Source organism: Sphingobacterium sp. NPDC055431 (assembly GCF_053644255.1).
The window spans coordinates 49,548-107,218 of record NZ_JBSHLH010000010.1 but is presented as its reverse complement, the minus strand read 5'-3'; the positions used below and the strand labels follow the sequence as shown (position 1 = coordinate 107,218).

The window sequence follows — 57,671 nt, the reverse complement described above, 5'->3', positions numbered from 1 at the left end:
TTTTTATTGCCTATATTTTCCTGTTTTAATTTATCCTGTTGATAAGTAGTTAGTTAGGGGTTTGTTTCATTGGATGGAATAGAGATTGGCATCTAGGGTCAAATATGATTTTTTTTATTATGGAAAAGATTACATCCCAAGAGATGGCAAATTATGTAGGAAGGCATATCCGGAAATTATCACCACGGCTGAAGAGTCTAAAATCTGAAGGTAATGTGGCTGCGGTTATGCAGGTGATCGTGAGTTATATGCGCGAATTATGTCAAAGGAAAAATTTCCGATATGTGCAGCGGATATTAGCCTGCGTAGGTATCCTATATCAGAAAGGTGATCAGCAGATCAGGCAACATGTGGAGTATCTGTTTATGCACTGCTTAACGAGAATGGACCATTTGTGCAGTTCCAAGCAATGGAGCAAGATTATCTCAGAGCTCCCTCAAGGTCTTAAGGAAGTTTACATCATTCAACACATCAAGTAACATGATATTAACCGTAGCATTATTGATTTTGGGCATTGTCTGCTTTGCTCTATTCTTCAAATCAGTTGATTTTTTCGACAAAATCTAAGGACATGGAAAGTAAAATTATTTCAACCGTAAAAGCTTGGCTACCTCACTGTGTGAAGGGCGGGAAGCTGGAGTCAGAATATGAGGTTCTTCAACGTGTTGCTGAATATTGTTTGGCAAATTTTGAAGGTTCTTCAGATGAACAGCAAATGACCCGTGAAGCATTGCATGTCATAGGGATTTTGTATGGCGGGGGATCTTTGCATGTGAAGAATGCCATTGAGAATGAGTTTCTGGAACGAATGGCTTCCATGGAATCTCCGGCAAGCTTAAGGAAACATCTTACCTTTTTTCCAAAGGAAATGAGGTCAGTTTATGTAAAAACTATTATAGAAAATTAGAGATATGATCGCATTATTAATCGTCGCCATCATGGTTTTTTTGTACACCATGTATGTATTGTTGAATCCTGAAAAATTTTAAGGAAAAGAAAAAATGAATCTAATTAACACAGAAATATGGGGAGTTGTCTTAATGTTTATAGCAACTATCATCCTTGCTATACCCCTTGGTAAATATATCGCCAATGTTTTTTCCGACAAACCTAGTTTCTTGGATAAAGTGTTTGGTCCGGTCGAAAAAGGGATTATGCGACTTTCAGGTGTTGACTTTAAGAAGGAAATGACCTGGAAGGAACATTTAGTCGCTCTATTGACCATCAACTTAGTCTGGTTTGTTGTAGGGATGTTGGTCTTGATGTTTCAAGCCTATCTCCCTTTAAATCCTGATGGTAATCCGAATATGTCGTCAGACTTGGCATTTAATACCGTCATTTCCTTTTTGGTAAACTGTAATCTTCAGCATTATTCAGGGGAAACTGGTTTAAGCTATTTATCCCAAACTGGATTGATGTTCCTTCAGTTCGTGAGTGCAGGTATTGGGATTTCGGCTGCAATTGTACTGTTCAAGGCCTTTAAGGATAAGGGCAGTAAGCTGCTTGGTAATTTCTACGATATTTTCTTGAAATCATGTACTCGAATCCTATTGCCGATTTCATTTGTCGTTGCCTTGATCCTTGTTTTCCAAGGAACACCAATGACCTATGAAGGCAAGGATAGCATGTTAAACCTTCAGGGTGATACCGTGGAAGTGTCAAGAGGACCAGTGGCTGCTTTTGTTGCCATAAAACATGTGGGTACGAATGGGGGAGGTTTTTTCGGTGCGAATTCAAATCATCCCCTTGAGAACCCCAGTTATATTTCAAACATTGTCGAAATGATAGGGCAATTTGTGATTCCAGTGGCCATGGTATTTGCACTTGGCTTCTTCATAAATCGAAAAAAACTTTCATGGATGATATTTGGAGTGATGACCATAGGTTTCTTATGCCTCGCTATTCCAAACGTCTTGATGGAAGCACAGGGAAGTCCTGCCATCGAACGATTGGGTGTGACGCAGGATTTGGGGGCCATGGAAGGAAAGGAAATCCGGTTTGGTGCGGCGGCATCAGGTTTCTGGTCGATTGTAACTACGGTAATTTCTACCGGTTCGATAAACTCCATGCATGACAGCAGTATGCCGCTTTCGGGAATGAATGAAATGTTGGCCATGATGATCAATGCTTTTTATGGCGGAAATGGCGTAGGGATCCTCAATTTCTTTGTATTCATTATCCTAGGGGTATTTATTTCTGGATTGATGGTAGGACGTACGCCAGAGTTCTTGGGTAAAAAGGTTGAGGCAAGGGAGATGAAAATCGCCATGATTGTAGCCTTGATCCATCCATTCCTGATTTTGATTGGGACCGCAATTGCTGCTGCCTATCCTAGTATTGGAGCAAGTACGACCAATGATCCTGGATTCCATGGTTTTTCTGAAATGCTCTATGAATTCACATCCGCTTCAGCGAACAACGGTAGTGGTTTTGAGGGATTAGGTGATAATACTTTATGGTGGAATATCAGTACCGGTATAGTGCTCTTGTTTGGTAGGTTCATTCCAATCGTTGGTCCAATTGCCATAGCAGGAATATTATCTGAAAAAAGATATATCCCAGAAGGTGCCGGAACCCTTAAAACCGATACAGCAAGTTTTGGATTTATGGTATTTGCCGTGATCGTGATTGTTGCTGCACTGGCGTTTTTCCCTGCTTTGACCCTAGGGCCAATTGCAGAGTATTTTTCTATTAAATAATTAATTGAGATTCAAAATGAAATCAAATAATCCATTCTTTGATACCGAGTTGTTAAAAGTTGCTTTTAAACAGGCATTTATTAAGCTCAATCCTAAAGAAATGCTTCGTAACCCAGTCATGTTTACTGTTGAGGTTTGTACTGTGGTGATGTTAGTGGTATGTATTGCCATATTATTGGGAGATCAGTCGCAAGGTTCCTTCGGATATAACTTTATTGTCTTCCTTATCTTATTGATCACTTTATTGTTTGCGAATTTCGCTGAGTCCTTGGCAGAGGCTAGGGGAAAAGCTCAAGCTGATAGTTTGAGGAAAACGAGGGAGGAAACGCCAGCTAAATTGAAAGATGGCAGGACCATTCCATCTTCGCAATTGCAAAAAGGAGATGTGTTTGTCTGTACGGCGGGAGATATTATCGCCAGCGATGGGGAGATCATTGAAGGCCTTGCGACCATTGATGAGAGTGCTATTACAGGGGAATCAGCACCTGTCATTAGAGAGGCTGGGGGTGACCGTAGTTCCGTGACAGGTGGGACAAAAGTGTTATCTGATGAAATCGTTGTATTGGTTACCGCAACTGCGGGGGAGTCTTTTCTGGATAAGATGATTGCCTTAGTTGAAGGTGCCAAAAGACAGAAGACACCAAATGAGATTGCCTTAACCATTTTACTTGCTGGTTTTACCCTGGTTTTTATCCTGGTCTGTGTGACCCTTAAACCCTTTGCAGATTATTCTAATGTGCCTATTAGCATTGCAGCCTTCATATCGCTATTTGTCTGCCTTATTCCAACTACGATTGGCGGTTTGCTATCTGCAATCGGTATTGCTGGGATGGACCGTGCCCTAAGGGCGAACGTATTGACGAAGTCTGGTAGAGCCGTTGAAACAGCTGGCGACGTGGATGTATTGCTATTGGATAAGACCGGAACGATTACCATTGGAAATAGAAAGGCTACGAAGTTTCATCCTGCAATAGGTGTTGATTCGGCGGAATTAATCCGTGCAGCGACATTGAGTTCCATGAGCGATGAGACTCCTGAGGGGAAGTCTATAGTCGAATTAGCAGGTCTAGATTTGGCGCCCTTTAGATTACAGGAATCCAGATTTATCAAATTCACTGCAGAGACAAGGTGTTCAGGGCTGGATATCGCCAATCAGCGGATCCGAAAAGGTGCCACTGATGCCATTAAAAAACTGGTTGAATCTGCAGGCAATAATTTTCCGGAGGATGTCATGAAAACGGTGGAAAGCATTTCCGGGAATGGTGGGACGCCATTGGTTGTTTCTGAAAATGAAAAAGCCTTGGGAGTCGTTGAATTACAGGATATCATCAAACCAGGTATTTCAGAACGTTTTGAGCGTTTGAGGAAGATGGGAATCAAAACGGTGATGGTGACTGGTGATAACCCTTTGACCGCTGAATATATCGCTAAAAAGGCTGGGGTAGATGATTTTATCGCTGAAGCGAAGCCTGAAGATAAGATGAACTACATCCGTAGGGAGCAAGGTGAGGGTAAGTTGGTGGCCATGATGGGTGATGGAACGAATGATGCGCCAGCATTAGCGCAAGCCGATGTGGGTGTTGCGATGAACAGCGGTACTCAAGCGGCCAAGGAAGCTGGTAATATGGTGGATCTGGACAATGACCCAACCAAACTAATTGAGGTCGTAGAAATCGGTAAACAGCTATTGATGACCAGAGGAACATTGACCACTTTCAGTATAGCTAATGATGTTGCTAAGTACTTTGCCATCATTCCAGCTCTGTTTGTTGCCATGATCCCTGCATTGGCTCCATTAAATATCATGAAGTTGAGCAGCCCTGAATCAGCAATCCTTTCAGCTATTATTTTCAATGCTATCCTGATTCCTATGTTGATTCCTTTGGCCTTGAAAGGTGTGGCCTATAAGCCTATCGGTGCATCCGCTTTGTTGCGTAGAAATATTTTGATCTACGGTTTTGGAGGATTGATTGTGCCATTCATTGGTATCAAATTGATCGATCTATTATTATCAGTATTTATTTAAACAGAAATGAAAACACATATTTTACCGGCAATTAAGATGAGTATCTTATCTTTTGTTTTACTTGCTATACTATATCCATTTGTTGTGTGGGCAATCGCTCAATTGAGTCCTAATCAAGGAAAAGGCATTCTTGTAGAAGGAAATGGAAAATCATATTATAAAAATATCGGACAGCAGTTTACAGAAAATCAATACTTCTGGTCTAGACCATCAGCTGTAGATTATAATGCTGCAGGATCTGGTGGCAGGAACAAAGCAGGTTCTAACCCAGAATATATACAGGAAGTGGAGGGCAGGATCGAACATTTTTTGGCACATAACCCAGATGTGAACAAAGAACAGATTCCAACCGAAATCGTTACAGCAAGCGGAAGCGGTCTTGACCCCCATCTTTCTGTTAATGCTTTGGAAATTCAGGTTCCTCGGATTGCTAAGTTAAGAGGTTTGGAAGAACCTGCATTAATGGAACTGATCCAGGAAAAGACTGAGAAGCCATTATGGGGTATGTTTGGTCCCGAGAAAGTGAATGTATTGGAGCTAAACTTAGCATTAGACGAAATGTCCAATAAGAAAGGAGTTCAAGATGCTCAATAAATTTCTTTGCTCTGCTGCGGGATTTTTAAGTATTAGTCTTGTTGAGGCACAGGAAATCTCCGATTCATTGAAATCGAACCTGACAATCTCCGGTTATATCGAATCGTATTATACCTATGATATCAATAAACCTGAGGACCACAAAAGGCCGTCATTTATTTATAGCCATAACCGTAGCAATGAGTTTTCTGTTAATCTGGCGATGCTCAAAGCAGCGTATGATGGGGAAAGAGTTCGAAGCAACTTGGCTATAGCTGTTGGGAGTTATATGAATGCTAATTATGCAGGAGAAGAGGGGGTTTGGAAAAATGTGTATGAGGCCAATGTAGGTTTTAAACTTTTAGAGAACCATGAACTCTGGATCGATGCAGGTGTATTGCCTTCTCATATAGGAGGGGAAAGTGCGATAGGTTTGGATAATATTAGCTTGAGCAGGAGCCTAGCAGCGGAGAATTCCCCTTATTTTGAAACAGGAGCAAGACTTTCCTATACCACAAAGGATTCCAAACTATATTTAGCTGCCGTTGCATTAAATGGATGGCAAAGAGTACAGTTGCCAAATACAAGTAAAAATATGTCCTTCGGGCATCAAATCCAGTATAAGCCAGTTGAATCTGTTGTTTTGAACAGTAGCTCGTATATAGGTGATGAAGGCTCAGACAGCTTAAGGTTTTTTCATGATTTATATGTTCATGTTGCGGTAAACGATAAGATGAATATCTTGGCAAACTGGGATTACGGGATGCAGAAGCAACCGCTCCTTTCAAAAAATTACCATTGGTGGAATGCAGGAATCCAAGCAAATTATGCCATTGGTCCTAAAGTTAAAATGAATGCACGATTGGAGTATTTTAATGATGAGGATGGGGTAGTGTTCGGAAGGTATGGAGAGGTAGGGACAAACATTCTTGGCTATTCTGCAGGATTTGATGTAGACTTGTATAAAGGATTGATCTGGAGAACCGAAGTCAGGAATTTGAATTCCTCTGAAAAAATATTTGTGAACAACCAATCTGAATTAAAAAGCAATAGTACTACAATCAGCACTGCCTTAGGTTGGCGATTCTAATCAGTTATTTAAAATGGAAGAACAACGTAAATCGGCCGAACACTTTCTGGAACTGATCAAACAGTCCAGAAGAGGAAAGTTTAAGATCTATTTAGGGATGTGTGCTGGTGTTGGGAAAACCTACAGGATGCTGCAGGAATCGCATAACCTATTAAGGAATGGTATTGATGTGCAGATAGGTTATATTGAAACCCATAATAGAGAGGAGACTGTTGCACAATTGGCCGGTTTGCCGTTGCTTCCAAGAAAGAAAATATACTATAAAGGCAATGAGTTAGAAGATCTAGACGTCGATCTGGTTTTGCAGAAACATCCTGAGGTCGTGGTGGTGGATGAACTTGCCCATACGAATGTTCCGGGAAGCAAAAACGAAAAACGTTGGCAGGATGTAATGGAACTGCTGGATGCTGGCATAAATGTAATATCAGCCGTCAATATCCAACATCTGGAAGGTCTACAGGCAGATGTTGGTGATTTGTTATCTGTTCCAGTCTATGAGCGCATTCCAGATCGGGTAATTCAGTCAGCAGATGAAATAGTCTTTGTTGATATCTCAGTTGAGGACCTAATCGGTCGATTAAAGGAAGGTAAGATCTATACAAAGGAAAAGATTGAGACTGCGCTAAAGAATTTCTTTCAATCCGAGCAATTGCTTTTGTTGAGGGAGCTGGCTTTAAAAGAAGTTGCTGCCCATGCGATCAAAAAACATGAACGTGAAAAAAAACCAGATTCAAAGCGAAAGGCAGAAAGGTTTATGGTATGCATTGGAACAGATGAAAAAAAAGCCAAGAACCTGATTAGGAGAACAGCAAGGCTTGCGAGTTACTATCAAGCCGATTGGTTTGTCCTTTATATACAGACCCCGAAAGAGAGCACCGATAAAATAGCGCTCGATAAGCAACGTTATCTCATTAATAATTTTAAATTGGCGACCGAATTGGGTGGACAGGTTATCCAGGTCCAAGGGAAGGATGTACCGGAGAACATCGTCGATCAAGTTCTTCGTATGGAGATCACGACCCTCTGTGTTGGTTGGCCATATTGGCCATTCCTCAGGATCCTTTGGTCCATGGGGATATTTAGAAGACTATTAAAGAAATTGGAAAAGATTCAAGTTGACATCATTATTCTATCATGAAAATTAAAGCTAAACTCTATTTAGGTATCGGGTTGTTATTTCTAATGATCCTGATCCTTGCTGCGGTAAGCACCTTATTTGTCAGCTCCTTGAAGAAAGATACGGAGAACGTACTTTCTGCAAACTACAATTCTGTGGAGTATGCCCGCAATATGCTAAAGGCTTCAGATGAAATGCATTTGAATAAAGAAGCCATAGCTCAATTGGAAAGCAATTTTGCTAGGCAGAAACAAAATGTAACTGAACAGGGTGAAAAGGACATCACCGAGAGGCTTTCCACGCAGTTGGCCCGCTTAAAGGAAAACCCAGACGATCCCATTGTAGGTCAGGAATTCCGTGCTGATTTGGTGAAACTGATGACCGTGAATATGGATGCCATTGTCATGAAAAGTGATCATGCCAAGGAAATGGCAAGCAATGCTTTCGTCCTGATTTCCGTTATTGGCGCACTCTGCTTCCTTATTGGTTTTGTATTATTTATCAATCTTCCAAGCAATATTGCCAATCCTATCAAAAAACTGACGGAAAGCATCTCTGAGATCGCCCGTCAAAACTATAAACAACGCTTATATTTCGAAGGAGATTCCGAATTCGTTGAACTGGCGAGCTCATTCAATAGTATGGCTGAACGACTTCAAGAGTACTCGAACAGTAAATTAGATCAGATCCTCGAAGAGAAGAAAAGGGTAGAAACCCTTGTCAATAGCATGCATGATCCTGTAATTGGTCTGGATGAGGACCGAAAGATCATCTTCATCAATGATGAATGCCTACAGGTTTCAGGACTAAAGCGCACAGACCTATTACATAGCAATATTGATGAATTGGTAAATCACAATGATTTGGTCCGTAATCTGATCGATGTAAATAATAGAGAGTCAACGCTAAAGATCTTTGCCGACAATAAGGAAAGTTATTTTGAAAAGGAAGTCATTCCTATGGAAATTACGCCTACAGGGGAATTGAAAAGCCAGAAGATAGGGGAGTTGATCGTACTGAAGAATATCACTGCCTTTAAGGAGATGGATGTGGCAAAGACCAATTTCATCGCAACGGTTTCGCATGAGTTACGGACTCCAATTGCATCCATACAGTTGAGCTCTGAGTTGCTTAAACATCCAAGAACAGGATCATTGACCGATGAACAGAAAAAGCTATTAGAAGGAATTGAAGAGGATAGCCTTAGACTATTACGCATTACGAGCGAATTATTGAATGTATCGCAGGTTGAAACAGGGAACATTAAGCTGTATTCCCAAATATCGGACCCATTGCCAATTATTCAGTATGCATTAAATGCGACCAGGATGCAAGCCGAACAGAAGCATATTGAAATCAGCACTGAAATAGAAGATGATATATCCAAGATATATGTGGATGAGGAAAAAACGGCTTGGGTGCTAACCAACTTTATCACCAATGCAATCAGGTATTCACCGGTAAACAGTAAGATTGTTGTATCCCTCAAAAAGGAAAACAAGCATTTATTGTTTTCCGTCAAAGACCATGGTAAAGGTATTGATGCGGCCTATCGTTCAAAGGTATTCGACCGATATTTCCAAATACCAGGCAGCGTACGTACAGGAACAGGATTGGGATTATCTATCTCCAAAGACTTCATTGAAAATCAAGGCGGTAAAATTGGTGTCGAAAGTGAATTGGGAGTCGGAAGTACCTTTTATTTCAGGCTTCCAATGATAAAGCCTTAATCAATCAAGTAAGTTTCAAAATGCGTAACATACTCTTCGAATTCTAGCAGGTATTTCTTGTCTTCCTTGTAATACCTTGCTTTTTCGAAGGTTTCTCCAGCAAATTCCTGGATGCTAATGACCGAATCCCATTCGGTAATGGTCATAAAGTGGCAAATATCATGGTCAATCCTCCTCAAGACTTTGGTGGAAAGATTCCCCTTTATGCTTCTATAGTCCTTGATCCCTGTATCAAAAAGGTAATTTAAATATGCGTCTGCATCCTCCTTTTTGGTAATCCCATGCCAAATCCTAGTGATGATCTTCATGATTTCCTCCTTTCGTTGGTTTATTGACCTAATTTACTTAATTCCGTTCTCAAATGTGATAGAACCTTCCTATATACTTACCCAAAATAGTGCGAAATTGTTTGTTATGGCCTTTTTAGTTACAGAAATGGTTACTTTTTCCATGATAATATCGTTTTAGCAAATGTAATTCTTGTCGTGCAATTAAAAATTAGCACTGCAACTATTTTTCCTTCCGAAATTTAATTCATAAACCTTTTGCCAGCTTAATATATTTTATTTGAGGTTAATGGGGTGTATAATTACTAAAACTTTTTGTTGTTGAAATCATTTTAAACCTTACTCAAGACGCTAATATTACTAAAATTAAACCTATTATTTATTTTCGGTTTATTGTAACAATCTGGTTGTAAGGTTATTACTACATAACCGAATTAATTAAATCTAATGATTGAATACCCTATAATGTTGCCATATTTTTGTGCCAATAAATAATGATAATTTATTATTATTTAAAGAATGAATCAATAATTAATTAACTGGCTTGGGAGAAGTCAAATGATGACAGAAGGGTTTAGAAGATGCTGTTATAAAATCTTGGGGAACAGTATATCTATATTATCAATAAATCAAAGATCCTTCAAAAGCAACCATGAGAATGGTTGGAAACAAAAAAATAACTATGAAAAAGAAAGTATTGGGTGTATATGTATCACCAAAAATTGTGCTTTTAAAAATTGAACTCGAGCAAGGAATCCTTGCATCATCCGCAACTTTTACACCGGGCAACGGAACCAACGGGAATTACACTCCAGAAATTGATAACTGGATGGATTCTAAGGAAACCCATGAAATTGATTTATAGAATTAAGGGCAAACAAATAAAATGAAATTATATCAAAAAATGTCAAATACAAGTCTTATTAGATTCTGTGTTTTAGGAGTTATCTCCTTAGGATTAATGACAAGTTGTGATAAGAATGCAGGTGCAGGAGACGGTGCCGATTCTGGGTCTGCAGCATCCCTAAGCATTCAGGTAGAGGGAATTGAAAACGAAATCGATACTAAAGCTAGTAAAGCTTCCAATTCAAGGAGTTCATCCCAATTGCCTACAGGGGTATTGGAAGAAAAAGATGTGACCTACAAAGAATTTGATGCTATTGTAAGACTGCAAGAAGATCAAGTTGCTGGAGACCGAACCGTTTCCAACAATCAGTTTGCAAAAGGAACAGCAGGAAAGTCAGCGACAAAAGCCCTTGCTATGGACCCAGGAATTAAGTACAGATTACTGCTTTATAAAGACGGTAAATTTGTTACTTCCTTACATGCTCAGTCGGGTGTAGCTTCACATGTGGAGGTCGTGAAAGGTGAAGAGTATACTTGGTATGCATATTCGTATAATACGACTGATAACATTCCAGATGTGGCCAATCCAGCTGCTCCAGTAATTGAATCGGCAGTGGATAAACCGTTGTTGTACGCCAAAGGAACCGTAACGGTTACAGGTGCTGGAAATGTTGATAAGCCATTGCTGGTTAGGTTTGCGCACAGAACCTCAAAAATCGGTGCTGAATTGAGCGCTAGAGGGATGTTTGCTGGCTTAGAAAGCATTACGGCAAATTTTGCAGGAACAAATTATATCCAAAAAGGGACTTTAAATGTTCTTACCGGACAATATGAAAGTATGACGTCAGTTGATGTTGGTAATCTTGTTTTTACCAATTTTAGTGTAAAAACAAAGGATACGATTAAAGTTGCTTCTTATTATACTGCTGCACAAACTCCAATCCCTGCAATGACTGTCAATGTACAAACCTTTACGATAAAATTAGATAAGGTCTTTAATGGCGTAGGGACACGTACATTCTCGACTCCATTCCAATTTTCAATGGACTTGCCAGACATGACATGGGGACATCGATTGACCAGTGCGATGGACTTGATTGAATCGGCCGTAACTGTAAATGGTATTCGTTGGTCAAGAGCGAACCTTTACTTTAGTGAGGCAGATAGAGCCTATCGTTTCAGACATCAGATCGAGCCTATATATGGCAGGGTTTCAGAGGAATATTGGAATTTTAAAGCTCCGTTTCCAGGGGGTACCATTGGTGCCCAGGACCCTTGTACTCGAGTTTATCCTTTAGGAAAATGGAAAATGCCTAACAGGGCTGAGACTGACAAGTTGATTTCGCAAACTGGATCTAGTCGTCAATTGACTGATGATTATGTTGAATACGTGGCAACAGGAACAGCAGCTCCTTATCCTAGCAACAAAATGAGGGTTAATAAAATTGGGTATTTCCATGTTATTGCCGGTCTATTTGGTGTAAATGAGGACGGTACTAATGGATATTTTTGGACCAGCGAAACAGGTTTTGCCGGTGGAGCCATCACAGGAGTTTTTACCTATCGCGTTAGTGATGGAAGATATTTGCTTGTTGGTGACTATGTCTGGGAACACTGGGCGGCATCCTCTTGGGGAGGGAACTTAAATACTCGATGTATCCGAAAATAATTTCATTCTATCCTAATTCATAATTTAGGGCTGTCGGCATGGACAGCCCTTTGCTGTTCTCCATTTAATATTCCTGATTCTCCCCAGTTTCCAAGTTAAAATTGACTGTAGATAAACATTTACAAAATCATTTAAAGTCAAACTCAATTTATTGTTAAATAAAAATGTTATGAGTAAATTCATGTCATAAAAAGACAAAATTGTTTCTTTCAGTACGTCGTCTTTGAATGTATTTTAAATATTTGATGAAAATATATAAAATCTTGATGTTTTAAAATTAATTAATAGTATAATTTTGAGATTCTGATAAATTTGCTCCTGTTAAAATAGCATGTATATTCGTAATGTTGTTCAGAGAGAAATTGAAAAAAATAGAATCACACTAACTATTAATTTTCAAAAATTATAGAAAAGTATTTAAGCTGGTTGTATAGTTTAAATGCATTACATTCAGAAGCGTTCGTAAAAAGAAGAAGCGATTTTTGTTTGCTAGTATATAAACTGATAGTAATAAAAAATCTTCTTTTTAATCATAAAACAACATTAATGAAAAAGTTAAGTAGTATTGTTTTTGCAACATTGTTTGCAGTTGTAGGTTTCGCGAAGGAACCAGTTAATGACACCCCTTGGAAAACGCAATTCATAGCGAAGAAAGCTTTCCAAGAAAGTTCCGAATTGAATCATTGGTTTGTTGGTGCAAGTGTGGGCGGTCAAATATATTTTGGTGACCATGACAAACAACTTTCTGTCGGAAAAAGAATCACGCCTCAGTTTGAGGTGTATGGAGGGAAATGGATTAACGAAAAATTTGCAATTAGACTTGGGCTGAACGGTTTACATTACAAAGGCCTTACCCAAACTAAAATGTACACAACTGGTGAAGTTTTTCATTCTGGTCAATCATTGGAGTACCAAAAATTTAACTTCATTAATGTTCATGCAGATTTTATGTTCAATTGGACTAATGATGCATTGGGCTATGACCCAAATCGTTTGTACAATTTAATTCCTTACGTGGGTATCGGTTTCGGAGCCGTATTGTCTGATCCAGGATCACTGAAATTCAGTCCTAACCTTGGAGTGCTGCAAACTTTCCGATTAACTGATAAGTTAGATTTCACATTGGATATCAGGGGTAACCTGTATGGTGACGAATTCGATGGTGAAGTGGGAGGAAGGAATTTTGAAGGGGCCGTATCTACCTCGGTAGGTGTGAAGTATACCCTGAATAGGTAAGCTTAGATTCACTAACTATTAATAATTAGCCTTGATCTCGCCCGATTTCAAGGCTTCTCTTTTTTTATGCCTTCCAATCCCCAACAATCCTTCTTATTTTATCAAAAAAACTTACCTTGGCACAGTATTTCTAGTTAATGCCTTATAATAAATTGAATATGAAAATAAATAATATATTGACCTTAGGATTCCTTGCCGGATTTCTTTTATTGTCATCTTGTAACCAAAATACAAACTCGAAAAACAATGATGCCGAAGCCTTAGGTGAACCTACCGAAATTGTTGCCTATACCCCGCCAAAAGCACCTGATAATATCCAAGGGGAGGAGGCAAAGATCACTTATGTATTCAACCATTTCTGGGACAACTTCAATTTTAGGGATACCAGCAAGCTGTTTGACCCTAATTATGGAGAACAAGCTGTCGCTGATTATATAGGACATTTTCCATTGGTTCAACCGGATACCCTGAAAGATGGTATAGAAAATCTGTTCAATGAAGCGAAGATCGAAAACTCAGTTTTTGAATTCTTTAAGTACCAATTTGACAACTATCTAGGAAATCCTAATTCCCCAATGCGAAATGATCAGTATTATGAAACTTTTTTAGACTATTTGATCGGGTCAGGTAAGCTTTCTCCAGATGAAAAGATTAAATATGAAACCTTATTGCCCCTGTTAAGGAAAAATAAACCGGGAAGCGCAGCTACTGATTTCAGTTTCCTTACAGCAGATGGCTCTATTTCTTCCCTAAATGAAATCAAAGCGCCATTTACCATGCTTATCTTTTATGAGCCTGGTTGTAGTACTTGTGAAGAGGCCATAGGTCAGATAAAATCTAACCCCGGTTTTAATGCTGTCCTTGAAAAAGGTGCCCTTAAGATTTTAGCGCTTTACCCTGATGGTAATAAGGAGATTTGGGAAAACTATCAAAAAAATATACCTAGCAACTGGATCAATGGCTTAGATGAAAATCAAACAGTCGTTACCAAAGGATTGTACATGATCAAAGCTACACCTACCATTTATTTAATGGATGAGAATAAAAAAGTCATATTGAAAGACACGAACTTGAATCAAGTCATCCAATTCTTCCAAAACATTTAGTGTTAAATAATATGTGTTTTTAAGTGGTATGGTTAGATTGAACCAGGATTAAAGGGATGAGAGGATAGACCAAGATCATGGAATGAACCAAGATGTTCGGGATGAGGCGATCGGCTCCGCTCACCTATCGGATGGGCCAAGATCGTGTCCATCTTGTCGCTGGAAAGGTAGCCGATTTTGTAGGGGCTTATTGCATAAGCCCGTCTGCTGCAATCCTAACATCAATATCTCTCTTTAGGGTGATTAACTCCTTTTTCCTTTTAGGACAGATAATAAACCCCCAGGGGGTGGAATCTTTGTAGAATCTGGATATTTTATATGGCCAACCCACAGCGTGGGTGAAATATTTTTCTATACCCTTTCTGTGTCACCCTGAGGGCACCCCGAAGGGTCTCGGAACTATCCCTACTACATTTGAAATAGTTCCCTCATCTTACGATTTCGGAAAGACCACGATCCTAAAAAACACCGAAAAATAGATTCTTCGTTTCACTCTGAATCCCTCTTTAGCGCATTTTGATTCTGAACGAATAGTGAAGAATCTGGACGGTTCATGCCTCAATGGGTCATGCAATCCTGGACCGAAGGTCCAGGAACTGTACGCGAAATGCAATCCTCAACAAAATCAATGATGTATGCGTTATTCTGAAATCCATCCTTCGTACCAACGAAATTAATGTTGGATATCTCTGGCTATCCAGACCCACAATTTTTTTCCCGAAGATTATTTTTGACATATTGCCCTCGATGGAATAAGTCCAAAAAAGCCAAAGTGTCCTTGCACAGGTCTCATATCTCCAATCTATTCATCCCTAACTCCTTTACTTTGAGGGAGATTCTGTACGCTTAATTTTCCTGTATATAAATTGTATATAAGCCAAAAATGCCTTGTATACGCTTTGTCATTCTATATTTTCTTGCTTTTAGGGCTTTATCCTGACCTTTATCCCATCAATAGAAAATAGAAACAAATTAATTTTTAAACTTATAAAAATAGCACATGATGAAGAAGCATTTAAGTTGGATAGCCATTGTATTATCGGTTTTGATTTTTTCTGCCTGTACAGGTCAAAAGGGAGATGTGACCAAAGATCCTAAATACGCGGATATTGCAAACAATATTTTCATTACCAAAGAACCCCTTTATTACTATCATTACACGCATTCGGATGGTGGAAAATCTGGATATTTTCTTTCAGCAGAGAACAGTATGCCGAATGCAGAGCTGAAATCTGAAATTCCAGTAGGCGGACATGTCAAGATTTCAAAAGTATTGGAGGTTCCACAGCAAGACGGAAATGTGCAGGTCATGGTACAGGGTGAAGTGATCAATGCTGGCCAGGCAGGAATGGAATACATGGCTATTTATGAAGATATCAAGCCTGCCCTAAGAATAAATGAGTAGATTTTTTACGGTCAATAATCCATTATTATTGGCTTTTATAGACTAATAATGAGAGAAGAAGCGCGATTTTCGCGCTTTTTTTATTGAGATAAAGTAAATTCTTAAAACCTCGCATTCATTTAAGGAGATTTATACCGGATTCTTTGGAATTCCAATTATTAATGCCTTACATTTGTGCAGTTTACCCTCCCAATAAGATTTTATTGTCTGGATATACGCTTTGATTTTTAATGATTTGCTTTCAGCAATTTAATTTATTTGTCAGTTTATGCCAAAACAATCATTCTCATACGATCAATCGAAAACTTCTTACCCAATCCTCCTTGCTATCGCCCTTGCCCATCTTTCCAATGATATGATCCAAGCGATTATTCCCGCTTCATATCCACTATTGAAAGAAAACTTTCACCTGAGCTTTGCGCAGATTGGCGTGATTACCTTCTGTTTCCAACTATCTTCCTCTTTATTGCAGCCAGTTGTGGGCGCTTATACTGATAAGCATCCCAAACCATATTCCCAACTGATCGGCATGATGTTCAGTATCATTGGAGTTATTGCATTAGCCTATTCCAATAATTATTATTCGGTATTGTTTTCGGTAACTATGGTTGGTATTGGATCTTCCATTTTCCATCCTGAATCTTCTCGGGTGGCTTTTTTATCCTCTGGCGGGAAAAGGAGCTTGGCACAGTCCATTTTTCAGATCGGGGGAAATACAGGTTCTGCACTGGCACCCTTATTACTGGCCTTGTTTGTCGTTCCGCATGGTCAACGTTATATTTTATGGTTCTTATTGGTAGGTGTGTTTGCGCAGATCGTGCTTTCCTACATTGCGGTTTGGTACAAGCAGGTCCTGACTGCCGTAAAGGGACAGGCCAAAAAAATGGTCAAATTGCCTGACCTATCGAATGCTACGATCAACTTTTCCATCTTTATCCTTTTGCTGTTGATATTTTCTAAATACGTCTATATTGCCAGCATTACCAGTTACCTGCAATTTTACCTGATGGAAAAATTTGCCATCAGCGATGTACAGTCACAGGTATATCTATTTTATTTCTTGATAGCTATTGCTTTGGGAACCCTGTTTGGAGGCTTTTTAGGAGATTATTTGGGCAGGAAGTATATCATTTGGTTTTCCGTTCTTGGCTGTGCGCCATTCAGTCTGTTGTTGCCTTTCGCTAGCCTTTTCTGGTCCGGCATATTGGTATTTATCATAGGGCTGATCATGGCTTCTGCCTTTCCATCTATCTTAGTTTATGCACAGGAACTCTTACCGAGAAAATTAGGGATGGTTTCCGGACTTTTTTATGGATTTGCATTCGGAATGGGAGGGATAGGAGCAGCAATCCTAGGTTATTGGGCGGATCATACCTCACTGGAAAATATCTATATGGTATGTGCGTATCTGCCTTTAATTGGCATCACGGCATATTTCCTTCCTAATATGAAAAAAGTGAAGTTTAAGGAATCATTGGATTAACTGAGCGATCCAAACTGTAGCACCGCCACATTCGGGATCTTCAACGCTATGCTGGATAAGTTTAAATTGATGTACCGACAATAGCTCTTGGTACTGTTCAGGAGATAAGGAAGCATGATATAAGTTCTGCCCATAATTTTCACTCCAAACTTCCGCATTCTCATTGCCAGTGGTAAACATCAATATTCCATTAGGCTCCAAAAGTTCTTGGAATATGTTGAACATATTTTCTTGGTCCTTTGCCTCCAGATGAAAGAAACTGTGCCAAGCAATGATGGCATGAAACTTTTGATCTAGGTTCAATTGGCGCATATCCATCAATAGGAAATCATCTTCAGGAAAGTTTTTTCTGGCGATAGCCAGCATTTTTTCACTGGCATCTACGCCAAGCAGTTTATATTCCCTTTTTTTGAAATACTCGAAGATCGGTTTCCCGGAGCCACACCCCAGATCCAATATTTTTACTGCTTTTGGAATCAACGAGCAGATCGATTCTAGATACTTTTCTTCCATCAGGTTCTGGCTTCTATTTTCATAGAAGCTTTCCCCAATGATATCATATACCTTAAATACATCTTTCCGCTCTTTATTTGACATCCTTGTTCTAATAAAAAGTTAAATTGATTTTTGTATAGCCTAATCCTTCTAATAAAGGACGCAATACATGCGTAGCGTTGTTTTTGGTCTGTTCCAAAATATCAGACTTCTTAACCTGATTGGTGATTTCTTGCTCAGCCGCCTTAAAAGCTTCATCTACCAAGGTCGCTTCCCTAAAAAATGCCATTTTAGTATCATACACCTTTGAAGCTTTGTGGTCTATTTTTACATAGCAGATTTCTGGTTTCGGTAAACTAATGGTAACTGAATCATCGATGACCTTTACATCTTCTGCTTTCAGTTTTCCCAAGTCAATACAACCAACCGCATCCGCTTTGATGATCAACAAAACACTGGCATCGGGAAGATAAGTTGTCATATTCTTATGCTCCACGACATCGCTCAAGCGATATTTTACAAGTTCTAGTTTACCCATTGACTCGATTTTCTCCACTAATATCTGGTGATTGGTCTCTTTTGTGGGAGCTGGTTTTATCCTTTCCCATACAAACCAAGTGATTCCAATGATCAATCCTAGAACGATTAATACTTTCAATATCTTTGTCATAACCTGCTGTTCTCAAAATATAGACCATTCTACAAAATTAATGTCAAGAAACTGTAATGCTATCATTATGGCTTGATTAGTAACCATTTAATTACAATTCCCTAATCTAATTACCCAAAAACATGACATAATGTTTGTCGATTTATATATTTCTATTAAACGGATTTAGCATGACAGCTTAGATTTTATTATTTTTATGTAACCCAATTTTTGAATCGATGAAGAGCGATATCCAACATCATTTAGGACTAAAATTTACAAATTTATTATGGATTGGTTTAATCCTAAGTGGATTGCTTTTTTCATCTGGTCTTACTGCCCAAACAATCTATAGCATCGATCAGGTGCCTAATCCTAAATCTAAAGGTCAAGATTACTACGTCAGTGACCCAGATGGGATATTGGGTAGCTATACAGTCAGTTTACTGGATAGTATATCCTTAGATATCGAAAAACAGACAGGAGCAGAATATAGCATTGTGCTTGTCAATGATTATCAATTGGATGATGATTTTCAATTTGCCTTTGATTTGTTCAATAAATGGGGGATAGGAAACAAACAGGCCAATAATGGCCTTTTGCTGTTCATTGCTAAAGAAAAACGTCAATACCGTTTTATTTCTGGCTATGGAATGGAAAGGATCTTTCCTGATATCTATCTTAAGCAGGTAGGTGAAAAATATCTGGTACCCAATTTTAAGGAGGGAAATTATGAAATCGGATTACTACAGGCCAGTGAATTTATTTCCAAAATCCTAAAATCACCTAACTCGCTGGAAGAATTAAAATCCATGATGCCCGAAGCTATTCCATTTTTTAGCTTTCAAAATCCGTATTTCAAAAATAGTCTTTTAGTGATAGGTTTTTTTTTGCTCCTCTATATCTATATACATTTAATAGGTAAACGGTTAAAAACTGACAAACAAAAACTAAAGCCCATAGCTCCGTTTTTCTATGGATTAGGCTGTATGGGATTCTTAATGTTTGTTTCTATTTTCATTTTCGCATTTATATTTAAAAATTTCGAACAAGTCTATCAGGTAAAGAATACGCCATATTTCTTGTTTGTTTTTTGGGGTTTGGTCCTGTGGATGAAAATTCATGATACCCAAGAAGCTATCAAAAAGAGCTATGTGGATGAGAAAGAAAAAGGAATAGCGCTGAAAAAATTTGCAGGCTTGACTTTAATTCCTTCCATCTTAGCGCCATTAGCGCTATTCAATATGGGCGGTATCCTGTTCCGTCTGAATAAATATAAACATCGTTATGATCCACCCGATAACTCTGGGGATTGGGAAAGAATTGTAAGAACCTCCAAAAAGGCTGAAACTAGCCAGTATCTGAACAAAGGGCAAATAAAAGAAGAAAAGATTGGGTCACGTCGATATGAGATCTGGAAAAACAATAAATCCCAAGAGATCAAGTTAATTCCATGGGATGTCAACAAGCGGCTTTATGAATGTCCGGACTGTCATTTTTTTACCTTGGAGAAGGATAAAGAAAAAGTTATCAAGAAAGCTACCTATACGAGTTCTGGTGAAGGTGAAAAGATCGACAAATGCGAAAACTGTGATTACATGATCGTATTGGGCACCTATATCATTCCAAAATTAGAAAGAAGTTCAGGGGGCAGTGGTTCATCTGCTGGAGGCGGAGGCGGATCCTCTGGTGGTGGTGGTTCCTTTGGTGGTGGTTCTTCAGGAGGAGGTGGAGCTGGAGGACGCTGGTAACCTGCGCTCCTCATGAGCTAATTTTTTATTATTAAACGGCTGATGGATGAAATAATAGAAAAGAGCACCTGAAAAATAACAGACCACATCAACTATATCAGCAGTATTGTAATCTGTGATTCTTGGACTTAGGTATTCGAAGAAAATGGATGTCATGAAAGCCAATGCCAGTAGCTGCCATAAGGGAAATGAAAAGCCTTTTTTTAGATCTAGTATGAATATTCCTGCACAAAAGGCAAAATGGGCGATCAAGGGAACAAAGACAAAATCTGTAAGCCAATTATTGATATAGGGTATAGGATGCCCTGACAACCTGCTGTACCTCACGAAGAGCCAAGCAAGACAATAACCTACAAAATAGGGGTTCAGTAAAAATATCCTTAGTGAGCAAAGGATACGGCTATTACCATGGATAGCAGTCCACATGTCATCAAAATTAAAAACATAACCCAACCTAATTTTTTTCTTCGCCTCTGTCCAGGACTGTCCTCTGGATCATAGGGAAAGATAGTATCCTTGATCTCATCCAAATGCCTTTGAAAGAAATTTTTCTGCTTGTTCTTCATAAATAGTTTCTAAAAGGCAAATTTAGCTATCCTAATCCATCTTTTGTAATATTCTGCATTTAATCCCTCAACTAGCTGGACCTTATCCAGATTATCTAAAACCATAAGCCCTCCAACCTGTTGTATATATAGATAATAAGCAGTTTTTCACTATTTTAATTAATAAAACCTATGGCATTAAAAGATATAATTCAGTCGTTGACAGAAAAAAATGAATCTCCAAGTATAACACTTTCATTTAATACCTATAGAACCTTTCCTGATAGCGAGAAAAATCCAATCATTCTCAAAAACCTGATCAAGGAAGCGGAAAGCAGATTACTTGTAGAGTATGGAAAAAGAGATATTCCAGAGATCCTAGAAAAATTGGAAGCATTGCCAGAAAAGGTAACATCCCAAAAATTAATGGACAGCTTGCATGTATTTATTTCCAAGGAGGTTGATGAAATGGTCGTTTCACCATGGCCGGTGGATAATGAGGCCGTCTTTATTGATGATTCTTTTGCTGTTAAACCTTTGATCAAGGCATTGAATAGAACCAAAGAATATATGATTTTGTCCATAGCCCAAGGTGGTGCCCATCTGTTTGAAGCATTAAACGATGGAGTTGAGAAAGAAATCGTAAATGATGATTTCCCGTTTGATGCCAATCCATTGGAAGTGACGGGTTCCGACAATAATAAAGTTGAAAACCGTTTGAAAGAATATTTCAATCAAATCGATAAGGCAGTTGTTGAGGTCCATAATGCAAATGATCTGGATGTTGTGGTTATCTCCACGGAGCCCAATTATGCGATGCTCATGGAGGTCGCCGATATTCCTAAGATGTACATAGCCCATGATAATATGAACTATGATGCCTCAGAACCTGATAAAATGGCAAAGCAGGCCTTTGAAAGCATAAAGGACCTGCAAAAAGAAGAGCGTTCCAATGCTATTGGAGACTTGAAGCAAGCCGTATCCTCCGGTCAGGTATTGACAGACCTTCAAGATATCTATCAAGCAGCCATTGACGGCAGAGGAGAGTTACTTATGGTACAGCAAGATTATGAGCAGCCCGTTAAGATGACATCCGACCGTACTTTTGATTTGGTTGATGATTCAAAAGAAGCGGGTGTTGTCGATGATATTGTCTCCAATATCGCTTGGAATGTACTTTCAAAAGGTGGGAAAGCTTATTTTACGGGTCAAGAAGAACTGAACGATTTGGGGCAGATTGTGCTTAAAGTACGTTATTAGTGCTCTAATATAATATTATCTTAAGGCTGTCTATTTGTTTAGTCAGCCTTTTCTTTATTAAGGAATTTCCAATAATAATAGCGGTGATATCTGGAATTTTTCAATCAAAAATGGAGAATAAGTTTCGAGCCATATTCGAGGCATGTTCGGGCCATATTGCGAAAATTCCGAATGTGTCTCGAATAAGGTCAAATTAAAGGTCGAATGAAAGAAGATTTAGGTTAATTAAACTTAAAAAAGAAGCTGGTCGAAATTGCTCTCGACCAGCTTTGCTATATTCTATTATTGGGTATAATCGTTTATTTAACCAGATCACTTTGGTAAAGTTTGCTATGGATTTCTTTTAATTCATTCGCAGGGATCTTCATAACTTTTCGGTCATATGTCATCAATCCGTTGGTTTCGACTTCCACATCCGTGGTCTGTGTGTATACTCCAGCAGATAATCCTTTAGGGATTAATTTGCTTAGGTCAGAAACCACCTCTTGATATCTTTTCTTCAACTCATCCGCATTTTTGAAAGACTGGTAACCCCAATTATCCTTTTGTTGCCAGGTATGGCCTTCTACCGGTAGGCCTAAACCACCATATTCGCCCAGTACCAATACATATTTGTCACCAAACAGTTCAGCTCTTGGCATTGCAGCATCTGGATAGTTGTGGATGTCAAAGATATGTCCAGGTGCATCGAAATTACCACCTGATGCTCCGTTCACTAATCTGGAAGGATCGTTTTGGATCGTCCAGTCCACAATTTCTTTGGATTTAAATTGTCCCCATGCCTCATTGAAAGGCACCCATACCACGATGGAAGGGAAGTTATGCAGATGGGACATGATAGCTTTCCATTCTTTTTTATAGATGGCTTCTGATTCTGGTGTACGGTCTTTGTCATGTTTTCCGATCCTGATCTTTCCAGGGTTCATATCCCAGATGTTGCCTCCTAGGTCACCACTTGGCATATCTTGCCATACCAAAACGCCGATGCTATCGCAGTGTCTGTACCATCTAGCAGGTTCTACCTTGATATGTTTTCTGATCATGTTGAAACCCATTTCCTTGGTTTTCTCTACATCAAAGCGTAAAGCCTCATCCGAAGGAGCGGTGTGTAGACCATCTGGCCACCAACCTTGGTCTAAAGGACCATAATGGAAGACAAACTTATCGTTCAGGTACATTCTTTGGATGCCATTGGCATCTTTCTTCACGCTGATCTTACGCATGGCAAAGTAAGAGCTGGCTTCATCCACAACTTTTCCTTTTCTTAATACCTTAACCTTCAGGTCATATAGTTTTGGTGAGTCAGGAGACCATAATTGTGGGTCATTGATTTTTAATTGGGTTTCCTCTCCAGCATTTGCTTTTGCTTCTGCAACCTTGTTATTGTTATCAAAAGCTTCTACCAAGATCTCGTCACCAGCTTTTGCTGAAGATAGTTCAGCGGAGAATTTCAAAACTGAATTGTCTACATCTGGAGTCTGCTTAGTACTTACGATATGCGTTTCAGGTACAGATTCCAACCATACGGTTTGCCAAATTCCGGAAACTGGCGTATACCAAATCCCATGTGGATTGTTGATCTGTTTACCCCTAGGTTGCGGACCATCCGAGGTAGGGTCCCAAACGCGGATAGCAATATCTTGGGACTTTCCTTTTTTGATTGCTTTTGTAATGTCAATACTGAAAGGATCAAAACCACCTTGATGATTTCCTACATGCTGTCCATTTACATAGATATCGCATTCCCAATCAACAGCACCAAAATGCAACAGGATCTGACCTTTGTTCAGTTTTTTGTCGATGCTGATCTTATTGTTGTACCAAAGGGCATCATCTTTCGTTACTGGCTTAGCAACACCCGAAAGGGCTGATTCTACAGCGAAAGGCACCAAGATATCACCATCCCAAGAGCTAGGGATATCTTTTTGGTCTTTATTGGTAATTTTATATTTCCATAAACCATTCAGGTTCTGCCAATTGTTCTTTCGTTCGAGTTGTGGCCTTGGATACTCTCTGTGCGCATTTTGAGGGGTTACCTGTTCCGCCCATGGAGTAAGGATTTTATCGCGGACCGGCGCCCAGTTCTGAGCATTTCCCTCCGTGATAGAAGCGGCAATTAAGCATGCAATTGCAATTGTTTTCTTCATCATATTCTTGTTTGTTAATGTTTTCGTGGTTTAGATGCAGGTCTCATGGGCAAAGGTTTTGGCTGTGCCGATAAGACTTCCTTAAGTTTAATAAATGCTGGGTGATCTTCTCTCCAAATATTTTCAGTTTCTACCAGTCCATTTTTATAGTGGTAGAGTTCGTATTGTGGATCCTCAGTTCCTTGAAAATCCTGCCAAGAAATCAGTCGATAGTCTTTGTCCCGAATGGCCCTTCCAAGTTTTCCATCTCTCGGAAAACAATGGTATACGGTTTCCCTTAAGCTTCCATCTCCAGAAAGCAGCATATTTGCATAGCTTATCCCGTCCAAAGGTTGTTTCGCTTCTTTTAGGTCCAGGCCGCTCATCGCTGCCAACGTAGGATAGATGTCAACTGTTTCAATCAATTCCTTGCTGAGTCCTGTTTTTTGCATAGCAGGATGTTTGATCAGCAAGGGAATGCGATTGGCTAATTCATAGTTTACATGTTTCGTCCACATGCCCATTTCACCTAATAGGTAACCGTGGTCTCCCCAAATTACGACAATTGTGTTCTTGTCCAAGCCCGTCCTATGTAAATGTTTTAATACTTTCCCAATTTGAGCATCTACATAACTGACCCCTGCATAATAACCATGGATTAAGGTCTTGGTTAATTCTGGTGGAAAGAGATCGCTGTCTTTTGCCGAAGGCACCTGCGCATATTGGGATATTTCCCCATCTCTTTTTACCGCCCAAGAAGGTGCGTTCTTTGGATTGCTCTGAATGGTTGGAACGGGTAGTTCATCCTGGTCATATAAGTCCCAATATTTCTTCGGGACCGTAAAGGGTAGGTGTGGCCTTGCAAAACCAACGGCTAAGAAAAAAGATTGGTTGTTGGCTTTTAGGTCGTCCAATCGTGCTATAGCTTCATTCGCAACCCGGCCATCGGCGTAGGCATCATCTGTTACATCCAGTTTTTCCCAAGCAGAACCTTTTTCCAGTTGATTGGCATATTCCCAACTTTTATTGGCGAATAATGCTTCTTCCCTGGTTTCCTTATTATGGTCTTTGGCTGCATATTCGATCACCTTGTCATGCCAATGGTTCACCGACCAAGATTGCTCGTCGTTGTACGTATTATGGCCAACATGGAATACCTTCCCAATGGCCGCTGTATAATAACCATTGTTCTTATACAATTCTGGGAGGGTCGTAGCATCGGGATAAAACTCCCGAAATGCCCTCCCAAAATCATATAATCCGGTAGATGTAGATCTTGAACCTAAGAGTAGGTTATATCTTGATGCTACGCATACAGCCTGATTGCTGTAGGCTCTTTCAAAGACCATGGCATTCTTGGCCCATTGGTCAATATTTGGACTGATTGCAGCTTTATCGCCGTATACTCCCAATGTAGGACGTAGATCATCCACTAAGATCATCAATACATTATAAGGCTTTTCTTGCGCTTGGCAAAAGCTTATTATGGTAAGGACAATGAGGGTAATACGGCTTAAAATCTGCATATCCAATTATTTAACCTGATGTATGTTTGCGTCGTAAATAGCTTCAGTGATACCATTGATTTTAGCGGCAACCCTCGCAAATAGGATTGGATTCGATTGCAATTCCGGACCGATATCCACGGTCAAGGTGACATTTCCGTTCGAATCCCCCGATTTATTCGCTCTTTTCAGAAAATGACCTAAGTCGACAAACTTGGTCTTACCAACCAAAAGGTTGATATCATCCAAGGTTTTGCTGGGATCAAGTTTCTCTACATTGAAGGTTGCTGTTAGGTTGTTGCCGTTCAATTGATATTTGATATCCCTGAGGTCATAATAGAGCTCAACTGGGAAGTCAATATTCGTGTTACCATTTAACTGCACGGTCATGGTATCTGTCTTGGATTTCCAAGGGCCATTTCCAGGAACCGTAATCAATTTATAGGTCCCGTTGAAAAGCGCTGCTGAGAAGGAACCATCTTGGGTGACAAAAACATCAATTGGGTTTTTAAGAGCGTATCCATCTTGCCATAACTGTAGGCGAACGGAATTATTGGAACCTCTCACACCAACTGCTGCACCCTTATAGGTCACTTTCCCTGTCAAGTTTGCATTTGGGGCGTCGTAATTATCCTTTCCGCAGGAAAAGAGTAGGGCAAGGCTTAGGAATAATCCGATGGCTAATATGTTTATTCTTTTCATTGTCTTATTGATAAGGGTTACGGACTAATTTTGGATTTCTATCGATCCAACCTTGGTCGATGAAGTTGTAATAATTTTGGAACCTAAAGTATCGAGGGTACATCACGTGACTAGATTTACGCTTTTCAAAAACCCACTTACCATGATTTGCAGTTCCAGGGGCATACACTTTGTAGGGAAAAAGTACATACATGGTAGCCTTAGGGTTGTCCTGCTGGCCGTTCCAAACGGTATGTGCCAATCTCCATCTTTTCAGATCCCAATAGCGGTGATCCTCGAATGCTAACTCAACCCTTCTTTCCTGAACAATGTCATTAAAGGTTACCGTCGTTAATTTTTGGATTCCTGCACGGTCTCTCAATTGGTTAATAAATCCAGCAACTTCGGTCTGAGGTTTGTTTAGTTCCAGAGCGGACTCGGCAGCGATCAAAATGATCTCTCCCAATCTAAAGCGCACAAACCACATATCGCTACCACGACCACGGGTTGAAGCATCCCTGTTTTCTTCTAAAAATTTACGGATATTGAATCCAGATTTATTGACAAATTGATCATTGGAAGTGGTAGGTCCGTCCATACTGGTAATCAAACCGTAGGGAGCTTCTGATTTTCCAGGTTCAGCTGTTTTTATCTTCCATGTACCACCTTCCAAATACCTTACGCCGGCTTGATAAGTAATGGTAGAACCTAAGAAATCAGCACCAGAATAAATGATGGTTCCATATAACCTTGGATCCTTTTTGGCAAAGACATCTGATGGATTATTGTAATAGATGAAATCACCGGCACCGTTGGTCAATTTTAAGGCACCATTACGGTCATCTGTGTATTCAAAATCCTCTACTAAGTTCAAGACAGGTGTAATGATGTTGGCATCAATATCTCCGCGTACTGAAGAGGCGATGATATTGTTGGTGTACTGATGGGTTTGTCCAGGATATTTATAATCTCTAGCCCAGATAACCTCCGTACTGCCTTTACTGCTTACAGCCTCGTAGAAATTTCTTCCTTTGTCAGCGTTTTTATTGTACAGTTCATATGGACTGTTTTGTAAGATATCCTTTGCAGTTTCATAAGCGAGCGTGTAATATTTTGGTGCTTCTGCAACTGGGATACCTACTTCACCACCGCTAGTCTTTACCTCTGGGGTCTTGTAATTGTATTTTGCAATAGATCCTGCATATAAGGCGGCCCTAGCTTTTAAGGACAGTGCAGCCCATTTATTGGCTCTAGCAGAATTGGTATTCTTGGCATCGGACAATAAGCTGCTGATTTCAGTACATTCTTTTATGATATAATCATAGATCTCTTTTTCGGTAGAGCGTGGATATTGCAAGGTCGTGATATCGATTCCAGCCTGGTAATCAAATACCTCATCATTGATGATCGGTACACCACCGAGCCCTCGTGCCATGTTGAAGTAAGTCCATGCCCTTAGGAAGCGAGCTTCACCCTCAAAATTATCCTGTGTGGTTTCACTGAAAGATGAGTTCCTTACACCATTGATAAATAAGTTGAGGTCTCTGAGTAGGGTATAGTCATACACTCGCCAAAGCGCATCACCATAATCTTGCATATTGTTGGGGCCTCCAGAAGAAAATGCAGCTTCATCGAGCATCGCCATACTGCCGGTATTTGCAATATGTTGCCCCCAACTCACTCTTCCGTAATAATTGGCCAATACGGAAGCAACCATTTTTTCGTCTGAATAGACCTGTTGATCAGTTAGGATGGATTCAGACTCTCTGTCCAAAAACTTGGAACAGGACGCAGTACCTGCCAATAATGCTGCTGATAGTATATAAATTTTAAATTTCTTCATGACTAAAAAGTTAGGTTTAATCCCACATTGATAACTCGGTTAGTAGGGTATTGGATTCCAGACTCGGATGTGATTTCTGGGTCTATTTTCATCTCGCCCAAATTATCGATGCTGAATACGTTCTGCATCATGGAATACACACGAATGTTCCTGAATCCCCATCGTTCTGTCATTTTACTTGGCAAAGTATAGCCTACTTGAAGGTTTCTTAATTTTAGGTAGGTCACGTTCATGACCCAAAAGTCACTATGCCAATAGTTACTGTGGTTTTGGTTTCCTCTGATCAATGTCGGGAACTTACCGGGAATCAAGTCGCTGTTTGGATCTGTGATGTCGCTCAACATCCATTGGTTTTCCATATAATACCCAGCGTTGTTACCTCCATCATGAAATGGTAGCATACCTTCCCAGTTTGCGCGGTAAGAAGCGAATGATGCACCGGTAAAATCCGCAGCAAGGTCGAATCCCTTGTATCCAAGACCAAGGTTAACGGCAAAGTTCAAGTAAGGTAATCCACCTTGCCTATAACCGATTGGTCGCTGATCTAGTCCATTGATAACCTTATCGCCATTGACATCATTGTATTTAATGTCACCTGGACGAAGGCTGGTATTGCCTTGGCCATCATTGTCCACATCATAGTTACGGATCTCATCCCAGCTTTGGAATTGTCCAAGGGACTCATAGCCCCAGTTCAAGAAGGCATAACGGTTTAGGATTGACCCTCTATATTGATCCCAAGCATTTCCAAATCTTGGTTTATATTGTTCACCATCAATCTGTCTAGCAAATGTGAAGTTACCTCCAATATTATATCTGAAGTCCTGTAGGGTGCTGCTCCACATAATACTACCATCCATACCACGGTGTATATCAGAATTCAGGTTTTCATAGGGTAAGCCAAAGCCCACTTCAGTAGGTAACAATACATCATATCTAGAGGCTGGTAAACCAGTTCTTTTACGGTTAAAGTAATCTAATGAACCGGATAATTTACCGCCGAACAAGGCGAAATCAACCCCCACATCAAAGGTATTCGCTCTGATCCATGATAGGGTAGTCACTGGTAATCCGCGAGGCTGTGCACCTACCACATAGTTTCCATTGATCACGGAACCACCTTGTTTGTAGGTGTATCCTGGCATAAAGCCAAATGCGAAATAGTTCCAAGGGTCTAGGTTGTCATCTCCCAAAACACCATAAGATGCACGCACCTTGAAATCGGTGAATTTGGAGCCGAAATTTGATTCTTTCCAGAAATTCTCCTGTGAAATCCTCCAACCTGCAGAAACTGATGGAAATAAACCCCAACGGTTGTTTTCTGGGAACTTCCAAGAACCATCATAACGTGCCGATAATTCCAAGAGGTATTTTTGGGCAAAATCATAGTTGATACGACCTGCGAAACCTGCTCTAGCTTGCGTGTCATTACCGAAATCATCAAATTGGTCCATCGTTTGGAAATACATCAATGATAGTGCATTTGAAGCAGGTCTATCATGCGCCCAGAATCTTGGGGTATCTCTTTGAATGGCCTCGGCAGCAAATACACCGGCAATGGTATGTTCTCCAAATGTGCGGTTATAGTTCAAGGTTCCCTGATAGCTTAATTCTTCGATCATTCGGATATCACGCTCGCGCCAAGGATTGTCCATGCTGAAGACCACTGGATAGGTATCGGTCGCTTCATCATAACCATAAAGCTTATAGGTATATTCTTGGTTATCCATCCAGCGGTTCGCTAGATAATAGCCCATTAAACCTGTCAATTTCAAATGGTCATTGATTTTGTATTCTGCATTGAAATTCAATTGCATCACACGCCATGTATCCCTAAACTCACCAGAAAGATCATAATTCAACATCGCGAAGTTTGTTTCGGTGTTGGCAGCTGTCCTTGCTGGGTACAATGGGTTATCATTGGCATATGGTCTTGCGGTAGGTAAGTTTCTATAGATTGCAAACAAAGCTTGCCAAGTATCATCACCACCCGGTACACCTGGTTGTCTACGTTTCTCTATACGACCATTCAAGTTACCACCGATCTTTAATCTTTCCGATACATTGGCCTCTAGGTTCAATTGAACATTGGTCCTTTTGAAACCACCATAATTTCTGATGATAGATTGCTGGTCTAAGTGGCCGGCACTTAAGTAGTAATTGATTTTTTCAGAACCACCTGATACGCTTCCGGAAAGGTATTTTTGTGGGCTTGTTTCCAAGATATAATCATACCAGTCCCAAGGTCGGTATCCTTTCTCCGTTCCTTGTTCCCATTTCGCTAGATCATCTGGTGTGTACTGTGGGTTGGGGATGCCCAAGATGGCGTCAGATTGGATATAACTTTTTACATAGGTAGCTGCACTTGCAGGTCTAGGGAATCTAAACATGCTCTGCCAGCCATAATATGAATTGATATTGAATTCATTTTTATCACCGCGAGATCCTTTTTTCGTCGTTACCACGACAACTCCGTTCGCAGCTCGCACACCATAAATGGCGGCAGAAGCATCTTTTAGAACAGAGATACTCTCGATGTCATTAAAGTCCAGGTTGTTAAATTGTCCTTCATCTTTCTGTACCCCATCGATAACATAAAGTGGAGTTCCCATGTTACGGATATTGATACTGGTTGATGCACCAGGACGACCATCTGGCATCCGGCTGTTTACACCGGCGATCTTTCCGACCATGGCTCCCGAAGTAGTGGCAGCAACCGACCTTGCGATATCTTTAGAAGTTACCGTTGAAATAGCTCCGGTTAATGATTCTTTCTTCTGTGTACCGTAACCAACAACAACGATCTCCTCCAGGTTATCATCTGAAGCCTGTAAGCTGATTGCCATATTGTTGCTCGCTGGAAGCTCTTGGGTAACATAGCCAATGTTTCTAAAAACAATGGTTTCGTTAGCTGAAGTAACAGTGACGGTGAAATTTCCCTGTTCATCAGTTACGGTGCCAGCATTTGGTCTTGATTTGGGGAATACTGTTACACCTTGTAATGGTTCACCTTGTTGATTGCGAACAGTACCTTTTACTTCCTGTTGCTGTAATGCTGAAGCACGAAAGGTAACTGGATGAGCATGGACAAACATAGGAACCAATGGCATCGATAAGCCCAAAAGCAATAAATACCGAATGTGCAAAGAGTTTAGATTTCTTTTTTTCATTGGAAGATTGGTTAGTATATAATTGATACTCAAATTTAAAGAGGGGGCTTTTCATTAAATTGACTAATTATCTCAATTTATAGCCATTTTGTATCAAAGCCTGTTACAAGCAGCTTATTACAGATGCTAAGTGTTTCTTTATCGGGAAAATTGTTATTTTGTCCTTATTAAACCTATCTGATGAGAAACCTGTTGATATCTGTTGTGCTTCTGATTTCCTTGCTTGGCAGGGTTTGGGGACAGGTATTTAATTTTGATCATCTCAATATTACCGAAGGATTATCCAATAATGCGGTCTTGTGCAGTACCCAGGACAAAAATGGATTTCTTTGGTTTGGGACCAAGGATGGACTGAATAGGTTTGACGGGTACACCTTTAAGAAGTACTTCAGTGATATTGAAGCAAGGAATGGCCTAGCCAGCAATTATATTACTTGCCTTTTGGTCGACCAATATAACGTCCTATGGGTTGGAACGGATAATGGACTGTATAAATTTCATGCTAATACGGAAACCTTCAAACTGGTGCCTGGCACTGAAATGAAAGAAATCATTGAGATGCAGCATGATGGAAAGGAGAATTTATGGTTCCTTTCCAGCTATAAACTCTTTAAGTTGAATTCCAAAGGATTGGAACTTAAAGCTGAACCTCTTTTTTCTGAGATCAATGTGACTTCCTTAACAAAGAATTCAAAGAATGAGGTCTGGGCTGCTGGTCACCAAAGCCTTTTCTCGGTTGATGGGAAGCACAAAATTCTATTCAAGGTAAATAAGGATAGATCCCTTAATGTAGAATCCATAGCCTTTGAAGATGATGACAAAATCTGGATCGGGACACAACATAATGGCTTGATATCGCTGGATTTAAAGTCTAAGGTATTTGAACAGGTAATTCCTTTTGTAAAAAATGGAACCAGGTTGTTTGTTCGGGATATCAAAAAAATAAATGCCCATGAATTATGGATAGCCTCAGAATCAGGATTGGTTGTTTTAGATACCAGGGACAATGCTTGGCGAGTATTCTGCCATGAGCGAGACAATCCCTGGTCAATTTCAGATAACGCGGCGTACAGTATCCTAAAGGACCATCAAGGCGGGATTTGGATCGGGACCTATTTTGGAGGACTCAATTATTTCCATCATAAGCACAATCTATTTGAAAGAACATTTCCGATGGAGAATCCTAATTCGATCTCTGGAAATGCTGTCCGTGAAATAAGACAGGATAAAAATGGGAATCTTTGGATAGGAACCGAAGATAACGGCCTAAATTTCTGGGATAAGCGCAATAATAGTTTCATGCATTTTTCTACCAAGAACGGTCTGTCGCATAATAATATACATGGACTGGAAATCGTAGGTGACAGCCTTTTGGTAGGAACTTTCAATAATGGTCTGGATATAATCAATATCAACAACAAGAAGATCATTGCACATTATAACCGAGAAAATACCCAATCGGAATTAGGGTCCAATTTCGTCATGAGCACATACAAAACTAAAAATGGAAGAGTATTCTTTACGACTCCAAATGGTTTGTATGAGTTTTTCCCTGGAAAGGATAGGTTCCGAATAGTGGAAGCCGTTCCTGACTCCATATTTTTCACTTCGATGCTGGAAGATCGAATGGGCAGGATTTGGTTGACTACCTGGCGAGATGGTGTATATCTAGTTGATCCAGAATTGAAATCAAGTCAGGTATTTAAGCATGATTGGGATAATCAGTCGAGTATCAACAGCAATAGGACCAATAGAATTCAACAGGATTCAGAAGGTAAAATTTGGATCGCTACGGAGAATGGCCTAACCATCTGTTCGGAAGATAATAAGATCGTCAAGCGTTTCACCAAATCGGATGGCTTGCCGAGTAATCTAATCCTGTCCATGCAGGAGGATTCAAATAAAAATATGTGGCTGTCCAGTACCAATGGGTTGATCAGTATAGATATTAATACATATGTGTTAAGTGTTTATAATAAGGAGTTTGGTTTATCGAATTTACAGTTTAACTATAACTCCATGTTTAAGGATAAGGAAGGTAATCTATACTTTGGTTCCACCAATGGATTGATAAAATTTCATCCTGATTCCCTTCTTAGAGAAAGGAATACCGAAACTATGGTGCCTATCTATTTTACTTTTGCCAGATCATCCAAAAGAAACCTAGAGGTCAATTATGAATATGGACAGGAATTTACCAAGTTAAACTATGATAAGGTTTTACTGGATTATGATGAGTCTACGATTCAATTTGACTTTGCCGCGTTGAACTATGTGGATGCCGCATCTACATCTTATTTATATAAGTTGAAAGGTTTTGATTCAGATTGGGTCCTGTCCAAAGAAAACAAAGCGTATTATACCAAATTGCCTTCGGGAGAATATCAATTGCTGGTAAAAGCTCTTGATAGCCAAGGAAGGATAATTTCTGATGAGATTTCGATTCCAATTGAAGTTCGCAAACCTTTTTGGGCAAGCGGATTGGCATTTGCCGTATATGCTATAATCCTTATTCTACTGGTCTTTTTTATCTATCAATATTTTGATAACCAGATTAAGGAGCGAAATCGCAGGCATCTGATGGAAATCAATGCTAATCGAGAAAGGAGATTGTATCAAGCAAAATTGGATTTCTTTACGCAGGTCGCCCATGATATCAAGACGCCGCTGACCTTAATCAAAGGACCATTGGAAAAGCTGGTTGACAATAAAAATTTAGGAGAGGATAGGACAGACAGGCTCTTGACGACCATGCATAAGAATACTGAAAAGCTGGTCCGGCTGACCAATAGCATATTGGATTTCCGAAAGGTAGAGACCGATGAAAAACAGTTGAACCTTACAGTATGTAATATTTCCGAGTTTATCACGGAGTTTATTAAAGACTATCAGACTTCCTTTCAGATCGAAGGCATTGTATTGACACAAGATATTAATGAAGGCATATTCGGAAAGATTGATGAGGACATGATCAGTAAGATTGTGGAAAATCTATTTTCGAATGCGCTTAAGTACGCTGATAAAATGGTGGATATCCAGTTGATTGATGATGATAAGTTGAATTACTGGATATTGGAACTGAAAAATGATGGTCATATATTGAATAGAAGGGAAGTGGACCTGTTATTTAAACCATTCCATCGTTCGAATCAGCACAGTCAAATTGAAGGATCCGGATTAGGATTGGCATTGGCACATTCTTTTGCCTTGCTACATTCGGGTGACCTAAGGTATGTAGAGAATTCCGAAAATTTAAATATATTCGTTCTCGCTATTCCTAAAAACCTATAATAGAATGTCACAAGAATTAGAAGTCCGCAAAATAATTCTATTGGTAGATGATCATCAGGAAATCTTAGATTTTTTGACAGATGATCTATGTGATGACTATGATATCGTACAGGCTCATGATGGATATCTGGCATTAGAGGTCCTCCAAAAACAACATATCGACTTAATCGTATCGGATGTGATGATGCCTAAGATGGATGGCTTTGAGCTCTGTGCGCAGGTCAAGAAAAACCAGAATTACAAGCACATCCCTTTTATCATCCTAACAGCGAAAAACAGCCTTCAGGCAAAAATTGAGGGTTTGGAGTATGGGGCTGATGCCTATATAGAGAAACCATTTTCACCCTCATTCCTTCAGGCACAGATCAGGAGCCTATTGAAAAACAGGATGTTTGTGAAAGAACATTATGCACAACAGCAAGACCCTGACGAATTGTTGTTGCATACGAACATAGAGGAAGATTTTATGGATAAGTTACAACAACTGATCGTGGACCATATCGATGATACTTCCTTGTGTGTGGAGTTCCTGGCGGATAAGTTGAACATCAGTAGACCTACCTTGTATAGAAAGATCAAGCAAACATCCAATTTATCTCCCAATGAATTGATTAATAACCTTCGGCTGAAGAAAGCCTCACAGTTGTTAAACAGTGGATCCTATAAGGTTTATGAGATTTCCAATATGGTTGGATTCAGCTCGAGCTCCCATTTTATACGGAATTTCCAGAAACATTTTGGCTACAGTCCAAAAGAGTGGGAAGCCAGGTTCCAACAGGAGAAGCTGGTGAAGTTTAGATTTAATTAATCCTTCCAAAAAAGAAACTGGCCGACAGAATTGCCAACCAGTTTGCATCGCTAATTTAAAAAAATGATAGGTAGAGTGTGTCTTTGTTATACCTCTTCACCCTTGAGCATTTTGTTCCAATACAGGTGGGGTAATAAATATTTTTTCAATAACCAAAGGCGCCAATGCTCTTTACTGCTGTCCTTGATCAGCATCTGTTTCAATTTGGGGTCTGGCGTAAATTCATTTTTATAGTTAAATTCTGCTAACACCATCTTTCCATAACCTGTTACGAGTGGACATGAAGAATATCCTTCATAGGATTTGTTGTCTGCCGCTTGTAGTTTGATCAACTTTAAGAGGTTGTCAACTACTACAGGAACTTGTTTTCGTATTGCTGCTCCAGTTTTTGCAGTAGGCAAGGCGGCCACATCACCAAGTCCAAAGATATTGGCGAATCTTTTATGTTGCATACTGTTGATGTCTACATCCAACCAACCAGCATCATTGACCAATATAGAGTCTTTGACAAATTTGGGAGCTGTTTGAGGTGGTGCCAAATGCAATAGGTCAAAAGGTATTTCAATCAATTGTTCCATTTGTTGTGGAACTTCATCGGAGTCACCCTTGTTTATCACACATTCGTTATCCTTGGGGTCTGAACTCTTGAAGGTGATGATTCTTTTATCTGAATCTATTTTTATTGGTGCATAGAAAGGTTTAAAATTGATGTTGTACCGATCGATGACCTTCATTAGGGTGTCCGCAATGACCTTTACACCGAAAATTACTGATCCCGGAGTGGCAAATGTTACATTTACTTGATCAGCCAAATTATTTCTCTTGAAATAGTCACATGCCAAGTACATTATTTTTTGTGGAGCGCCGCCACATTTTATGGGGGTTGTCGGCTGGGTAAAAACTGCATTTCCACCTTTAAAGTTTTGGATGCATTTCCAGGTATAGTTTGGATCGATGTAATTGGAGCAGGCCACACCTCTGTCAATAGCCTCTTGCAACCCTTCGATTAGGCTGAGGTCGTTGACCAATCCGCAGGCAACAATCAAGAAATCATACTCAAGAACCTCTCCGTTGTCCAGTTGAATGCTGTTTTTTTCTGGAGAGAAGGAAATTACGGCTTGCTTGATCCAGGTGCAACCTTCGGGGATCAAGTCTTTCATGGGTCTAACAGTTTTGTCAAAATCATAGGCTCCAGCTCCAACTAATGTCCATGCCGGTTGATAATAGTGCTTTTTGGCTGGGTCAATAATGGCAATTTCTAAGTTGGGGTCCTTTTTGAGCAGTTGGGCGGCAGTCATAATGCCTGCCGTACCAGCACCGATGATGATGATTCTATAATGCGTGTCCATAAGTCTAAATATTGGTTAGTATAAAGTTAACATTATGAAAACCTTGGCTTTGTAACTTTAGTTACTAAAGGGAGATACTTCTTACCATACATCAATGCACAACTATACGGATTTAGTCACCTTTGTATAGCAGATAAACAAAAGCAAATAATTAAGGTATAAATAGAAAGGAATATTAAGATGAACAATAAAGTATTAGGGTTACACCACATAACAGCCATCGCTAATTTGGCACAAAGAAACTACGATTTCTATACCAATACCCTTGGGTTAAGAATGGTAAAGAAAACCGTGAATTTTGATGATCCAGGAACATATCATTTCTATTATGGAGATGAAAAAGGGAATGCTGGAACTATCCTTACCTTTTTCCCTTGGGAAGGTATTGGCAAAGGTAGAACCGGCGGCGGAATGGCAACAGAAATTGCTTATTCGATTCCAGAAGGAAGTTTAGAGTTTTGGAAAGAACGCTTTGGAAAAAACAATGTATTGACCGGAGAAGCCGTTGAGCGTTTTGGAGAGTTGTATCTTCCATTTTTGGATCCTGATGGATTGAATCTATCATTGGTTGTTCCAAAAGATGCGGATAATAGAATTGGCTGGTCTACTGAACAAGTAGGTAAAGAGGTAGCTACTAAAGGTTTTCATAACAGTACTTTAACATTAAGGGATGTAGAGCCAACGGCAAAGGTTTTAACCGATTTGTTGGATTACGAACAGATTGCTCAAGAAGGAAATCGTTATAGATTCAAAAGCAAAAATATCGATACTGCAAATATCATTGATATTTTGGTTGATGAGAACGCACAACGAGGAATCAACACCGCGGGAACTAATCACCACATCGCATTCCGTGTAAAGGATGATGTGGATCAAATGGAATTACGTGAAAAAATCATGTCAGCTGGTTTACAGATTACTCCTCAGATCGATAGGGATTATTTCCACTCCTTGTACTTCCGTGAACCAGGAGGTGTATTGTTCGAAATCGCTACTGAAAACCCTGGATTTGATGTAGATGAGCCATTGGCAGAGTTAGGTAATTCATTAAAATTGCCAAAACAATACGAGCCTCAGCGTTCAGCTATTGAGAAAGTTTTGCCGGTATTGAAATAAGATTTTTGTTGAAGTGGATGATTATCATCTACCTCAACATTAAGTTGTTAAGTCATTAAATTTAAATAATAAGATTATGTCAAAAATATATCAAAGTGGAAATGTAATTGATCCTAAGAAAGCCTTGATCATGATTCATGGTAGAGGTGGGTCTGCTCAAGATATCATGGGGCTAGCTGAATATTTAAAAGTCGATAATTATTTATTGTTAGGGCCTGAAGCTGATCAGAATACCTGGTACCCACATTCTTTTATTGCGCCCATTATTTCAAATCAGCCGAATTTGGACATCGCTCTTGAATTAATAGGAGAGGCAGTGCAAATTGCCAATGAGAAGGGAATTGAGAACGAAAACATTTATTTCTTGGGATTCTCCCAAGGGGCTTGTTTGACTTTGGAGTATACAAGTAGAAATGCAAAGAAATATGGAGGTGTTGTTGCTTTTACTGGTGGTCTGATTGGTGAAAAGCTACATGCCGACCATTATACAGGTGATTTTAAAGGTACAAATGTATTTATCGGTACATCAGACCCTGACTTTCATGTTCCAGTGGAACGTGTGCAGGAAAGCAGTAAGCTGATGCGCAGTTTAGGAGCACAGGTAGAGGAGAAAATATATCCGAATATGGGACATACGATCTCTCAAGATGAAATCAAGATCGTCAATGAAACAATCTTTAAATAAGTCTATTCTCTATTTTTAATAATAAAACCCCTGAGGTCTAGAACCAAAGGGGTTTTTCACTTAATAAACTATACTATACAATTTTCTTTTAGTAGGGATTCGTGATCTTGACGTATTTCAAGATGGAATGCATCTGTTTTTTTAGTTCCGGATTGTTTTTAGGGTAGCTGTACTCAAATTCTAATATCTTTTCAGGATTATAGAAAGCATAGGCCTTACCCTGGATTTCATTGCCAGATTCCTTCTCTTCATAATATATTTTCTTGTGGAAGTATTCATAATGAGCGAAATCCTTGTATTGTTTTTCAAAATCTTCAAAGTTTAAAGTGCTGGCAGCTATTTTGGTGCTGAATTTTGCCATACCGCCATTATGGCTTGCAGAATATTGATAGACTTCATCGGTTGAGGATTGTTCTTCTTTAAAATCGGTATCTAAGGTTTTAAGGAAAACTGTCGGTATGAAGTAGTTTACTGCATAAATCCCTTGAAATGGATCCTTCCAAAAGGTGCCACTGCTGTCAAGAGGATTGAGATCCTTAATTTGGGCATTTGTCCACGCCGGGACATTTAATGCAAGGGCTGTGTTGACTTCTTTCAGTTTATTTAATGTGGCCAAAGTGTCTTGTCCGATTAGAGGTACAGCGACTTCAAAGACCAAGTTGTTTTTTTGATAGAAGGCTAACAAATAAGTTTTCGCACTGTTCGAGCCCCAATACAAGCCATTTTTAGTATCCTGGCCCTTGCTGTGGACAGAAGTTTCCATTAAGCCACCATGGTAGGTACTATATATGGCATCCTTTCCTTCAAACATGGGGTCGCCAGACTCTATGTTGCTATCATTTAAGAAAAGCTCATCATTATTGTACATCAATGCCGCATTGACAAAAAGGTCTCCCCATTGCGGATCTTGGAACAATACTGTTTCTGTCTGATAAATATGTCCGGCATCAGAATCGGAATAGTTTTTTATTTGTCGTTCTACACTATTGTAGTATTTTCCTAAGAAAGGGAATACCTGTTCAGCATTGCTGAACATCACTTCATTATCATTGCCTTTAAGTTCATTGGAAAAAGGTGCTTTTCTTAGCCAAGATTTGAGGTCTTTGTCTGTTAAGTCCGCCACTTCCTCATTCCATTGGAAATCTTTTTTAGAGCCAGTCAATGAATCACAGCTCGTGAAAAATGACATGGAAATAAACAGGGCAAGGATTATAGCAGTAGTGTTAGTAAATTTATTTTTTTCCATTAATGCTTGATTTTGCTGAAAGCTGTTGATTCCTAGCTTCCATATGGGTGTTCTGTTCTCACTGAAACATGCTTTTACCTTGAGGTTACAAGGCAAAAGCAGTATTTTCTCTTTAATTGTAGAAACTTAATCTACAAATGCATTATATGATCTTAGAACGGATTCAGCAGCGTTATCCAATCCTCTCAATGCATCTTCGCTCAAAGGGGTATTTGCATCCAATTCACGTTGTGCTATCCTCATTTTCCCTAAGAAATCATTTACATCATCGTTGAACATTCCGTAGGTTCTAATCTTAGGCTGAAAGTCTTTTGGAATTTCTTTGTCTTTATTTTCCTTGTAAAGCTTTTCAATATCTTGATATTGTTTTTTGAAATCAGCTGTCAATTTGGCTTGATCTTCTGTTTCAAACGCGATATTGGTAGTATTCTGCACTAATTCCAATAGTTTTTTGGATCCTACATATTGATCTTTCAATGGATTGCCTTCCAAGGTAGTTTCCTCAGCTTTCTCAGCAAGAGGTTTTAATTTAGCGAAGACAGCAGTCGAAGCGTCACGGTATTTCTTGATTTCGGTTGTTGCTTTTTCTCTTAATTCAACTAATTTTTGCCCTTTGTCTTCTTTCCAATCTTCAGCGGATTTATAAGAATCTACCTCCTTATTGATTTCTTTGATGGCATCAAAGCTTTCATTCATCTGATCGATAAGCGGTTTGAATTCTTTGCTAAGTCCATCTGGATAAACAAGGGACTTTAGATTGTGGACAGTAGGAGGGAACATCATTATTGGTGGGATGCTCATGAAACCCTCTGGATTTTCCACTTTATCCTTTACGTATTTTTCGAAACTGTCAAAGTTATTGGCAAAGGTTTGGATGGCCGAGTTTTGGGAATTATCAACTTTAACAATGGAATTGTTAAAATTAATGATTTCACTAGCTTTGTTTTTGTCATCCTTCCCGCCAAACAATCCGCCTATAGTACTTTCGGATTCACCTGATTTTGCTTTGTCAGTATTGTTACAGCTCGCCAACAAGGCCATGGCCAGAAGGCTTCCTATATATATGCTTTTGTAATTCATATTGATCTGTTTATTAAGTGAATAAATGTTTTATGTATAGTTTTTGTGATCGTTCAATCAGACTAGCTAATGAACTTGAATTTATTTTCAAAGAACGTACCGATGATAGGAAGAGGTTTCATTACTCCATTTGAAGCGTTGATTGCACCAATGATCATCAAGACGATGTTGATCAATCCAATGTATCCAAGGGAATAAATTCCGGTTACCATCATTAGGATGTTCAAAATAATCGAAAGGAAGATACCAAATACGAAGATGCCTAGACCTTGTCTCAAATGGTACCTTAAAAAGTCATCTGCTTTCTCTTTTCCAGAAAAATAAGCGATTAACCAACCAATAAGTGTGATGTAAGCGACTACTGCTAATGTTTTGTTGTTCATGATGTTATTGTTTAATTTTTTACTTTATTGAGTGTATAATTGCGCTAATAATAAAAAATAGAAGGAAGCAGGCCGGTAAGGCATAAGTGAAAAACGGAGTTTTCGACCGTTTCCTTAATTCGATCGCTTCTAGTTTTATTTCGGGGTTAAATTCGCTCATTCTACGTTGTTGCTTGCAATGCACACAAACAGAATGAACTTCCTTCCAAAGCGGGAAGAGAGGAATCCAAAACACATGGAAATAATTTTGGTAAGCAATTAGGGCCAATGTGTCCTTCTGCTGGCAATAACTGCATGCTGAGGAACAAACCTGAGTTCCAATACGACTTTTTCTGACTCCGAATATGAAAAACATAGTTTCTATTTTTGTTATCCAAAGTTTTTTAATTTCAGGGACAGATACAATTAATTACAATCTACAATGTTTATACGTCCGGTAAAAAAGCATCTACAAAATCTCTACAAGAATTTGTAAGTTACTGTTATTCAGTGTCAAATTAGCGTGATTGTATATCTGAGCCAGTGATTCATGACTGCTGTCTGCTGAAATTAGCTGCAATTTTTGCTAGGGGTAAATGAAAGGACCATTCCCACCCAGTGGTGAAGTAAATGTGGATTTTTAGTCACGATTCAGCATTTTTGAAAAAATAATTCTTTTATTATCAGGCTGTTTAAGGGAATAATGAAAAAAAAGTGTTTTTAGATTGTGAATTGTTCTGAAAAAACCTACCTTTGCATCACTTCAAACAACGAAGGGTTCTCGATAAAAGAACAACGATTCCGTAGCTCAGCTGGTAGAGCAATACACTTTTAATGTATGGGTCCTGGGTTCGAATCCCAGCGGGATCACCTCTTGGGACAAGTTCAAAAATAGCGAACTTGTCCCTTTTTTATTTCCTTATAATTTACTGATATTCTGATAGATATACGTTGACTTGAAAATCATCTTCGGGGTTCGATGTTGTGTCTCATAAAATCACCTAAATTTAGGGGAGATCGAACCCGTTTTTAATTTTTCTTTTGTAATACTATTGTTTATCAGCTATTTAATGAATTTTATCACAAGTCGGTATGCTATTCGTTCCATTTTCAAGGGCAAAGGTAAATCAGTGTCCTTTACGCTTTACAAGGTCGAGCCTTCGGTTTGCTAAAAAATCTCCAACCTGCGGATAGTATTTTTCAGTCAAAACCTTGTTTCAGCTAAACACTGACCTTTTTAGCCCATGAAACGAAACATAGCATACTCCGACCTTTGAACGAATAAATGGTAGTGATAGAGAAACAAAACAGCACCTCCTCTCATTACCGAATAAATCAAAAGAAGTTAATTAGGTCAGACTGATATATTGAAAGCCGTCATGCCCTCCTGCAATATTGCCCTCTATCTATCAAGGCAGTCGTATGGCTTGAACGCAAGCAGGCTCGGCTGATGGCCGTCTTAAAAACTCAGAAACTTTCTGTTCGCCTAAACAGAGCAAGTTATGTTTTGAGGTGCTCGAAACTCATTCTGTGCCTCAAAACTACTTGCCCTTGCAGGTGATATTAACACCCTCCGAAGTCGGTCGCATAACTATTTTAGAACCTATTAAATTGAACTTTACTTTTCGTCCTGCTCGTCCATTCTTCGTATAAGTTCCTCCCGAAGCGCATCAAGGAATTTTGTACGGTTCATCTTCCGGTTTCTCAACTCCAAATAAGTCTGATAAAAGTTGCCTAAATCAATACCAAAGGTACTTTCAAAATATTGGGCTACTTCCCTTATGTCATTGTTCCCGTTGTCAAACACGCCTTGATAGTGCAGGGCATAAATCAGTTCTATCAATGCCACTTTGCTACCTGTCCATTTCAGCTTCTTTTGGGCTTTCGATTTGTCTTTTTGGAATTTGTTATATAACTGGTCTTCGATGTAAACCTGTATCAAATCATTGGCCATTATCTTGGCGACTTTATAATCATGTGAGGTGGAAAAGGTTTGGTCAGACTGGAAATAATAAGTGTCCAACCACAGCTTTATATCATGCTTGCCCCGTAATAACATTTTTTCGTCAAGGAACGAATTATTGCTCCGGTAATACTTATAAAAATCGAGATTATTGTCAAAGAATCTTTTTAGCTTTTTCAGTTCTTTGTTGAGGTATTTCCTTATAGGTTTTGCGCCATACGGCTTTTTTGTCTCGATTTTGTAAATGGCATTGTAGTAGATGAGTTTAGCTACAATGGCAGGTTTCTGATATTTGAAAAAGCGGATTTCTTCATCAGTATTCTTAAACCCTCTTTTCAGGACATACCCTTTCATTTCGGACAGGCATTCAAGAATATGGTGTATAACGGTTTCTATCCATTGTATGGAACAATCTGCTTCAATCTCGAAGTCATTGATGACTGTTTCCAGTTTGTGTAACTTATCATTGTAAAATTTATCCATTTACTCGCATTTATTCTCCTATTGAGTTCCGACCGGAGCGTGCCGATCCGCTCTTACGTTAGTATTTGTTAACCCATTAGCATAATTTTAGACGGTTCCCTATTGGTTGGAGAATAATTGTTTAGAATGCAGAAATAAGGCATTAAAAAAATTATTCTTCAAGATGATTTAAGATGGCTGAATTTTATTCAGCCATCATTGAAAACTACTTCACATGGATTGTGGGTGTGTTATTTATTATTTTCCAATGCTCATTATCCCGAATACATATTATCAATGAATGAAAGATAAGAAACTCACTTTCCAACGTCGTGTGTGCAATAGCCATATGGTCTGATTGCTTTATGTTGTTTATCACCAAGCTCCTTGGGCTTCCTCCGAATCGCTTGGTACGGATGAGTTCGATATAGTCAGATTTCGAGAATACAAAAATCCCCTTCTCATCGAAAAACCCGTCCTGTATATTCTGAAAGCCGGGATGTAAGATACTTTCCAATGCTGCTACATCACGATTGTCGCCAGCTTTTACAAATGCTTCGATTGCTTTTTCTGCCTGTTCCATTTTTATTTGTTTAAGATGTTCGTAAATAATTCTTTTTGATGGTTTAGTTGTTGTTTGACAGATTCTTTATCATCCGTTCCGTCCAATGAATAATAGTAAATTTCCCTAATGCCAATAAAGTTCAATATCTGCTGCAGGTGCATTTCCACTAGATTGGGCAAAGCTGAATCCAGTTCCCCCATAGCGGAGAGAACGTATGCTTTTTTATTCTGAAGCAATCCGATTGCTTTGTCCTCGTCGTATCTGAAAGTTTTACCTGTCCGCAGCACAAGGTCGAAATACGCTTTCAGCGAAGAGGGTATGCCAAAATTATACATAGGCACTGTGATAAGGATTTCATCACACCCGAATAGTTCTGCTATCAACTGGTCAGACAATTTTAGGCGGTCTGAAGTATCCCCGGCAGTATAAAATTTCTCAAGTACTTCCTGCTCAAGATGAGGAATGTGGGAGGTGCCTACTTCCCGTATACTGATGCTCCCTTCCGGATTCAGTTCTTTCCATGCCCGTACAAAATTGTCTCCCGCATTGCGGGAATAGGAGTTTTTTAAACGTAAGCTACTGTCAATTCTCAATAATGTCTTCATCTTTTTTACTCTTTCTATGGAAGACCATTTGAGTACTAAATATGTGACAGCTTGGTAATATTTTTTAGCTTATCCGGGTCTACAATGGAATATATTTCCTGGATCAATCCATCTTCACTTAATTGGAGTATATGACAGTTATGGAGCTTTTCATGCTCCCAAAAGCAGACAGCAGGTTGATGATTGAAAAATTGAAAGGTAAATGTTTTTCCCATCAGAAAATGCTGCTGTACATAAACCAATAAAGTGGCCGTAGCTGTTTTCCCTATTTCCGAACCGCTCACTACCTGCACCTTCGTACCTCCGTCAGCACTGAGTTTTATGTCGTCTACCAATAAGTTCTGCAATTCCACGATGTCAGCCTGAGCCAACGCTTTCTGATACCTGCCTACAGTCTCAAATGAGTGACCCAAATGTGGGCTATAACTTGAGTATTTACTGTCTTTCAATTGTTTGTTGGCCCTGCTCAATAGCTGGCGTGAATTTTCGGTGCTTATTTCAAGCAGTTCGGCTATCTCAGCATGTGAATAATTGAAGCCCTCTTTCAATATGAAAGCCGCTCTTTCTTTTGGGTTCAGGTACTCGAACAGCACGAGCATGGTATAGCTTGCCGTTTCGTCCCTAATAAGTTTTGCATCGGCATTATCAAATGAAACAGGTTCGGGGAGCCATTCGCCGAAAACTTCTTTTTTGCTTTGGCGGGTTTTAAAATTTATGGCATGATTAATCGTGCTCTTGATCAGAAAGTTGGATTCCTGGCGGATGCTCGATTTATCCAATGTAATGTATTTTTCCAGTACATCCTGTACCAGATCTTTCGCATCTTCATAAGAACCGACAATATTGTAGGCATAGGTCAATAACTTATTATAATGTTTCTCCATCTTTTTATTCTATTTTTGATATTAGCGAATTTCAGGCTTTATGTTCCTTTATCGGCCAGAACTTCCTGCACCATAATCCTATTAAATTTTTCCGGTTCTACAAAAGCTGCATAGTGCCCTGAGTTTTCAAACCAGATGAATTGTTTTTGAGGCGCTTTTAGTTTCCTGAAAAATTTATAAGCAAGTGTGGAGGGGGTATTATAGTCACACCGCCCTGCGATAAAGTAAACGGGGACTTTTACTTCCCGAACCGTTTTAAATAAATCTACCTGCATTACTTCATCCCACATGGCATTCATTGTGAAGGCTTGTCCCTTAGCTATCAGGCTATCTTTGTAATATTGCGTGGCAAAGGAATCCATATTTTTATAGAGCTGGCCAACATTGGTACCTTCACAAAAATCACCATGAAAGTGCCGGAGCCATTTTCTTGATAAATACAGGTGTGATATTTCATTTTTTGAGCGGGACGGGTAATGCTTACGGAGTTTTTGCAATTGAGCCATTGCTACGCTGTCTTTTTTTAACCTGGCCTGTTGAATTGAATAATCGAGCGAAACCTTTTCATTCAAATACATACTGGTAACCTGTCCCACGCCAATGTAAGCCTGAAATAGCGATGGATACTTTTGAATCAGATGCATGCCCATAATAGAACCAAAAGAATAACCAACCAAATATATTTTCTCTTTCTTAAAACGCTCTTTAAGAATATGTATTAAACTTAGCGCATCATCTTCCAGCTGTTCAATAGTGATGCTTCCGGGAGGCAGGGTATCGTTGTAGGATAAACCCGTTCCCCTTTGGTCGTATGTAACCACCGTGAAGCGCGGTTCCAGTTCCTTATTGTGTGTTTGCCAAAAATAAAAATCAGAAAATCCAGGGCCACCGTGCAATATGAGCAAAACAGGGTTCAGGGCATTTTCCCCTTTAATAAATACGCTGTGCCTGACACCATTTAATTCAATACGGTTGTATTCATTGATGGAATTAATTTGGGCTGTACAAAACTGCCAGTTGATTGAGGTAATTATCAAGGTTATGAGGAACTTTTCTTTCATCTTATTTATATACAATGCAAATAGAAGCATAATCGCATCGTCCTGATTTGTTAATCTTTACTGTTTTGCCGATTTCCTGTGTCTTATACAGGCTTTTGATTAAATAGCCATTCCGCTTCCGCCAACTACTTTTATGCCTTCGGGAAACTTTTTCCAAAAACGGATATATTTATATTTAGCTTCAAAAGGCTCGTTATTATAGTTCCCTTTTAACTCCATCTGCAAAGTAATAACAGCCAGATCCGCTATGATATGCAGTTCTTCTACTTTGGGAGTGATTTCGTTTACTTTTAAGTTTCCCTCACGATACGTTTGCAGATCCATTTCTTTGGTTATCGTCTGACCGCCTGGAATTATAAAAAGCAGATCAGTATGCAATAGGTTGTCGAGCACTTCCGTATCCCTATTTTGGATGGCTCCGTAAAGTGTGTTCTCGAGATTTAAAATTTCGTCCTTTGTTATCATTTCTTAGTCATTATTTTTGTTTTCACTAAACTTCCTCCTGTGCTGATTTTCTATCGTTGGTATTGTATAAAATTTCAGGAATTTCTGCGAGCGTCGATTCATGTCCTTTATCGCCAAGCGTATAAAACTCCTGAAAGCTCATAATGAGTGGTTTCCACTTGTCGGGATCAACCCGGTTTGGATGATTGCTCATTATGATTGATTTGTCGAGATATATCCTATTTATTTTAAGTTCAAATGTGATAATCTTCCCCTGTTGTGATGGTTCATCCTCTGCCAATTTATGAATGGCCATGACAACAGCTTCCATTTGTACAGGGCATTCGTTCACCCGGCAGGCATTGATGGTTTCGGACGGGGTCCCTGTCAATCCTGCTATTTCAAATTTATTTTCTTCGAAACGATACCCCTTTAACATTTTAGATTGGGGCACGGGATTAGAACCCGTGGTTCTGGCCAGTAGGTTCACTGCCTTTGCCTCGTTTACCGAGGGCAGGTTTAATACGGCCTCTTTGGTTACCAAAAGGTTTTTGGCAGTTTGGGAGGAAGTCCCAAGACCAATGATGCAGCGCCACCCCAACCAGAAGATCGAAGATATAGGTGCAAGATTATCTGTACCATTTGGATTTTTGGTACTGATAAGTACTACCGGTGTGCCGAAGTACAGAATGGAAGGGTAACTTTTAATGTGCATGTTAGAATACCTTTTATGATTTCATTACTCAGCTTTGCTGTTCCTTTTAAAATTAACGATACCATGCATCTATTGAAATCCGTTTCTTGCGGAATCCGGTCAAGTTCTCTTATAGACATTAAGACATCACTGTTTTATACTTTCTTGAAGATAATTATCAAGTCTGCTATAAATCTATAAGACTCACTCCTCGACCATCTGATAGATACCCCTTTCCATCGTAATACCATGTTGTTCTAAAAAGGCGGGCATTTTAATCCCCGCTTTTTGCATTGCCTCCCGTATGACCACTCTGGCATCGTCCATCCGCTGTCGGTCTGCCCAAGTGGCAACCGTAATGACCCGAAGGTCTCCACTATCGCCTGTCTGTTGAAAGATTTCATATTTTACAAAGCCGGGCTGCTGCCGAAGTATATTTCTGATGAAAAGCGATTTTTGGGAATACTCCGCGATAGCTTTTTTGGGAATGCTGATTTTATCGATGACGGCGACATGTTCCGTAACAGTACGCTCTTCTCCGTTATTCTGTTCCATTTCGACTTGATTTTGTTGTTGACCAAAAGTATTCACCGCCATAAGAATGGGTATGATAAGGATGACGGTTTTTAATGTCTGTTTCATAAGGCTTGAGTTTATTGTTTCCAGTTCAGCTTACCGTCTTTGTCAAACATTTCGATGGACGGGTTGCCCACACTATCAACCTTTAGAATAATTCTCGGTATTTCATTGTTATCCTTCATTATCAAAGCGGCATTCCCATTTTCCGTTATCAGGTTGATACGGTTGATATTATGTCCGGGTTTCCCCGACAGGTCTTTGTCGTTGATCAATAGACCGGCCCTGAAATAGTTGTCGTGTTTATTGTCCTGTGCCAGGATGCCGATAGCATCTGCATTCTGATAGTCAAATGAGAGTGCGTTCAGGTTGGTCTCCTCGTTATCGGTAATAGCAAGGCCTCCTCTTTCGTCTCCGTTTTTATCGTAGAATATAAGACCCGCTGGTGCGTAAGCTCTTTTATACGTTTTTCCACCAACAATGGGCTCGGGAATGTTGTCTGTGTTCGCAATAACGACACGATTTTTTCCCGAAGCATCATTGATATTTATTCTTTCTGCATTAAAGTTTGGCCTGTTATTTAAATATAGGTAGACGATACAAATCATCAAAACGACATTGGAAACTACAAGGACGGATACTAGGATCTTGAATGGTTTAGGAATTGTTTGCATAATTGATTATCATTTTTAGTTCATTATTCTTTTTATAGTACTGTTTTTTTGGTGCTGATTACAATCCTATTCCATGCATTTATTGTAACAACCGCCATTATGATCTGTGCAATCTGGTTTCCATCAAAAAGTTGTTCGGCCTTTCTGTACGTTTCATCGCTTAACCCGTTTTGGCTGATTAAGGTTACTTCCTCGGTTATGGCTAAAATTATTTTCTCTTCCTCGGTAAATAATCCGGTTTCTTTCCAGGCGTTGAGCAGGAAAATTCGCTGTGCGGTTTCACCCTGCTTTAATGCATCCGTAGTGTGCATGTTGATACAAAAAGCGCAACCGTTGATTTGCGAAGCACGAATTTTAATCAGATAGAATTGCGTTCTAGATAGTCCTGAATTGTGCAGGTAATTTTCCAGAGCGAACATTGCCTTGAATGCATCCGGCTCAAGCTGCTGTATGTCTATTCTGTTTTCCATATTTATTTTGTTTGTCATTATTTAGCTTTTGAAATCACCATTTTTATGGCTAAAAAAGTCAGTACACTGGCCATAAACCATTTTTGCGCCCTTACCCAAAGTGGATTTTTTGTAAGGAAAGAAGCCATTTTTGCAGCGGTCATTACAATAATAAAATTGATAGTGAAGCTGATAGAAATCTGTGTAATACCCAATGCCATACTCTGACCTAATATAGAGCCATATTCCGGTTTGATAAATTGAGGAAAAAAAGACAGGTAAAATACAGCCATTTTAGGATTCAACAGGTTGGTAAAAAAGCCCATCAGGAACAGTTTTCGAGGCTTGTCTTTGGCAATATGCTCATTCACTTCAAAAAATGTTTTGCCATTGGGTTTAATGGCCTGATACGCCAAATACAACAAGTAAATAGCGCCCGAAATTTTCAGTATTCCGTAAGCAAACGGAACAGCCAGTAATATAGCCGTCAATCCAAATCCCGCCAGGACGATATGAAATAAAAAACCACAGATAACGCCAACTAGTGAAACAAGCCCGGCTGTTTTACCCTGCGTAATGCTTCTTGAAATAAGATAAATCATATTCGGCCCCGGGCTGATAACCATCAGGAAGGCAGCCAAAGCAAACCACAAAAGTTCATGAATCGGGATCATCGTTGTTTAAATTTAAGCTGTGAGTTTTTTGGATATCAAATTGTCCAGTGAATATTTTCCACTTCCCTGAATGAACAGTGCCAGACATAAGCCGAGCATCAGCAAATGATATTCGAATCCTTCACCTTCCTTATCGCCAAACCAGTTCATGAAAAAGCCATGCTCGAGATGTCCGCCAAATAAAATTATTCCGATAAAAAGTCCACCCAATGCAATTGCCCAAAAACGGGAGGCAAAGCCCATTATTATAAAAATGGGTGCAAAGAACTCTATTAATATAACTAATAGCCCCACCAGCCATGGGTGTCCCATCTGTTGCAGCCCCTCCAAAGTTTGGGTAAACCCAAAGCCACCAAACCAGCCCAACATAGCCCGCGCTCCGTGTGGAAACATAACGATACCGATTGTCAGTCGAATGATCAGACCTGTATAATCATTGTGCGTATTAAAAAATTTCTGTTTCATCATTTTCCTTTTTTATTCTAGTTATATCTTGTTTGTATCCCCTTTAAATATTGTGGTCAATGCTGGTAGTTGCTATTGTTTCCCTAGTAGTTCGAATAAACTCGAAAATCCCTGCGCTCCATGCCCATCAGCTATTCTACGGTCCATGAGGTTTTTGATTTCTTGCATGCGCAGAGTTTCCACATTTTTTGATTTTCGATGATTGATGAGGTCATCAAACATCGCGGCTTGAACCTGAAGCGGCCCCAAGTCGGGCTGGTATGTACCCAACTTAATTTCATTGACCATTAGGGACAGCAGCGGGCCATAGCCCTGTAGCGTGCCCGCAACCCGATGTGCAAAAGCGGCCAAATCCACTCCTTCCTGATGCACCAATTGAAGGGTATGCAAAAAACCTATTAAAAATTCATAGCCAATAGCTACCTGCGCTAAAAAATCTACAGCCGCGGCTCCTGCGTCTTCTCCGTAGAAAGTAATGGCACCTAGCTTTTCCAACAGCGGATACTGCGCATCAAAAACGGTTGGCTTACCACTGAATAATAACTGTGCTTTGGCGGTTCCGATGTCTATTGGGTCAGCCAATATTTTGCCATCGATATAGGAAGCGTTCTGTTTTTCAGCCCACTCAGCAAAATCACGAGCCTGAGCAGGTGTGCCGCTCGTTAAATTGATGAATACTTTTCCGGCAACCGCACCAGCTACCTGTTTGAGTACTTCATCCACAGCCGTATTGTTTAACAAGCAGATCACAATCTGATTACTGGCAACAACTGCCTCACTAAGTATTTCTATACCCGCTGCACCTGCTTCAACTAGTGGTTTACATTTTTCCGCATTACGGTTCCACACAACCGTATCATAACCTTGATTGATAAATGTATAGGCTATCGCGGCTCCCATATTACCCAATCCAAGTACCGTTACGCTCTTCCTTTTGTTGTGAGGTATTTCAGTTTTGATGTTATCTATATTCATATTTAATTGTATTTTAAAAGTTCTGTTAGAATACTCTTCGCACAAAAAGTCCAAAGTTGCTGTAGTGTTCCGTATTTGGCCCGTATTGGTCAAAGTTTACACCCAAACCATATTGTACACCTTTATTGTCCACTCCTAATCTTGCATATTGAACACTCTTTAAGTGCCCGTTCCAATGCATTGAAGTAATATATTGAAGCTGCAAACGCGCATAAAGATTGAAATTCTGATTTTTGCTACCTTGATATTCCACAGAACCGAACAGCTCAAGACTGGGGTTAGACCAAACATCCATTCTCGTAAAAATGAGATACGATAAGTCATTTTTTTTATTGAAATACCAAACAAAAGCCGAAGGCACAAACCGATTTCCCGGTGCATAGATAGAACCCAAACCGGTTGCCCAGCGTTTATTTATTTCGTAAGTAAGATACGACTGGCTCATCACTTCAATCCCCCGCTTTTTGTCGTAAGGAAGCAAAATAGAAGACGTGTTAAAAAATCCAAACGGCTTTTCCGCAATGATTTTGCCGGAAAACATATGCTGATAATAGTAACTCGAATGCCCTGCAGTGATTTCCACAGGGACTTGCGCCTCGCTGTGCAAGCACCACATGCAGAAAAACAGGCAGGCCAGCAAGTTTTTTATTTTCGCTGTTTCTTTCATCGTTCCCTTCAAATTTCTTTTTGTTAGGCTGTGGTCGGATAATTATTACAGTCAACCACTGTTTAAAATATGGACACATGAAGTGCTGAAAACGTGACAACCTATTCAGGATATTTTCTTCCGTTGGTGATTTGTCTTGTCTTTTCGTAACGAAAGAAATGCATCTTATCTAAACTTCATTGTACGTTTTCTGTAATACCATACGAAGATATGAAGGAGCCTAGCCGTCAATACTGTAAGTATGACGGCAAAAAATGTAGTTTTTTCTGTTTTTGATGTAGAACCCGCGATTATGCAGGAATTTCAATTGTATTTTTGAACTCAGTGGGGAGCTGACCTTCGTAGCTTCTGAATGCCCGGGAAAAATGAGAAGAGTCTGTGTAGCCAAGTTGAAACGACACCTCTTTGACAGACATATTCCAAAAGCTCAACAGGTACTTGGCCTCCTGCATGATATGAAACTCAATCCATTTTTTCGCCGAAAGCCCGGTGTATTCTACTAATATTTCGCTCAGGTATTTTGGTGATATATGCAACTGTTCCGCATAAAAAGCAACATCTTTATACTGCGAGAAATTCTTTGAAACTAATTCTCTAAACTTTACAACGGTATGTTCTTTACCGTTGAGTTCCTTTTTATTGCCCCGGTACAGGTTCCAGAAATATTTCTGTGAAATAATCAGGATTGAATATAGTATGCCCGATACTGCTTCGGGCTTATCAGCTATTGCCCGAAGTGTGCTGAAAAGCTGTTGCATTTCCTCGAATTGCCTATCGGTGAGTTGCATCACACTCTTTTCATCGGGGCAAAAAAATTCGAGAGAATAGAAAAACGACCTGCTGAAATTATTTACAAAAATATCATCATAAAAAAATAACGTGTCATTTGAGGGAAAACTGGTATTGAGCCATTGACAGGTCATTCCGGGGCCAATCGTCAACAGGCTTCCTCGTGTTAAATCATAATCGGTAGTGCCTATCCTGATGCGCGCTCCCTCACCATAATACAGACCGATAGTATAAAAGTAGTTTTTAAAGGGATGCGTGATTTTCAAGTCTTCAAGACACGTTTTTGATGCCAGATAATAAGGCGCTATATGGCCATCATTTTTTTGAGACCTTAAATATCTGAGCAGATCAAAGTTATCTGAATGTTTTTGTATCATAAGGAAGATGTCTAAAAATTAGTATAATCCTGGGAATGCTTTTCCGTCCAGATTGAAAAATAATAATTATGAAATGTGAAGTTTATTCTCATGTCAAACTTAGTATATCAGAAAATACTAAAATACGCAATTATTATCATTTGATGATGTATGGTTATTTATACTTCGTTGTATATAAATGTCCAAAATAAACAAGGAGTAGATACTACTTATCCACTCCTTACTGTGACTGGTTTTATTTTCGTATTACTTTTCCCAATCTGCCAGCGCATCCGCCACAGCAATGGCTTCAATCTCAATCAATGCATCCGGCGAAAACAATGACGATACTTCAAAAATAGTATCTGCCGGATATGGGGGAGTAAAGTATTTGCCTCTCAATTCGACAATCTTCTCAAAGTTCTTCATGTCACGGAGCATGATAGTGACCTTAACCACGTTTTTCAAACTTGAACCTCCAGCACTCAATACCTTGTCCAGATTTTCAAAAGCCATTTTTGCCTGTGCATCAAAGTCACCTATGCCTATAAGCTTTCCATCCTTGCCAATAGCGGTCTGTCCCGAAATAAACAACAGATCGCCTACACGATGTCCCTGAGCCAGACGGAATGGTTCATAAGCGTCCGGCGTAATTTTAATTTGTGAAATTTTCATGATAATAATTTGTTTTTTAATGGCAATGAAGCTTGCTTGAGTTGATTTTTATATATCCTTTTTTCGATGGTGACACAAGCAGGTTTCATTTTTTATTTATTTGATTTATAGATGTGTTCCTTTGTGCGAACGTTTTTCCTGTGATGTCTATACTGAAAGTAAAGTCCCAATTATCAAGAATCTGTTCATTTTCATTGTTCTCTTTCTAACTATTTTCAAGATTTAATTCTTTGACGATTTTCCGGGTATGGCTAAGGGTTGCCTCCGGCCATAACATTTCACGGTGAAAAGGAATCAAGGGTAACCCGTTCATGGTTTTCATTACCCAATGGGGATCTGCTAAGGCTGCTTTTCCGATAGCAACCAGCGTTGCGTGGTTGTCCTTCAAGGCAACTTCCGCCTTTTCAACATTATGGAAACCACCGTTGGCAATGACAGGAATGCCCGTTGCCTGCCGGATAACCAATGCCAATGATATTCCGTCTCCAAAAAAGCTGTCCCGTTCCCATTCGCCCGTCTGCACCGCTACGTGAACAAAATCGGGTTTGCTCACCTTTATTTCTTCTGCCAGTTCTTTAGCTGTTTCAATACCATGTTTCCAACGGTAGGTAAGGTCATTTACTTTCCCCTCTGAAACCCGTAAACCGACAATGAAACTCTGTGGCACGGAAGCCTTTATACCAGCAATAATTTCAGCAATAACACGGAAACGGTTCTGCATAGTGCCACCATATTGGTCGTTTCTGTGGTTCAGTTCCGGTGTGAGGAACTGGTCTAACAAATAACCATTTGCCCCATGAATTTCTACGCCGTCAAAGCCTGCCTTATAAGCGTTTACAGCTCCATTGATAAAGCCCTGTTTCATTCTTTCAATATCCGTCAAGTCCATTTCTTTAGGGGTAGGAAATGTCCCCTCGCCACCGTAGGAAGACATCTTTGTGCCAACAGGTTTTAGGGCAGACGGAGCTAAGGTGTTCTCACTATATTGCGATAAAGCACCTGCGTGCATCAACTGAGCGAAAATAAGGGAGGGAGATTGATGGACAGCACGGGTTACCTTTTCCCAAGAAGCGCTTTGCGCTTCGTTTACAAGTGCAGGTTGGTTGTTATAACTCTGGCTACCGTATACATCAGTGTAGATACCCTCGGTAATGATAACTGCAAATCCTCCAATTGCAAATGCGGAATAATAGTCCTTCATTTCGTGCGTAGCCAAGCCGTCCGCCGTAGCGCTCACGCGTGACATGGGGGCAACTACCGTCCGGTTGATCAATTCTCTTTGCCATGTAATGGCGTTCTGAAAAATAGGATGATGTTTCATTTGCTTCTTAATATTATGAAGCAAAGTTGACGGTAAATGATGGAGAAAAAATTGATCTAGGTCAAGACGGTTTATTTTTTTTCTTAATGCGGCTTATAAATTCAGCTGATACACCCAAATACGATGCAATCAGATATTGGGGTACTTTGGATGCTATGTTTGGGTAGTTTTCCAAAAAGGCATAATATCTGCTTTCGGCATCCTGAACATTGTTATAGATAATTCTTTTTTGCAATGCGCCAAGATAACTTTCTAATATTATCCGAAAGTACCGCTCCAAACGGGGAAGTTCAGCCAGTAACTGCTGAAAAGAATAGTGGCTAATCTGTAAAACGGTCGTTCTTTCTATGGCTTGTATGTTGTATATTGAGGGCTTCTGTTTGGAAAAGCTATCTAAGTCAGAAGCCCACCAGTCGTCGATAGCGAAAAACAAGATTTCCTCATTGCCATTGTCAGCGTTGATGTAAAATGCTTTTAATGCTCCCGAAACGACATAACTATCATAACGACAGGTATCGCCATTATGCAAAAGATAGTCCCCCTTTTCCAATGTTTTCTCCGTCCAAAAACGCTCGAAAGTTGAAATTTCATCCTGCGTAAGATCTATATATTTCGAGATGTTTTTTAATAAAGTATTTTCGACCATATAAGTATTCCGTTTTCGTTCACAATTTAGTAATTATAAATACCTGTCAGCCTCTTTTATTTCGAGGTCATTGATACTAGCGTACCGTTTTTTCATTAAGCCGTTTTCATCAAACTCCCAATTCTCGTTTCCGTAGGCTCTAAACCATTTACCCTCTTTGTTTCTGTACTCATATTCAAACCTAACGGCAATTCTATTATCGGTATGCGCCCAATACTCTTTTTTGAGCTTGTAATCCAATTCTTTTTCCCATTTCTCGGTCAAAAATCTTACAATTTCTTCCCGACCATTGATAAACAGGTTTCGATTTCGCCATTCACTATCAATGGTATAAGCCATTGATACCTTTTCGGGATTTTTGGTATTCCAAGCATCTTCTGCCATTTGGATTTTTTGCTTGGCTGTCTCCAAAGTAAATGGAGGTAAAGGATGTTTCTGTTCCATTGTTTTAAGGCTTAAATTAAGCTGTTTACGATTTTTTTTGATTTCTTGACCAACTCATTTGATTTAAAGAGTTGGCTTTCTATAATTGAACTTTCAAATAACAGGTAGATGTGAGCGGATAGCAATTCCTCTCCAAGTTCTTTTTCAAAGAATTTTCTAAGGTCGTTTTTGTGTGCCTGTATAACTGAAAGTATAGTACCTTGTTCTTTTGATATTTCCGACAGGATGTTCAAAAAACTGCACCCCCTAAAACCTTCCTTTTCGTTCATATAAACAATGAAATCAAAGGCGTTCAATATTCTTTTTTTGGTGCTTTTCGATTTTGATACGTATGTTATCAATTCAGAAAACCAATATCCATGTCTTGCATTTAAAAACGCAACACATAGGTCATCTTTTGATTTAAAGTGTTGGTAAAAACTTGCTTTGGCAACATTGGCTTCACTGATAATCTGATTAATTCCAGTGCTATTATATCCCTGTTGATGGAACAGTAGTGAAGCGGTATCAATAATTCTTTCTCTTGGGGTATCCATGTTTATATCCTTTATGAAAGCAAATGTATAGAATAATAAATGAACAGACAAGTCTGTCTATTTACTTTTTTTAGAATACCCATTATTTTAGCCGTTATCCATCTTGCTGTATCAAATGTTGTAAATCGGGGTCATTCTTAATCCGCTCCATTTCGCTTTCCACAATATGTACAACGTCCGCTTTGACCTGCCTGTAATTGGCTTCGATGACCTGCTTCATATTGTCGTTGCCGTCTTCATCGGTAAAAGATAATATCTGCGGTATCTTTTTGTAGGCTTTGGTTTCGGCAGACACCTTTTCGTTATCCACCACGATAAATAATCTTTCAGTACGTTTAATAACTATTAATCTTCCAAAAAAGAGTTCGAGTTTCGTACCAGTAAGTTCACAAAAAAAGCCTCACAGAAATGTGAGGCTTTTTTTGTGCCCGCTTGGGATTCGAATAATTGCATGTTCCTGATTGGGTTGAGGGCATGGCGGACATGCACCGCAGGCACCCTTTACGGTTCGATCCGG

54 protein-coding genes, 1 tRNA gene and 1 pseudogene are annotated in these 57,671 nt (G+C 39.5%); 22 read left to right on the top strand and 34 right to left on the bottom strand.

From position 1 onward, the window contains the following. Window positions 1–119: 119 nt before the first annotated feature. The 9 genes from ACWIB3_RS10895 to ACWIB3_RS10855 all read left to right on the top strand — a co-directional run bounded on the left by ACWIB3_RS10895 (window position 120) and on the right by ACWIB3_RS10855 (window position 9,235). Window positions 120–479 carry a DUF7674 family protein gene (locus ACWIB3_RS10895; RefSeq protein WP_185211984.1) on the top strand — a complete coding sequence of 120 codons (360 nt, stop codon included), beginning with the start codon at window positions 120–122 and terminating at the stop codon, window positions 477–479. A gap of 92 nt (window positions 480–571) precedes the next feature. Further along, window positions 572–907 (top strand): DUF7674 family protein, encoded by a 336-nt coding sequence (locus tag ACWIB3_RS10890; RefSeq protein ID WP_185211985.1) that lies wholly within the window; start codon window positions 572–574, stop codon window positions 905–907. Window positions 908–911: 4 nt separating this feature from the next. Beyond that, window positions 912–989 (top strand): potassium-transporting ATPase subunit F, encoded by a 78-nt coding sequence (locus ACWIB3_RS10885; protein WP_185212105.1) that lies wholly within the window; start codon window positions 912–914, stop codon window positions 987–989. 21 nt (window positions 990–1,010) lie between these two features. Then, window positions 1,011–2,699, top strand: a complete 1,689-nt coding sequence (gene kdpA / locus ACWIB3_RS10880; protein ID WP_454291621.1) for a potassium-transporting ATPase subunit KdpA — start codon at window positions 1,011–1,013, stop codon at window positions 2,697–2,699. Window positions 2,700–2,715: 16 nt separating this feature from the next. Beyond that, window positions 2,716–4,725 carry a potassium-transporting ATPase subunit KdpB gene (gene kdpB, locus ACWIB3_RS10875; protein WP_454291598.1) on the top strand — a complete coding sequence of 670 codons (2,010 nt, stop codon included), beginning with the start codon at window positions 2,716–2,718 and terminating at the stop codon, window positions 4,723–4,725. A gap of 6 nt (window positions 4,726–4,731) precedes the next feature. After that, on the top strand, window positions 4,732–5,319 hold the full coding sequence (gene kdpC / locus ACWIB3_RS10870; RefSeq protein ID WP_454291597.1) for a potassium-transporting ATPase subunit KdpC: 588 nt from the start codon (window positions 4,732–4,734) through the stop codon (window positions 5,317–5,319). Further along, entirely contained in the window at window positions 5,309–6,388 is a 1,080-nt protein-coding gene (locus tag ACWIB3_RS10865; protein ID WP_454291596.1) for a porin, read from the top strand. Before kdpC ends, ACWIB3_RS10865 begins: the two co-directional genes overlap by 11 nt. Window positions 6,389–6,401: 13 nt before the next feature. Further along, window positions 6,402–7,526 carry a sensor protein KdpD gene (locus ACWIB3_RS10860; RefSeq protein WP_454291595.1) on the top strand — a complete coding sequence of 375 codons (1,125 nt, stop codon included), beginning with the start codon at window positions 6,402–6,404 and terminating at the stop codon, window positions 7,524–7,526. Continuing rightward, window positions 7,523–9,235 carry an ATP-binding protein gene (locus ACWIB3_RS10855; RefSeq protein WP_454291594.1) on the top strand — a complete coding sequence of 571 codons (1,713 nt, stop codon included), beginning with the start codon at window positions 7,523–7,525 and terminating at the stop codon, window positions 9,233–9,235. The genes ACWIB3_RS10860 and ACWIB3_RS10855 overlap by 4 nt, the downstream gene beginning before the upstream one ends. On the opposite strand, the gene ACWIB3_RS10850 is transcribed toward ACWIB3_RS10855, so the two are convergent. After that, entirely contained in the window at window positions 9,232–9,543 is a 312-nt protein-coding gene (locus ACWIB3_RS10850) for a hypothetical protein (protein ID WP_454291593.1), read from the bottom strand. The genes ACWIB3_RS10855 and ACWIB3_RS10850 overlap by 4 nt on opposite strands. A 661-nt stretch (window positions 9,544–10,204) precedes the next feature. Between ACWIB3_RS10850 and ACWIB3_RS10845 the strand changes: the two genes are divergently transcribed. From ACWIB3_RS10845 to ACWIB3_RS10820, 6 genes are all read left to right on the top strand, one after another. Further along, complete coding sequence (locus ACWIB3_RS10845; protein WP_185211991.1) at window positions 10,205–10,387, top strand: hypothetical protein; 183 nt, start codon at window positions 10,205–10,207, stop codon at window positions 10,385–10,387. A 39-nt stretch (window positions 10,388–10,426) separates the two neighbouring features. Beyond that, window positions 10,427–12,037 carry a hypothetical protein gene (locus ACWIB3_RS10840; protein ID WP_454291592.1) on the top strand — a complete coding sequence of 537 codons (1,611 nt, stop codon included), beginning with the start codon at window positions 10,427–10,429 and terminating at the stop codon, window positions 12,035–12,037. 546 nt (window positions 12,038–12,583) lie between these two features. Further along, on the top strand, window positions 12,584–13,273 hold the full coding sequence (locus ACWIB3_RS10835; RefSeq protein WP_313258008.1) for a hypothetical protein: 690 nt from the start codon (window positions 12,584–12,586) through the stop codon (window positions 13,271–13,273). Between the two features lie 158 nt (window positions 13,274–13,431). Next, on the top strand, window positions 13,432–14,379 hold the full coding sequence (locus ACWIB3_RS10830) for a DUF5106 domain-containing protein (protein WP_454291591.1): 948 nt from the start codon (window positions 13,432–13,434) through the stop codon (window positions 14,377–14,379). Between the two features lie 1,000 nt (window positions 14,380–15,379). Further along, window positions 15,380–15,784, top strand: a complete 405-nt coding sequence (locus ACWIB3_RS10825; RefSeq protein WP_185211995.1) for a hypothetical protein — start codon at window positions 15,380–15,382, stop codon at window positions 15,782–15,784. Window positions 15,785–16,052: 268 nt separating this feature from the next. After that, entirely contained in the window at window positions 16,053–17,267 is a 1,215-nt protein-coding gene (locus ACWIB3_RS10820; protein ID WP_185211996.1) for an MFS transporter, read from the top strand. On the opposite strand, the gene ACWIB3_RS10815 is transcribed toward ACWIB3_RS10820, so the two are convergent. Together ACWIB3_RS10815 and ACWIB3_RS10810 are read right to left on the bottom strand one after the other, a co-directional pair. Continuing rightward, on the bottom strand, window positions 17,256–17,864 hold the full coding sequence (locus ACWIB3_RS10815) for a class I SAM-dependent DNA methyltransferase (protein WP_454291590.1): 609 nt from the start codon (window positions 17,862–17,864) through the stop codon (window positions 17,256–17,258). The two genes, ACWIB3_RS10820 and ACWIB3_RS10815, sit on opposite strands and share 12 nt — an antisense overlap. Window positions 17,865–17,871: 7 nt before the next feature. Next, window positions 17,872–18,432: a DUF4230 domain-containing protein gene (locus ACWIB3_RS10810; RefSeq protein ID WP_454291589.1), complete on the bottom strand. Its 561-nt coding sequence runs from the start codon at window positions 18,430–18,432 to the stop codon at window positions 17,872–17,874. Between the two features lie 218 nt (window positions 18,433–18,650). Between ACWIB3_RS10810 and ACWIB3_RS10805 the strand changes: the two genes are divergently transcribed. Continuing rightward, complete coding sequence (locus ACWIB3_RS10805) at window positions 18,651–20,162, top strand: TPM domain-containing protein (RefSeq protein WP_454291588.1); 1,512 nt, start codon at window positions 18,651–18,653, stop codon at window positions 20,160–20,162. On the opposite strand, the gene ACWIB3_RS10800 is transcribed toward ACWIB3_RS10805, so the two are convergent. Continuing rightward, on the bottom strand, window positions 20,130–20,588 hold the full coding sequence (locus ACWIB3_RS10800) for a hypothetical protein (RefSeq protein ID WP_454291587.1): 459 nt from the start codon (window positions 20,586–20,588) through the stop codon (window positions 20,130–20,132). The genes ACWIB3_RS10805 and ACWIB3_RS10800 overlap by 33 nt on opposite strands. A gap of 311 nt (window positions 20,589–20,899) precedes the next feature. Between ACWIB3_RS10800 and ACWIB3_RS10795 the strand changes: the two genes are divergently transcribed. After that, the gene (locus tag ACWIB3_RS10795; RefSeq protein WP_454291586.1) at window positions 20,900–21,967 is read left to right on the top strand and encodes a baeRF3 domain-containing protein; all 1,068 of its coding nucleotides are present in this window, start codon (window positions 20,900–20,902) and stop codon (window positions 21,965–21,967) included. Between the two features lie 299 nt (window positions 21,968–22,266). Here ACWIB3_RS10795 and ACWIB3_RS10790 read toward each other — a convergent pair whose 3' ends face one another. Genes ACWIB3_RS10790 through ACWIB3_RS10770 form a run of 5 tightly spaced genes read right to left on the bottom strand, consistent with a single transcriptional unit; the run spans window position 22,267 to window position 31,292 of the window. Then, window positions 22,267–24,117, bottom strand: a complete 1,851-nt coding sequence (locus ACWIB3_RS10790) for a glycoside hydrolase family 2 protein (protein WP_313257991.1) — start codon at window positions 24,115–24,117, stop codon at window positions 22,267–22,269. Between the two features lie 11 nt (window positions 24,118–24,128). Beyond that, window positions 24,129–25,619, bottom strand: a complete 1,491-nt coding sequence (locus ACWIB3_RS10785) for a sulfatase (RefSeq protein WP_454291585.1) — start codon at window positions 25,617–25,619, stop codon at window positions 24,129–24,131. Between the two features lie 6 nt (window positions 25,620–25,625). After that, complete coding sequence (locus ACWIB3_RS10780) at window positions 25,626–26,300, bottom strand: DUF3823 domain-containing protein (RefSeq protein WP_254526943.1); 675 nt, start codon at window positions 26,298–26,300, stop codon at window positions 25,626–25,628. A gap of 4 nt (window positions 26,301–26,304) precedes the next feature. Then, on the bottom strand, window positions 26,305–28,122 hold the full coding sequence (locus tag ACWIB3_RS10775; protein WP_185217941.1) for a RagB/SusD family nutrient uptake outer membrane protein: 1,818 nt from the start codon (window positions 28,120–28,122) through the stop codon (window positions 26,305–26,307). A gap of 2 nt (window positions 28,123–28,124) precedes the next feature. Continuing rightward, complete coding sequence (locus tag ACWIB3_RS10770; protein WP_214649466.1) at window positions 28,125–31,292, bottom strand: SusC/RagA family TonB-linked outer membrane protein; 3,168 nt, start codon at window positions 31,290–31,292, stop codon at window positions 28,125–28,127. A gap of 180 nt (window positions 31,293–31,472) precedes the next feature. On the opposite strand from ACWIB3_RS10770, the gene ACWIB3_RS10765 reads away from it, so the two are divergent. Together ACWIB3_RS10765 and ACWIB3_RS10760 are read left to right on the top strand one after the other, a co-directional pair. Continuing rightward, on the top strand, window positions 31,473–34,583 hold the full coding sequence (locus tag ACWIB3_RS10765; protein ID WP_454291584.1) for a ligand-binding sensor domain-containing protein: 3,111 nt from the start codon (window positions 31,473–31,475) through the stop codon (window positions 34,581–34,583). A 4-nt stretch (window positions 34,584–34,587) separates the two neighbouring features. Then, window positions 34,588–35,391 (top strand): response regulator transcription factor, encoded by an 804-nt coding sequence (locus ACWIB3_RS10760; RefSeq protein WP_454291583.1) that lies wholly within the window; start codon window positions 34,588–34,590, stop codon window positions 35,389–35,391. 86 nt (window positions 35,392–35,477) lie between these two features. Here ACWIB3_RS10760 and ACWIB3_RS10755 read toward each other — a convergent pair whose 3' ends face one another. Then, window positions 35,478–36,740 carry an FAD-dependent oxidoreductase gene (locus ACWIB3_RS10755; protein WP_454291582.1) on the bottom strand — a complete coding sequence of 421 codons (1,263 nt, stop codon included), beginning with the start codon at window positions 36,738–36,740 and terminating at the stop codon, window positions 35,478–35,480. A 180-nt stretch (window positions 36,741–36,920) separates the two neighbouring features. On the opposite strand from ACWIB3_RS10755, the gene ACWIB3_RS10750 reads away from it, so the two are divergent. Next, entirely contained in the window at window positions 36,921–37,856 is a 936-nt protein-coding gene (locus tag ACWIB3_RS10750; protein WP_185212008.1) for a ring-cleaving dioxygenase, read from the top strand. A gap of 76 nt (window positions 37,857–37,932) precedes the next feature. After that, complete coding sequence (locus ACWIB3_RS10745) at window positions 37,933–38,541, top strand: alpha/beta hydrolase (RefSeq protein WP_454291581.1); 609 nt, start codon at window positions 37,933–37,935, stop codon at window positions 38,539–38,541. 88 nt (window positions 38,542–38,629) lie between these two features. On the opposite strand, the gene ACWIB3_RS10740 is transcribed toward ACWIB3_RS10745, so the two are convergent. The 3 genes from ACWIB3_RS10740 to ACWIB3_RS10730 form a co-directional block, all read right to left on the bottom strand. Then, window positions 38,630–39,787, bottom strand: a complete 1,158-nt coding sequence (locus tag ACWIB3_RS10740) for a hypothetical protein (RefSeq protein WP_454291580.1) — start codon at window positions 39,785–39,787, stop codon at window positions 38,630–38,632. 126 nt (window positions 39,788–39,913) lie between these two features. After that, window positions 39,914–40,867 (bottom strand): DUF3829 domain-containing protein, encoded by a 954-nt coding sequence (locus ACWIB3_RS10735; RefSeq protein ID WP_454291579.1) that lies wholly within the window; start codon window positions 40,865–40,867, stop codon window positions 39,914–39,916. Between the two features lie 62 nt (window positions 40,868–40,929). Then, window positions 40,930–41,250, bottom strand: a complete 321-nt coding sequence (locus ACWIB3_RS10730; RefSeq protein WP_185212012.1) for a DUF4870 domain-containing protein — start codon at window positions 41,248–41,250, stop codon at window positions 40,930–40,932. Window positions 41,251–42,026: 776 nt separating this feature from the next. On the opposite strand from ACWIB3_RS10730, the gene ACWIB3_RS10725 reads away from it, so the two are divergent. After that, window positions 42,027–42,099, top strand: a tRNA-Lys gene (locus ACWIB3_RS10725). A 748-nt stretch (window positions 42,100–42,847) separates the two neighbouring features. On the opposite strand, the gene ACWIB3_RS10720 is transcribed toward ACWIB3_RS10725, so the two are convergent. The 21 genes and pseudogenes from ACWIB3_RS10720 to ACWIB3_RS10620 all read right to left on the bottom strand — a co-directional run. Beyond that, complete coding sequence (locus tag ACWIB3_RS10720; RefSeq protein ID WP_454291578.1) at window positions 42,848–43,675, bottom strand: RteC domain-containing protein; 828 nt, start codon at window positions 43,673–43,675, stop codon at window positions 42,848–42,850. Window positions 43,676–43,880: 205 nt separating this feature from the next. Next, entirely contained in the window at window positions 43,881–44,237 is a 357-nt protein-coding gene (locus ACWIB3_RS10715) for a nuclear transport factor 2 family protein (protein ID WP_156307462.1), read from the bottom strand. A 2-nt stretch (window positions 44,238–44,239) separates the two neighbouring features. Further along, window positions 44,240–44,824, bottom strand: coding sequence for an FMN-dependent NADH-azoreductase (locus ACWIB3_RS10710; protein ID WP_454291577.1), 585 nt, complete (start codon window positions 44,822–44,824; stop codon window positions 44,240–44,242). Between the two features lie 35 nt (window positions 44,825–44,859). Continuing rightward, the gene (locus tag ACWIB3_RS10705; RefSeq protein WP_454291576.1) at window positions 44,860–45,708 is read right to left on the bottom strand and encodes a sigma-70 family RNA polymerase sigma factor; all 849 of its coding nucleotides are present in this window, start codon (window positions 45,706–45,708) and stop codon (window positions 44,860–44,862) included. Window positions 45,709–45,746: 38 nt separating this feature from the next. Next, complete coding sequence (locus ACWIB3_RS10700; RefSeq protein WP_454291575.1) at window positions 45,747–46,769, bottom strand: alpha/beta fold hydrolase; 1,023 nt, start codon at window positions 46,767–46,769, stop codon at window positions 45,747–45,749. Window positions 46,770–46,868: 99 nt separating this feature from the next. Further along, window positions 46,869–47,234 (bottom strand): nuclear transport factor 2 family protein, encoded by a 366-nt coding sequence (locus ACWIB3_RS10695; protein WP_156307458.1) that lies wholly within the window; start codon window positions 47,232–47,234, stop codon window positions 46,869–46,871. Window positions 47,235–47,259: 25 nt separating this feature from the next. Further along, window positions 47,260–47,928 carry a flavin reductase family protein gene (locus ACWIB3_RS10690; protein ID WP_454291574.1) on the bottom strand — a complete coding sequence of 223 codons (669 nt, stop codon included), beginning with the start codon at window positions 47,926–47,928 and terminating at the stop codon, window positions 47,260–47,262. Window positions 47,929–48,111: 183 nt separating this feature from the next. After that, window positions 48,112–48,549, bottom strand: coding sequence for an antibiotic biosynthesis monooxygenase family protein (locus ACWIB3_RS10685; protein WP_134776054.1), 438 nt, complete (start codon window positions 48,547–48,549; stop codon window positions 48,112–48,114). An 11-nt stretch (window positions 48,550–48,560) separates the two neighbouring features. Next, on the bottom strand, window positions 48,561–49,157 hold the full coding sequence (locus ACWIB3_RS10680; RefSeq protein WP_454291573.1) for a hypothetical protein: 597 nt from the start codon (window positions 49,155–49,157) through the stop codon (window positions 48,561–48,563). A 32-nt stretch (window positions 49,158–49,189) separates the two neighbouring features. After that, the gene (locus tag ACWIB3_RS10675) at window positions 49,190–49,627 is read right to left on the bottom strand and encodes a carboxymuconolactone decarboxylase family protein (protein WP_454291620.1); all 438 of its coding nucleotides are present in this window, start codon (window positions 49,625–49,627) and stop codon (window positions 49,190–49,192) included. Between the two features lie 17 nt (window positions 49,628–49,644). Then, window positions 49,645–50,280 (bottom strand): LysE family translocator, encoded by a 636-nt coding sequence (locus ACWIB3_RS10670; RefSeq protein WP_454291572.1) that lies wholly within the window; start codon window positions 50,278–50,280, stop codon window positions 49,645–49,647. A gap of 12 nt (window positions 50,281–50,292) precedes the next feature. After that, a complete protein-coding gene (locus ACWIB3_RS10665; protein ID WP_454291571.1) occupies window positions 50,293–50,748 on the bottom strand; it encodes a DoxX family protein in 456 nt (151 codons plus the stop codon). 69 nt (window positions 50,749–50,817) lie between these two features. Next, window positions 50,818–51,720 carry an NAD(P)-dependent oxidoreductase gene (locus ACWIB3_RS10660; protein WP_454291570.1) on the bottom strand — a complete coding sequence of 301 codons (903 nt, stop codon included), beginning with the start codon at window positions 51,718–51,720 and terminating at the stop codon, window positions 50,818–50,820. Between the two features lie 25 nt (window positions 51,721–51,745). Then, entirely contained in the window at window positions 51,746–52,387 is a 642-nt protein-coding gene (locus tag ACWIB3_RS10655) for a hypothetical protein (protein ID WP_454291569.1), read from the bottom strand. Window positions 52,388–52,677: 290 nt separating this feature from the next. Then, on the bottom strand, window positions 52,678–53,553 hold the full coding sequence (locus tag ACWIB3_RS10650; protein ID WP_454291568.1) for a helix-turn-helix domain-containing protein: 876 nt from the start codon (window positions 53,551–53,553) through the stop codon (window positions 52,678–52,680). Window positions 53,554–53,799: 246 nt separating this feature from the next. Continuing rightward, complete coding sequence (locus ACWIB3_RS10645) at window positions 53,800–54,207, bottom strand: RidA family protein (RefSeq protein WP_156307449.1); 408 nt, start codon at window positions 54,205–54,207, stop codon at window positions 53,800–53,802. Window positions 54,208–54,412: 205 nt separating this feature from the next. After that, complete coding sequence (locus ACWIB3_RS10640; RefSeq protein ID WP_165290357.1) at window positions 54,413–55,528, bottom strand: oxidoreductase; 1,116 nt, start codon at window positions 55,526–55,528, stop codon at window positions 54,413–54,415. A 61-nt stretch (window positions 55,529–55,589) separates the two neighbouring features. Further along, the gene (locus ACWIB3_RS10635) at window positions 55,590–56,174 is read right to left on the bottom strand and encodes a Crp/Fnr family transcriptional regulator (protein ID WP_156307447.1); all 585 of its coding nucleotides are present in this window, start codon (window positions 56,172–56,174) and stop codon (window positions 55,590–55,592) included. Window positions 56,175–56,207: 33 nt separating this feature from the next. After that, window positions 56,208–56,618 carry a nuclear transport factor 2 family protein gene (locus ACWIB3_RS10630; RefSeq protein ID WP_282636646.1) on the bottom strand — a complete coding sequence of 137 codons (411 nt, stop codon included), beginning with the start codon at window positions 56,616–56,618 and terminating at the stop codon, window positions 56,208–56,210. Between the two features lie 11 nt (window positions 56,619–56,629). Then, on the bottom strand, window positions 56,630–57,154 hold the full coding sequence (locus ACWIB3_RS10625) for a TetR/AcrR family transcriptional regulator (protein ID WP_165290356.1): 525 nt from the start codon (window positions 57,152–57,154) through the stop codon (window positions 56,630–56,632). A gap of 94 nt (window positions 57,155–57,248) precedes the next feature. Beyond that, window positions 57,249–57,470 (bottom strand): annotated as a pseudogene (locus tag ACWIB3_RS10620) (conjugal transfer protein TraG); the annotation flags it as partial. Between the last annotated feature and the right edge of the window lie 201 nt (window positions 57,471–57,671).

Bases quoted from the DNA above. Each gene is read 5' to 3' on its own strand.
- ACWIB3_RS10895 (WP_185211984.1), top strand. From the start codon at position 120: ATGGAAAAGATTACATCCCAAGAGATGGCAAATTATGTAGGAAGGCAT.
- ACWIB3_RS10890 (WP_185211985.1), top strand. From the start codon at position 572: ATGGAAAGTAAAATTATTTCAACCGTAAAAGCTTGGCTACCTCACTGT.
- ACWIB3_RS10885 (WP_185212105.1), top strand. From the start codon at position 912: ATGATCGCATTATTAATCGTCGCCATCATGGTTTTTTTGTACACCATG.
- kdpB (WP_454291598.1), top strand. From the start codon at position 2,716: ATGAAATCAAATAATCCATTCTTTGATACCGAGTTGTTAAAAGTTGCT.
- kdpC (WP_454291597.1), top strand. From the start codon at position 4,732: ATGAAAACACATATTTTACCGGCAATTAAGATGAGTATCTTATCTTTT.
- ACWIB3_RS10865 (WP_454291596.1), top strand. From the start codon at position 5,309: ATGCTCAATAAATTTCTTTGCTCTGCTGCGGGATTTTTAAGTATTAGT.
- ACWIB3_RS10860 (WP_454291595.1), top strand. From the start codon at position 6,402: ATGGAAGAACAACGTAAATCGGCCGAACACTTTCTGGAACTGATCAAA.
- ACWIB3_RS10855 (WP_454291594.1), top strand. From the start codon at position 7,523: ATGAAAATTAAAGCTAAACTCTATTTAGGTATCGGGTTGTTATTTCTA.
- ACWIB3_RS10850 (WP_454291593.1), bottom strand. From the start codon at position 9,543: ATGAAGATCATCACTAGGATTTGGCATGGGATTACCAAAAAGGAGGAT.
- ACWIB3_RS10845 (WP_185211991.1), top strand. From the start codon at position 10,205: ATGAAAAAGAAAGTATTGGGTGTATATGTATCACCAAAAATTGTGCTT.
- ACWIB3_RS10840 (WP_454291592.1), top strand. From the start codon at position 10,427: ATGTCAAATACAAGTCTTATTAGATTCTGTGTTTTAGGAGTTATCTCC.
- ACWIB3_RS10835 (WP_313258008.1), top strand. From the start codon at position 12,584: ATGAAAAAGTTAAGTAGTATTGTTTTTGCAACATTGTTTGCAGTTGTA.
- ACWIB3_RS10830 (WP_454291591.1), top strand. From the start codon at position 13,432: ATGAAAATAAATAATATATTGACCTTAGGATTCCTTGCCGGATTTCTT.
- ACWIB3_RS10825 (WP_185211995.1), top strand. From the start codon at position 15,380: ATGATGAAGAAGCATTTAAGTTGGATAGCCATTGTATTATCGGTTTTG.
- ACWIB3_RS10820 (WP_185211996.1), top strand. From the start codon at position 16,053: ATGCCAAAACAATCATTCTCATACGATCAATCGAAAACTTCTTACCCA.
- ACWIB3_RS10815 (WP_454291590.1), bottom strand. From the start codon at position 17,864: ATGTCAAATAAAGAGCGGAAAGATGTATTTAAGGTATATGATATCATT.
- ACWIB3_RS10810 (WP_454291589.1), bottom strand. From the start codon at position 18,432: ATGACAAAGATATTGAAAGTATTAATCGTTCTAGGATTGATCATTGGA.
- ACWIB3_RS10805 (WP_454291588.1), top strand. From the start codon at position 18,651: ATGAAGAGCGATATCCAACATCATTTAGGACTAAAATTTACAAATTTA.
- ACWIB3_RS10800 (WP_454291587.1), bottom strand. From the start codon at position 20,588: ATGTGGACTGCTATCCATGGTAATAGCCGTATCCTTTGCTCACTAAGG.
- ACWIB3_RS10795 (WP_454291586.1), top strand. From the start codon at position 20,900: ATGGCATTAAAAGATATAATTCAGTCGTTGACAGAAAAAAATGAATCT.
- ACWIB3_RS10790 (WP_313257991.1), bottom strand. From the start codon at position 24,117: ATGATGAAGAAAACAATTGCAATTGCATGCTTAATTGCCGCTTCTATC.
- ACWIB3_RS10785 (WP_454291585.1), bottom strand. From the start codon at position 25,619: ATGCAGATTTTAAGCCGTATTACCCTCATTGTCCTTACCATAATAAGC.
- ACWIB3_RS10780 (WP_254526943.1), bottom strand. From the start codon at position 26,300: ATGAAAAGAATAAACATATTAGCCATCGGATTATTCCTAAGCCTTGCC.
- ACWIB3_RS10775 (WP_185217941.1), bottom strand. From the start codon at position 28,122: ATGAAGAAATTTAAAATTTATATACTATCAGCAGCATTATTGGCAGGT.
- ACWIB3_RS10770 (WP_214649466.1), bottom strand. From the start codon at position 31,292: ATGAAAAAAAGAAATCTAAACTCTTTGCACATTCGGTATTTATTGCTT.
- ACWIB3_RS10765 (WP_454291584.1), top strand. From the start codon at position 31,473: ATGAGAAACCTGTTGATATCTGTTGTGCTTCTGATTTCCTTGCTTGGC.
- ACWIB3_RS10760 (WP_454291583.1), top strand. From the start codon at position 34,588: ATGTCACAAGAATTAGAAGTCCGCAAAATAATTCTATTGGTAGATGAT.
- ACWIB3_RS10755 (WP_454291582.1), bottom strand. From the start codon at position 36,740: ATGGACACGCATTATAGAATCATCATCATCGGTGCTGGTACGGCAGGC.
- ACWIB3_RS10750 (WP_185212008.1), top strand. From the start codon at position 36,921: ATGAACAATAAAGTATTAGGGTTACACCACATAACAGCCATCGCTAAT.
- ACWIB3_RS10745 (WP_454291581.1), top strand. From the start codon at position 37,933: ATGTCAAAAATATATCAAAGTGGAAATGTAATTGATCCTAAGAAAGCC.
- ACWIB3_RS10740 (WP_454291580.1), bottom strand. From the start codon at position 39,787: ATGGAAAAAAATAAATTTACTAACACTACTGCTATAATCCTTGCCCTG.
- ACWIB3_RS10735 (WP_454291579.1), bottom strand. From the start codon at position 40,867: ATGAATTACAAAAGCATATATATAGGAAGCCTTCTGGCCATGGCCTTG.
- ACWIB3_RS10730 (WP_185212012.1), bottom strand. From the start codon at position 41,250: ATGAACAACAAAACATTAGCAGTAGTCGCTTACATCACACTTATTGGT.
- ACWIB3_RS10720 (WP_454291578.1), bottom strand. From the start codon at position 43,675: ATGGATAAATTTTACAATGATAAGTTACACAAACTGGAAACAGTCATC.
- ACWIB3_RS10715 (WP_156307462.1), bottom strand. From the start codon at position 44,237: ATGGAACAGGCAGAAAAAGCAATCGAAGCATTTGTAAAAGCTGGCGAC.
- ACWIB3_RS10710 (WP_454291577.1), bottom strand. From the start codon at position 44,824: ATGAAGACATTATTGAGAATTGACAGTAGCTTACGTTTAAAAAACTCC.
- ACWIB3_RS10705 (WP_454291576.1), bottom strand. From the start codon at position 45,708: ATGGAGAAACATTATAATAAGTTATTGACCTATGCCTACAATATTGTC.
- ACWIB3_RS10700 (WP_454291575.1), bottom strand. From the start codon at position 46,769: ATGAAAGAAAAGTTCCTCATAACCTTGATAATTACCTCAATCAACTGG.
- ACWIB3_RS10695 (WP_156307458.1), bottom strand. From the start codon at position 47,234: ATGATAACAAAGGACGAAATTTTAAATCTCGAGAACACACTTTACGGA.
- ACWIB3_RS10690 (WP_454291574.1), bottom strand. From the start codon at position 47,928: ATGCACATTAAAAGTTACCCTTCCATTCTGTACTTCGGCACACCGGTA.
- ACWIB3_RS10685 (WP_134776054.1), bottom strand. From the start codon at position 48,549: ATGAAACAGACATTAAAAACCGTCATCCTTATCATACCCATTCTTATG.
- ACWIB3_RS10680 (WP_454291573.1), bottom strand. From the start codon at position 49,157: ATGCAAACAATTCCTAAACCATTCAAGATCCTAGTATCCGTCCTTGTA.
- ACWIB3_RS10675 (WP_454291620.1), bottom strand. From the start codon at position 49,627: ATGGAAAACAGAATAGACATACAGCAGCTTGAGCCGGATGCATTCAAG.
- ACWIB3_RS10670 (WP_454291572.1), bottom strand. From the start codon at position 50,280: ATGATCCCGATTCATGAACTTTTGTGGTTTGCTTTGGCTGCCTTCCTG.
- ACWIB3_RS10665 (WP_454291571.1), bottom strand. From the start codon at position 50,748: ATGATGAAACAGAAATTTTTTAATACGCACAATGATTATACAGGTCTG.
- ACWIB3_RS10660 (WP_454291570.1), bottom strand. From the start codon at position 51,720: ATGAATATAGATAACATCAAAACTGAAATACCTCACAACAAAAGGAAG.
- ACWIB3_RS10655 (WP_454291569.1), bottom strand. From the start codon at position 52,387: ATGAAAGAAACAGCGAAAATAAAAAACTTGCTGGCCTGCCTGTTTTTC.
- ACWIB3_RS10650 (WP_454291568.1), bottom strand. From the start codon at position 53,553: ATGATACAAAAACATTCAGATAACTTTGATCTGCTCAGATATTTAAGG.
- ACWIB3_RS10645 (WP_156307449.1), bottom strand. From the start codon at position 54,207: ATGAAAATTTCACAAATTAAAATTACGCCGGACGCTTATGAACCATTC.
- ACWIB3_RS10640 (WP_165290357.1), bottom strand. From the start codon at position 55,528: ATGAAACATCATCCTATTTTTCAGAACGCCATTACATGGCAAAGAGAA.
- ACWIB3_RS10635 (WP_156307447.1), bottom strand. From the start codon at position 56,174: ATGGTCGAAAATACTTTATTAAAAAACATCTCGAAATATATAGATCTT.
- ACWIB3_RS10630 (WP_282636646.1), bottom strand. From the start codon at position 56,618: ATGGAACAGAAACATCCTTTACCTCCATTTACTTTGGAGACAGCCAAG.
- ACWIB3_RS10625 (WP_165290356.1), bottom strand. From the start codon at position 57,154: ATGGATACCCCAAGAGAAAGAATTATTGATACCGCTTCACTACTGTTC.